The following is a 57,671-nucleotide window of genomic DNA, read 5'->3' as shown; positions in this document are numbered from 1 at the left end:
CCGCCACGTCGAGTTCGAATTGGACGGCTCAGGTCCGGTCGAACTCACGCCGCCGCGCGTCGAAGACTGGCCCGATTTGACTTACAGCCCCGACAACGGCAAACGCGTCGATGTCGACAAATTGACTAAAGAAGAAGTGGCGAGTTGGAAAACCGGCGACGTATTGCTGCTGAACGGCAAAATCCTCACCGGCCGCGATGCCGCACACAAACGCCTCGTCGATATGCTCGACAAAGGCGAAGAATTGCCCGTCGATTTCACCAACCGCCTGATTTACTACGTCGGTCCCGTCGATCCGGTCGGCGATGAAGTCGTCGGCCCGGCAGGTCCCACCACCGCCACCCGTATGGACAAATTCACCCGCCAAATGCTCGAACAAACCGGCCTCTTGGGCATGATCGGCAAATCCGAACGCGGCGCGGCGGCGTGCGAAGCCATCGCCGACAACAAAGCCGTGTACCTGATGGCGGTCGGCGGCGCGGCATACCTCGTGGCAAAAGCCATCAAATCTTCCAAAGTCTTGGCGTTCCCCGAATTGGGTATGGAAGCCGTTTACGAGTTTGAAGTCAAAGATATGCCCGTAACCGTCGCCGTGGACAGCAACGGCGAATCCATCCACGCCACCGCCCCGCGCCAATGGCAGGCGAAAATCGGCATCATCCCCGTCGAATCTTGAGGCGCAATGCCGTCTGAACGCAAAATCCGCCTTCAGACGGCATTTCCGCCCCCGGTTGCGGTACAATCCACCATTTCATCACTCAGCGACCCACACCGTGAAAATCCTCATTTTAGGCAACGGACAGGTAGGTTCTACCGTCGCGCAAAACCTTGCCGCCATACCCAACAACGACGTAACCGTTATCGACATCGACGAAAAAGCATTGCAGGAAACAGGCAGCCGCCTCGATGTCCAAACCGTTTTCGGCAACGGCGCATCCCCCTTCACATTAGAACGCGCCGGCGCGGAAGATGCCGACTTGCTGCTCGCGCTCTCCCGCAGCGACGAAACCAACATCGTCGCCTGCAAAGTTGCCGCCGACCTGTTCAACATCCCCGGCCGCATCGCGCGCGTCCGTTCCAGCGAATACCTCGAATACCTCAGCCCCAAGCTCGAAAACAACGAAAACGGCAGCCTTTCCATATTCGGCATAACCGAAACCATCAGCCCCGAACAGCTCGTTACCGAACAGCTTGCCGGTCTGATAGACTGCCCGGGCGCATTGCAGGTTTTACGTTTTGCAGACGACCGTGTGCGGATGGTCATCATACAGGCGCGGCGCGGCGGACTGCTCGTCAACCGCGAAATCGCCGACATCGCCCGCGACCTTCCCGACGGGGCCGACTGCCAAATCTGCGCCGTTTACCGCAACAACCGCCTCATCGTCCCCGCGCCGCAAACCGTCATCATCGAAGGCGACGAAATCCTGTTTGCCGCCGCTACCGAAAACATCGGCGCGGTCATACCCGAATTGCGCCCCAAAGAAACCAGCACCCGCCGCATTATGATTGCCGGCGGCGGCAACATCGGCTACCGCCTCGCCAAGCAGCTCGAACACGCATACAACGTCAAAATCATCGAATGCCGGCCGCGCCGTGCCGAATGGATAGCCGAAAACCTCGACAACACCCTCGTCCTGCAAGGTTCGGCAACCGACGAAACCCTGCTCGACAACGAATACATCGACGAAATCGACGTATTCTGCGCCCTGACCAACGACGACGAAAGCAACATTATGTCCGCCCTTTTGGCGAAAAACCTCGGCGCGAAGCGCGTCATCGGCATCGTCAACCGCTCAAGCTACGTCGATTTGCTCGAAGGCAACAAAATCGACATCGTCGTTTCCCCCCACCTCATCACCATCGGCTCGATACTCGCCCACATCCGGCGCGGCGACATCGTTGCCGTCCACCCCATCCGGCGCGGCACGGCGGAAGCCATCGAAGTCGTCGCACACGGCGACAAAAAAACTTCCGCCATCATCGGCAGGCGCATCAGCGGTATCAAATGGCCCGAAGGCTGCCACATTGCCGCCGTCGTCCGCGCCGAAACCGGCGAAACCATTATGGGACATCATACCGAAACCGTCATCCAAGACGGCGACCACATCATCTTTTTCGTCTCGCGCCGGCGCATCCTGAACGAACTGGAAAAACTCATCCAAGTCAAAATGGGCTTTTTCGGATAAACCGCCCCATTCCGGACACATTGCCGCCGCATCGTGATGCCCCATCCCCCGTTTGCCGTCATTCCCGCGCAGGCGGGAATCTAGACCTTCGGGCGGCGGCAATATTCAAAAGTCGTCTGAAAATTCAGAAGTTCCAGATTCCCGCTTTCGCGGGAATGACGAAGTTTCAGACGAGATTGAATACTTTGATGCTTTGGTGGGCTGAAGCCCATCCTACGATATAAAAATGCCGCCAAATGGTATGGAAGCAGAAACAATGGTAGGGTGGGCTTCAGCCCACCGCTTCAGACGGCATCCGCCCCCGCCGTCATTCCCGCGCAGGCGGGAATCCAGACCGTTCGGTTTCAGCCGTTTCCGATAAATTCTTGCAACTTTGAGTTTCTAGATTCCCACTTTCGTGGGAATGACGTGATACAGATTCCCGTTCTGCATCACAATATAAAAACATATAAAAAACATTGGAGTATCAAACAATCCATTTTTTTTTTTTTTTTTTTTTTTTTTTTTTTGGTGTGTCAATGATTTAAGCATATAATGATAAAAATCACATACCTTCAAAATGGAAAAACTAATGAAACAAAAGAAGACAGTTCAGTGCATCTTACTTGGTTTTGCAGCCGCTTCTATGCACGCGCAAGGGGCGGACGCTGCAAGCAGTGGAACGATAGAGAAGACAGACAAATACACCCTCGTCCTCGCACAAGGAGGGCAAGTAAACAACTACACCTACGATGGCGAAACCGAAGTCAAACCCTTAAATTCCCTCATCATTGCCGCCAACGGCGGTACGAACAACATTACGATAAAAGGCAAATTGGCAGACGGCTCTGCCGATGCCCCGCCGACGATTGACAATAACTCGATTGGAGAAAATATAAATAAAAACGGTTACAGGTACACATCGGGGCCGAATCATATCGGAGCGGTAGTCTTGGAGGATAGCAGCTATGAGGGCGAAAACAAGGTTACTTTTGAAAACGTAACCATAGCCGCCCATAACGCGAATGTCGGCATTTTGTCTGATGATAGGCGTGCATCCGCAAGCTTGGCGCCGGCGACGTTTACCTTTAAAGGGCGCAACACCATCAATGTAGATGCGGACTCAAATGCCAACTCTAGTAACGAAGGTATCCTATTGCTTAATAATGGTGAAAAAATGGGAGAATATCGTCTTGTTTCCGAAGAAGGCTCGACGCTGAATATCAACATCAAATCAGGAAAAGATAAAGGACAAGGCATTACCGCCAACCACTATGGTAACTCAGGCATCAACCTCAACAACGCTTCTCCAAGCATCACCACGATGGAGTTCAAGGGCGATGTAAACATTAAAATCGATAGGAACGGACAGGACGAGGCGGAAGCAAACGGTTTTGGCTTCTATTCAAGCAGAAGAGTCGGCCATAAGAAGCAGATTCCGGAAGGTTCTAAGATGGAAGCGATTTTCCGTGGGAATGTCGATATCGTTGCAACGCCGGTTTATGACGAGCAAGGCAGACCCAAAAGTATAGGCAGCGCGTTTGCGATTGACGGGAAAAACAGCAAAGTCGAGGTTGTCGGTGGGGAAGACAAGGTTGTCAAAATCAAAGGCGATATTTTCGCCTACAACGGCGGCAGCGTGAGCGTGAACCTCGCCAACAAAGACTCTTATTTTGAAGGGGAAGCCCATATCGGGAAAAGGAGCTTTGCCAAAGGGAAAGATATGTTTGCCTTAACCGTGGATGCGGACGGATATGACTTAACCCCCGATACAAAGTCGATTGAAAAGAAAAAGAAAGAGCCGGATACTAAGCAGAAAAGATTGCCCCAAAAAAAGCAGCTTTGGATAGATTCAATCAAGATTTGGATAAATACAATCAAGAATTGGATAAACTAAATAAAGAATTGGCTGAACTAGGTGAAAATGACAACCAAAATAATAAAAAGAGAAAAGAACTAGAAGTAAAAGTAAAACAGCAAGAAAACAAAATTCGGAGCAAAAAAAGGCAAATAGAACATATAAAAGAAAACGACATAGAAAGGGTTGCGGTACTCGAAGAAGAAATCAAAAGATCTGAAGATTTCTTCGATGAAAACGGTTGGATTAAAGACAGCGCGATCGACGACAAGACAAACAACACCGTCAACCTCAAAATGAGCAACGGCGCGCGCTGGAGGGTTACCAATGATTCGATGCTGAAAGAGTTGGATTTGTCGGAAGACGCGCAGGTCGAATTTAGCGACAACAACAAATTCGTCAAAGTGTCTGTGAGCAATCTCAAGGGCGATGGCGGCGTGTTCAAAATGTATGGCGACATCGTCAAAGGCGAATCGGACAAGCTGATTACCCGAAAAGGCAGCGAAGGGACGCACATCATCGAATATACGGACGATGCCAAGGCAAAAACGACGGGCAGGGAGTTTTTAAAGCTGGTCGAAAACAAAGGCGATGCCGAAAACACAAAAGCGTCATACGAATTAAATGTCCGCTGTACGGAACAGGGAGGGTGGTGTTTTGCCTTGGGCGAGTCGGGTGATTCCAAAAAGGTCAATATTTCCGCAGACGGCAAGCGGGACTTCTACCTCTACCCGGCCACCCTGTCGACGGGCGCATCGAGCAGCGTCCTCTTCGGCGAGGCTTTGTATCAGTTGAACGCGGTTTCCGATGAAACGCTGGTGCAGCGTATGGGCGAAATCCACGCCGACGGAACGCCGCAGAAAGACAACAACGTTTGGATCAAACGCGTCGGCGGAAAATTCGCCGGCAGCCGCAGCGATTACCGCGTGGGCGGTTACGGCAACCGCTATTGGGGCTTTGCCGGCGGCTTCAACAGGACGGGGTTCGGCGACAAATGGATTCATTACAAAGGGCTGATGCTCCGCCACCTCCAATCGTCCTACAGCCCCGAAGACTATGCCGGCAGCGGCAAAATCTACGGCAGGATGGCAGGCGTTTATTCCACCTGGCTCAACCGGGAAAGCAGGGCTTATTATGATTTGGTCGCCAACATCGCCCGATATAAGGGCAGCTACGGGCTGACCAATTACGCAGGCAAACGGGTCGAATCGGACGAGGCGCGCCTGAATGCCTATATGCTTTCCGCCGAAACCGGCAGGCGGATGGAAAAACAGGACGGCGGCAAAACCTATTGGTGGCAGCCGGAAGCGCAGTTGTCCTACTGGTTTACGCGCGGCTACGGCTTTTCGCTGTCAAACGGGCTGTCTGCCGAGACGGACAATTTCCGCAGCCTGATGGGGCGGTTCGGCTTTCGGGCGGGCGTGGACGGTTTGGACGGCGGCAGGCTGAACATCTACGGCAAGCTGATGTACAAACGCGAGTTTATCGGCACGATCCGCCACAGGTTCAACGGCTCTGCCGTGGAGGAATTCAAACACCGGGGCGGCTGGTTGGAATACGGCTTGGGCGTGGTACACCGCAATGCCGAAAACGGACGGCAGCTTTATTTTGAGGCGCAAAGGTCTTCGATGCACACGATGCGCCAGAATTGGCAGGTCAATATGGGCGTACGCAGTATGTTCTGATGCGCGGATACGCCTGAAAACAATCCGGAACGGTCAGACGCGTTCCGGATTGTTTTTTTGTCGGGGGGATTTGCCGCCATATCAAAACAGGCGGGCGATGCTGTCTGAAGCGGTGGGCTTCAGCCCACCAAAGCATCAAAGCATCCAATGCCGTCTGAAACTTCGTCATTCCCGTGAAAACGGGAATCTAGAATCTTAAACTTTCAGATAATCTTTGAATATTGCCGTTGCCCGATGTTCTGGATTCCCGCCTGCGCGAGAATGACGGTCGGGCGGATGCGCCGTCATCACGACTTTTCGTTATTTCCGTGACTTTTCGTCATTCCCGTGAAAACGGGAATCTAGAACCTCTAAATCTTCAGATAACCTTTGAATATTTCCTCCACCCCGAAGGTCTGGATTCCCGCTTATGCGGGAATGACGGCGGTGGGCGATGCCGTCTGAAGCCCGACAAGACATTAAATGCCGTCTGAAACTTCGTCATTCCCGTGAAAACGGGAATCTAGAATCTCAAACTTTCAGATAATCTTTGAATATTGCCGCTATCCCAAGGTCTGGATTCCCGCCACTCTTCGTCATTCCCGTGAAAACGGGAATCTAGAATCTCGGACTTTCAGATAATCTTTGAATATTGCCGCTGTCCAATGGTCCGGATTCCCGCCTGCGTGGGAATGACGGGTTTTTATAATCTTTAAAAACTGCCACTGCCCGACAGTTCGGGGTGGGAATGACGGCGGTGGGATAATGCCGTCTGAAGTCCAACAAAGCCCCCGATGCCGTCTGAAAACCCAAATGGCGGCACAACAATGCCGCGCCGCCGACATTGCCATCCCGACACAAAACGGCACAGACAATAGAAAATGCCGTCTGAAAGGGCTTCAGACGGCATTGTGTTCGGACGGGCGGGCTTATTTCGCGGCCTGTTCGCCTTCTTTTGCAAAATATTTGGCGTAGATTTTGTCGTATTCGCCGCTTTCGCGTACTTTTTTCAACGCATCGTTCAGCATTTTGACGGTTGCTTCGTCGCCTTTGCGTACCGCGATGCCGTAGTGTTCGGTGGTGAAGTCGGGCAGGGTAACGAAGTCCATCCCTTTGGCCGGGTTGTTTTTCACATAATTGGCGATGACCGCGCTGTCGCTGACCACGGAATCCAGGCCGCCGTTTTCCAGTTCTTTGATAATCAGGGGGACGTTTTCAAAGCGCGCGATTTTCGGATTGTCGTTGCCCAAGAGTTTGGAAACGGAGAAATCGCCCGTGTAGCCGGTAACCACGCCGACTTTGTTCATCTTTTTCAAATCTTCGGAAGAAGATACTTTTTTGCCTTTCGGAACGAGGACGACTTGGGTGATTTCAAAATACGGGTCGCTGAAGTCCATAGACTGTTTGCGGTCGTCGGTAATGGTTACGCCCGACATCACAACGTCCGCATCGCCGTTGTTCAAGGCGGGGAAAAGGCTGTCCCACGGCTGGTGTTTGAATTCGATTTTAAAATTGCCCGCCTTCGCCATCGCGTTCATCAAATCCACATCGAAACCTTCGACATTGCCTTTCGAGTCTAAAGATTCAAAGGGGGCAAACTCGGCGTTGGAAGCCACGCGGTACACTTTGTCGGGGTTGGCGGCAGGCGCGGCGGCATCTTTGCCCTGACCGCCGCAGGCAGACAGCGCGAGCGCGGAACAGGCAAGGGCGGCGGCAATCCATTTTTTCATATTCATCAAAATTCCTTTCGGTAATCAAAAAGCCTAAAAAATCAGTTTAACATAAAATTAACGTTCTTTTTCACGGAAAAACGCATAAGTAACGTCGTGGAACAAATCGGTATGGGGGCTGTCTTCGTAGTTGAGTTCTGCCAAAGCGTCTTCAAATGCAAGCTGAATCGACTCAACCGCGACTTCGGCGGTGTCGGCGGGAAGGGCGCGGATCAGGGCTTTGAAGGCGGTGGACAGGACGTGGTTCTGCATACGCAGCACATCGTTTGCTTCTTCCAGATATTCCAAACGCTGTTCGATGCTGCTCATGATGTATCCTCGCGAATCTGTTAAAATGCGCCATTATATCAAACCGCGCTTCAGGCGGGGTTTGTCCGCCTGCAAAGATTAAGGACCGGAAGCCGAAAAAATGGATACGAACAATCAGGATAAAGAGCCGAATTGGGAAAAACGCCTGGAAAACCTGCGCCGGACGCGCCGTATGAATACCGCGCCCGACCGTGTGCCGCCGGTTCAAACTTCCGAAGCGGCAAAGAGCGCGTCCGCGCCGAAATTGGACGATGCAAGCCGAAACCGTGTGTTAAAGGCGTATCTGCAAAAATGGCAGGAGGAGCACAATGCCGCCGTTGCCGAATGCGGCGAGGAAGTCGAAACCGACCCGATGGTTATTCTTCAGGAAAACTGGCTCAACGCGCAGGCTTCCCTGCAAATGTCGGTTTCGGAAAAACACATCGAATCGCGGCGTAAAATCCGGTTCGATGCCAAAAAAGACTGCGTCGAATTTGAAACTGCACAGATTGAAGGCGGGGAAAACGCCGATGCGGCAGAATCCGGCACGAATGAGCCGGCGGTTTCGGAAAACGGGGAAAACGATGCGGAAGAAACGTTGATGCCCGTCCAAATCAATATCCTGAACCCGAAAGCCGTCAACCGGCGCGAAGTGTTCTGCCTGTCCGAACAGGAGCTGACCGAACGGCTGATCAAACGCCTGCGCCCGCATCTGACCGATACCGTCAACGGCATTATCCGTACGGCGGTGCAGAAGCAGATGGCGGTTTTTACCTACCAGCTCCAGCAGATGCTGCACGAGCAGGCGGGGGCGGTAGTCGAAGACGTGTTGGAACACGATGTCCGCAAAATCCTTAACGACATCAAGTACGAGTTAAAATACAAACGCTGATTGCAATGCCGTCTGAAAGCCGTTTCAGACGGCATTTTCCTGCCCGTCCGACTTGAAAGGCGCACGGAACGGGCGCAAAATATTAACAAATTAAACAACGGGCGCGCGCCCCGTTGCCGAACGGACAAAACCGAGGAATTACCGATGAGCAAAAAACTTCATCCGCAAACGCTCGCCATACGCGGCGGCAAAGAACAAACCGGATATCGCGAACACAATCAGGCCTTGTTCCTGACCAGCAGCTTCATGTGGGACAACGCCCGACACGCCGCCGATTTGTTTTCAAAAAAAATCAAAGGGTTCACTTATACCCGTACCGCCAACCCGACCACAGCCGCCTTTGAAAAACGCATCGCCGCTTTGGAAGGTGCGGAACGCGCGGTCGCCACTTCGACGGGTATGTCCGCGATTCAGGCGGCGTTTTTTACCTTTTTGCAGGCGGGCGACCACGTGGTTTCCAGCCGCAGCCTGTTCGGCACGACCGTCGGCTTTATCAATAACATCGTTACCAAATTCGGCATCGAAGTGAGCCACGTTTCGCCGACCGATATAAACGAATGGAAAGCCGCCGTCAAAGCCAACACCAAGCTGCTGTTTTTGGAAACGCCGTCCAACCCCTTGGGCGAAGTGGCCGACCTGGAAGCCTTGGCGGAATTGGCACACGGCATCGGCGCGCTCTTGGTGGTGGACAACAGCCTGCTGTCGCCCGTCGGCTCGCAGCCTTTGAAACACGGCGCGGATATTTCCGTTTCCTCCGCGACCAAAGCCATAGACGGACACGGACGCGTGATGGGCGGCGTGTTGGCGGGTTCGGAAGAGCTGATGGCGCAGGTCGCTATGTATTGCAACTCTTGCGGGCTGGCAATGTCGCCGTTTAATGCGTGGCAGTTGTTGAGCGGCGTGGAAACCCTGTCGCTGCGTATGGAAAAACAGTTCGACAACGCCCTGAAAATCGCGCAATGGCTGCAAGCGCAGCCGCAGGTTCAAGCCGTGTACTACACCGGATTGCCCGACCATCCGCAGGCGGCGCTTATCCGCAAACAGCAAAACGGCGGCGGCATCGTCATCGGCTTTGAAGTTGCCGACCAAGCAGCCGCGTGGAAAGTCGTGGACGGCGTGGAACTCTTTTCCCGTACCGCCAACCTCGGCGACGTGCGCTCGACCATCACCCATCCGTGGACAACCACGCACGGCAGGATGCAGCCCGAAGAAAAACTCGCCGCCAACATCCGCCCCGGATTGGTGCGCCTGTCGGTCGGTTTGGAATATGTTGGCGATTTGATTGACGATTTGAAACAGGCACTCGCGCGCTGATTGCGTGTTTCAGACGGCATTGGACAGCAGATGCCGTCTGAAACCCTTATCGCGTATGGCATACACATCAACAATAGGAAAAAATATGGATGAAGCGGTTTTTGCCGATTGGGCGTTGAAAATCTGCCTGACCGGTTTGATTATTTTTTTGGGTTTTATCGTTTGGAATTTGGGCAAGGAGTCTAAAGCGGGCAAATTCGGCATCGCCATTTTGTTTTTAGTCTTGGGCTTGGGCGTGTTTGGTTTTGTGTTCAAAGAGTTATTGATTAAGTTTTTGGTATTGCCGAAATAGGTTTGCGGCCTGTCAAAATGCCGTCTGAAATCATAAAAAGTAATCTGCACCCTAAAAGTTTGATTTAACCGCCAACTGATTAAGGTGCTGATTTTTATGACAAAATAAAAATTATCTTTCCGCAGTCATTCCCACGGACGCGAAAGCCTGTCTTTTTGAATCCCGGATAATTTTACATCGTCATTCCCGCACAGGTGGGAATCCAGATCATTGGGTAGCGGCAATGTTCAAAAGTCGTCTGAAAAATCAGAAGTTCTAGATTCCCGTTTTCACGGGAATGACGGAATTTCAGACGGCATCCTCCCGCCCCGTCATTCCCGCGCAGGCGGGAATCTAGTCCGTTCGGTTTCAGTCATTTACGATAAATTCCTGTTGCTTTTCATTTCTAGATTCCCACTTCCGTGGAAATGACGGTTTGGAAGTTGCCTGAAACTCGAAAACCACTATAAAACTGAACGAATCGGATTCCCACTTCCGTGAGAATGACAAACTTTAAGGTGTGATGACTTATCCAAAACAGTCGAAACGCAAAAACCGGTTTCTCGTTTGCATAAGAACGGCAAATTTTTCGGTGTCTTGTTTTATGGGCGTTATCCCTTGTCCGCTTCGTAGGGCAGGTAAACGTCGAAGCGGGTGCTTTTGCCGGTGTATTGGTAGGAGGGGCTTTGCCCGGCAAGCAATCCGCCTAGGCGGGGGCGTTTGACGACGACGCGTTTTTTTGCCGTTTGGCGTGCGGTATGCAGGAGTGCTGCTTCATCTTGCGCCTCGCCGACGAGCCGGTGGAAGTAGGCCATTTCTTTTTTAACGGCGGCACTTTTGCGGCGTTCGGGATACATGGGGTCGAGATAGACGATGTCGGGTTTGCCTTGTGTTTGAACAAGTGCGGGCATTTGTACTGCGGCGTTGCCGAAATGGAGGTTGATGCGCGCGGCGGTGTCTTGCGTTTCGGGATTGAGGAGGGAGCGGCGGATGCCGTCTGAAAGCAGGCAGGCTACGGCTGGATGCTGCTCGAAGGCGGTAACGGTCAGACCGAGCGAGGCGAGGACGAAGCTGTCGCGCCCCAATCCTGCGGTCGCGTCCCAAACGGTCGGTTTGGCGGTATGGTTGACGGCTTTGGCGATGAGTTCGCCCCCGCCTTTTGTGCGCCGGTATTGTGCTGCACCGGAGGTAAAATCGACGATGACGCTGCTTTTTTCCCCGACAAGCCTGAGGCTGACGGTATCGTGTTCGGCAAGGAGGTAGCTGCCTTGTTCGGGCGGCTGGGAAACGGGCGCAAGGGGGAATGCCCGTATCAGGGCGCGGACGGCTTCGGTGGCGGTGTCGTCAATGAGGATGTCGGTCATAGTGTTTTGTGTCCGTTCGGGCGTGGGGCGAACCCGCTTTCCCGTGCCGTTTCAGACGGCATTTTTTTCGGGTGGGCGGGGATGGCGCGGATGCCGTTTTGCCGTCAGCAGATGTTGAGGCGTTCCATACGGTAGCGCATCGAACGGAAGCTGATGCCCAAGCGTTTAGCAGCCTGCGTGCGGTTGCCTTCGGTTTGTTTGAGGGTTTGTTCGATGATGTCGCGTTCGATTTGGTCGAGATAGTCCTGTATCTGCATGGTATCGGGGTCGAACGGCAGGACGCGGGACGGTGCGGCGGCTGTTTCAGACGGCAAGGTATCGGCGGCGCGCTCGGCGGTTTCCGTCCGGACGGGCTTGTGGCGCACATCTTGGATTTGCAGGTCGTCGATTTGCACGGTATGCCCGACGCACAGGGCGACGGCGCGTTCGAGGATGTTTTCCAGTTCGCGGAAATTGCCCGGATAGCTGTAATTCAGGAGCATCTGTTGCGCGGCGGGGGAGAGTGTGTAAGGCCGGTTGTTGCGGCTGTGTTTGTACAGGAGGTAGGGGATGAGCAGCTTCAAATCTTCGCGCATTTCACGCAGGGACGGCATATTGAGGCTGACGACATTGAGGCGGTAATACAGGTCTTGGCGGAATGCGCCGCTTCCGACAAGGGCTTCGAGGTTTTTGTGGGTGGCGCAGACGATGCGGACATCGACGGGCTGCTCGGCGGTATCGCCGATGCGGCGCACGGCTTTTTCTTGAATCGCGCGCAAGAGTTTGACCTGCATGGAAAGGGGCAGGTCGGCGACTTCGTCCAAAAACAAAGTGCCGCCGTCGGCGTGGCGGAAAAAGCCGTCGTGGTCTTTGTCGGCGCCGGTAAAACTGCCTTTGCGGTAGCCGAAAAATTCGCTTTCCATCAGATTTTCGGGAATCGCACCGCAGTTGACGGCGACAAAGGGTTTGTCCGCGCGGTCGGACAGTTCGTGTATGGTGCGCGCCGCCTGTTCCTTACCTGTACCGGATTCGCCGGAAATATAGACGGGTACTTTGCCGGACGCGAGGCGGCGGATGAGGTGGCGGATTTCGACCATCTGCGGAGAGCTGCCGAGCAGGCGGGGCATATCGGGTTCCGCATAGGGAAGGGCGGAGGAAACGGGCGGTGCCGCCGGTATCGCGTTTGCAGGTTCCGGGGCTTCAGACGGCATTGGGGAAGAAACGGGGGATGCCGTCCGAACGGGCGGTTCGGGAATTTTGTTTTGGTTTTCGGAAACGGAAATTGCCGATTTGACGAGGGAACGCAGCCGGGCGAGGGTAATCGGCTTTTGGATGTAGTCGAACGCGCCGCAACGCAGGGCCTCTTGCGCCTGATCGGCATTGCCGAAGGCGGTGATGACGGCAACCGGCGTATCGAGCAGGCGGCTGTTGATGTGTTGGACGACTTCAAGCCCCGAGCCGTCGGGCATACGCATATCGGTCAGGACGAGCGAATAGCGTTGGCTGTCGAGCTTGTTTTTGGCTTCGGTAACGCCTGACGCGGTATGGACGCGCAAGCCCATTTTCATCAGGGTCATTTCCATCAGGTCGAGAATGTCGGTTTCGTCATCGACGACGAGGACGGGATGTTGCAGTTCAGTCATTGCTTTTTTCCGGTAATGTGAGTTCGAAACATTTGGCTTCCGGCAGGTAGGTCAAATCGCCGAAGTTGGCGTGCGCCAGTTCGCGGGCGACATACAGTCCCAAGCCGGTTCCGTTTTCCGCCGTGGTGTAAAAGGGTTCGAACAGGTGTTCCTGTACTTCGGGCGGCACGCCGCCGCCGTCGTCGGCAAACAGGATGCAGACGGTGTTTTTTTGCGCGGGGCGGATGGTGACGGAAATCGAGCCGGGCTGTTTGCGGCTGTGCCGCCACGCGTTGTTGGCGAGATTCCACATAATTTGCCGCAGGTGGGCGAGATCGAAATAGGCGGTCGGGCTGCCGCCTTGAATATCCGGACGGATGCAGCCGGCGGCATCGGGATGGTTGAGCAGGAACTCTTGTTTGAATTCTTCCCAAAACGGTATCAGGCCGATGGTTTCGCGTTTGGTTTTGTTGCGCTTGTTGAGCGAGGAAATGTCTTCGAGCATTTTGTCGATGCGGCAGACGTTGCCGTCAATGATTTTGCACAATTTGGCGTTGAACGGATCTGCCGCCCCCGCTTCCATATTTTCGCGCAGCAGGTCGTTGGCGTGGCGGATGGCGGACATCGGGTTGCGGATTTCGTGGGCGAGGTTGGCGGTCAGTTGTCCGAGCGCGGCAAGTTTGACGGACAGGGCTTCTGCCTGAATTTCGCTTTGCGGGCGGATGTAGAGGATGAGCAGCTTGTCCGGCTCTTTGTTGACCGGAACGGCGCGGATGCCGGCGTTCAGACCGGGTGTGCCGAGGACGTATTCGAAAGTGTGCGGAGAGGCTTGATCCCACAGTTCGGCGGCAGAATCGGACAGGTCGGCGCGCCGTCCGATTTCGAGCGCGGGGAAAAGGTCTTTCGCCTTCCGGTTGAACAGCACCGCCAGCCCTTCGGTATTGATGACGACGACGGCTTCTTGAACGCGTTCGAGTACGGTCTGGCTCAAGCCTTTGATGCGCCGGTAGGCGAGGTGGTTGTCGCGGGCCAGTTGGCTGGCGCTGTCGATGTATCTGACCGACAGGGAGGTGAAGATGGCGGAAAGATAGGAGGCGGCGACGAGGATGAAGGTTGCCGAGGCGGTTCGGGCATCCGATATGAGCGGGTATTTGCCGATATCGCCGTCGGCAATGGCGTTGAATATCAGTAGGATGGCGGCGTAGCTGGAATAGAGCAGGGGGTAACGCCCGTAGCTGAGCAGGCAGGAGCAGACGACGAAGGGCAGGATCAGGATGCCGAAGCCGGAATCGATGCCGCCGAACAGGTAGGTCAGCACGCCGATCATCGTGATGTCCGCCACCGCGCTGAAACGCGGCATTTTCAGCGACTGCCATTGCCAATGCGGATGGATGATGGAAAAGAAAATCAGCCAGCAGGCAATGGCGAGCCAAACATAAAACGCCCACGCCGTCCACGAAGCGTGCAGGTTCGCACGGCTGCCGGTTTCCAGCCCGAGGATGTGCATAATCATCAGCGGGAAAACGATGGCGACGCGGATGATGTTGATCAGATTGGGAATCCGGTCTTTGAGTTTTTCAAGTTTGCGGGGGTTGGAAATCACCATAATATGTGCGGAATCGGGTTTATTTGGGGGAAGAAAGCTGTTTCAGGCTGCCCGATATGGGTAATAGTCTGCCTTTTTTGCCGCGTTTTGCCTCAAGCAGGGAGACGGGGATGCGGTCTTTGTGCGCCGCGCCGCGCCTGCCCTCGCTTTCAATCAGGATTTCCGGCTCGGAAGAAACGGCGGTATGCGTCAGCGATTCGCCGGCGTTCAATCCGATGATTTGCAGCCCTTTGCCTTTCGCCATAATTTTCAATTCGCCGATGGGGAAGGCGAGGGCGCGGTTTTGACTGGTGGCGGCAATGATTTTGCAGTCGGGGTTGATGAACGAGGAGGCATAGACGGCAATCGGCGGCAGGACGGTTTCGCCGCTGTCTGCGGTCATCACCACTTTGCCCGCTTTCACGCGCCCGACCATATCGCCCAGTTTGGCGATGAAGCCGTAGCCGCCGCTGCCCGATAATAAATAATGTTGTTCCGGCAATCCTGTCAACATCGCAACGGGTTTCGCGCCGTTTTGCAGCTCGATTAAGGATGAAACCGGCACGCCGTCGCCGCGCCCGCCGGGGATTTCGGCGGCATCGAGGGTGTAGGTTCTGCCCAATGAATCCAAGATGACGACAGGTAAAACGGTGCGGCCTTCAAGGGTTTGTTTGAGGCGGTCGCCTTCTTTGAACGTGGTTTGGCTCAAATCGAGATTGTGTCCGGCGCGGCTGCGTATCCAGCCTTTTTCCGACAGGATCAGCGTGATGGGTTCGTCGGCGGTGGTCTGCGTCAGCACGGCGCGTCCGGCCTCTTCCACCAGCGTGCGTCGCGCGTCGCCGTATTGTTTCATATCCGCCTGCATCTCTTTGACAATCAGCTTGCGTTTTTCGTTTTCGTCGCTCAAAAGGATGTTCAGACGGCCTTGTTCCTCGCGCAACTCGTTCAATTCTTTTTCGAGTTTGAAACCCTCCAAACGCGCCAACTGGCGCAGGCGGATTTCCAAAATGTCTTCGGCTTGGATTTCGGTCAGCCCGAACGCCGCCATCAAATCGGCTTTCGGGTCGTCCGATTCGCGGATGACTTTAATCACTTCGTCGATGTGCAGAAAGACTTTCAGACGGCCTTCGAGAATGTGCAGCCGTTTTTCCACTTGGTTCAAACGGAATTTCAGACGGCGTGTTACGGTTACGACGCGGAAATCCAGCCATTCTTGCAAAATCGTTTTCAGGTTTTTCTGCGCGGGGCGGTTGTCCAGTCCCATCATCACCAAGTTCATGGACACATTGCCTTCCAGCGAAGTTTGCGCCATCAGCGTGTTGATGAAGGTATCGGTATCGATGCGGCTGGATTTCGGTTCGAACACCAGTCGCACGGGATGTTCGCCGTCGGACTCGTCGCGCACGCGGTCGATTAAATCCAGCATCAGCTTTTTGGTATTGAGCTGGTCTTGGTTGAGCTGCTTTTTGCCCGCTTTCGGTTTCGGGTTGGTCTGCTCTTCGATTTCGGCAAGGATTTTGGCGGAATTGGCGTTCGGCGGCAGCTCAGTTACGATGACGCGCCATTGTCCGCGCGCCAATTTTTCGATTTCATAACGCGCACGCACGCGCACGCTGCCCTTGCCGGTTTCATAAATCCGGCGCAATTCGTCCGCCGGTGTGATGATTTGACCGCCGCCGGCAAAATCGGGCGCGGGAATGTACTGCATCAGGTCGGCGGTTTCCAGCGTCGGCTTCTTCAACAGCGCAATCGCCGCCTGCGTAACTTCGTTCAAATTGTGCGGCGGAATTTCGGTCGCCATGCCCACCGCGATGCCTGACGCGCCGTTGAGCAACACCATAGGCAGGCGGGCGGGCAGGTGCAGCGGCTCGTCAAACGCGCCGTCGTAGTTCGGCACGAAATCCACCGTCCCCTGATTGATTTCGGACAACAGCAATTCCGCAATCGGCGTGAGCCGCGCTTCGGTGTAACGCATCGCCGCCGCCCCGTCGCCGTCGCGCGAGCCGAAGTTGCCGATGCCGTCGATTAAGGGATAGCGCAAGGTAAAATCCTGCGCCATCCGCACCATCGCCTCATAGGCGGAACTGTCGCCGTGCGGGTGGTATTTGCCCAAAATCTCGCCGACCACGCGCGCCGATTTCACCGGCTTCGCCCCCGCCGTCAAACCCATATCGCGCATCGCAAACAAAATGCGCCGCTGCACGGGCTTCTGTCCGTCTGAAACTTCAGGCAGCGCGCGACCTTTAACCACGCTCATGGCGTATTCGAGATAGGCGCGTTCGGCGTACCGGCCGAGTATCAGCGTATTGGAATCGGTATGGGAAGCGTGCGGTTGCGTATTCATTGTGTATGCGGAATGTAAAACAAAGGACATTATTGTAAATCAAAACGGCAAACCATAGTGGGCGCGTGTCTGAATCTGAATCAAATACGGGAATGTGAAAATATGTTATAAATACCGTTTTCCCACTTTTACAGATTGGAGACGATATGGAACTGGTATTTATCCGCCACGGACAAAGCGAATGGAACGCGAAAAACCTGTTTACAGGCTGGCGCGACGTGAAGCTGAGCGGGCAGGGGCTTGCCGAGGCTGCCGCCGCCGGTAAAAAACTGAAAGAAAACGGCTATGAGTTCGACATCGCCTTCACATCCGTCCTGACCCGCGCGATTAAGACCTGCAACATCGTTTTGGAAGAATCCGACCAACTGTTCGTGCCGCAAATCAAAACCTGGCGGCTGAACGAACGCCACTACGGCCGACTGCAAGGCCTGGACAAAAAACAAACCGCCGAACAATACGGCGACGAGCAAGTCCGCATCTGGCGGCGCAGCTACGACACCCTGCCGCCGCTTTTGGACAAAGACGACGCGTTTTCCGCACACAAAGACCGCCGCTATGCCCATCTGCCTGCCGATGTTATCCCCGACGGCGAAAACCTGAAAGTAACGCTGGAGCGCGTATTACCGTTTTGGGAAGACCAAATCGCCCCCGCGATTTTGAGCGGCAAACGCGTCTTGGTGGCGGCGCACGGCAACTCCCTGCGCGCGCTGGCAAAACACATCGAGGGCATTTCCGACGAAGACATCATGGGCTTGGAAATCCCGACCGGCCAGCCGCTGGTGTACAAATTGGACGACAATTTGAAAGTCATCGAAAAATTCTACCTGTAAGGGTGTGAAATAAAAATGCCGTCTGAAGGCTTGAGCGTTCAGACGGCATTTTTGACGGTACCGAAACCGAACGCCCTAGATTCCCGCCTGCGCGGTAATGACGGGATTTTAAGTTGCGGTAAGTTATCGGAAAAACAGCAACCGCTCTGCCGTCATTCCCACGAAAGCGGGATTGGCGATTCATCAGTTTCCCGAAATTCCGACATAACCGAAACCGAACGTCCTAGATTCCCGCCTGCGCGGGAATGACGGGATTTTAAGTTACGGTAAGTTATCAGAAAAACAGAAACTTCTCCGCCGTCATTCCCGCGCAGGCGGGAATTTGAACACGTCCGTAGGGAAACTTATATCCCGTCATTCCCACGAAAGTGGGAATCTAGGATGCAGGGGAAACCGTTTTATCCGATAAGTTTCCGCACCGAACGGTCTGGATTCCCGCCTGCGCGGGAATGACGATTCATAAGTTTCCTGAAACGCCCGAAAAAACCGAAATCCGACAGGCAGGATTTTTGCTTTCGTGGGAATGACGGGATTTTGGATTGTGTGTATTTATCGGGAAGAACCGAAACCGCTCCGCCGTCATTCCCACGAAAGTGGGAATCTAGAACCTCTAAATCTTCAGATAACCTTTGAATATTGCCGCCGCCCAATGGTCTGGATTCCCGCCTGGGCGGGAATGACGATTCATCAGTTTCCCGAAACGCCCGAAAAACCGAAACCGAACGGTCTGGATTCCTGCCTGCGCGGAAATGACGGATTTTAGTAACTGTAGGGTGGGCTTCAGCCCACCAATCAACGATCGAAAATGAAGAAACGGTGGGCTGAAGCACACACCCTACGCAATTTCTTTTGTGGGAATGACGGGATTGAAGTTTTAAAGTTTATTCAAAACAACTGAAATTCAAAAAATCAGATTTTTGTTTGAGGCGGAAATAACCGTAGGGTGGGCTTTAGCCCACCAATCAACAATCAAAAATGAAAAAACGGTAGGCTGAAGCCCACCTTACGCAAAATTAAATTTTTGTTTGCGGAAAAATGCCGTCTGAAGGCTGGGCGTTCAGACGGCATTTTGCTTGCGGCGGAGGGATTACGCGAGTTTGGCTTTAACCCAACCTTCCGCGCTTGCCAGCATTTCGGGCAATTTGCCGGCATCCGTACCGCCGGCCTGCGCCAAGTCGGGACGGCCGCCGCCTTTGCCGCCGACTTGTTCGGCTGCGAATTTGACCAAGTCGCCTGCTTTCACTTTTCCGGTCAGGGCTTTGGATACGCCGGCGCACAGGGAGACTTTGCCGTCGTTTACTGCCGCTAAAAGAATCACGGCGTTGTCGGATTTACCGGTTAAATCGGTAACGATTTCGCGCAGGGCGGCTGCGTCGGCTTCGATTTGGGCGGCAACGAGTTTGGCTGCGCCCAAGTCTTTTGCGTCGTCCAAGAGTTTGGCGCCTGCGTGGACGGCGAGTTCGGCTTTGGCGCGTGCCAATTCTTTTTCCAATGCTTTGGCGTGTGCCGCGCCTGCTTGGATTTTCGCCAGTACGTCTTTTTCGGTTTGGGCTTTGGTTTCGGCAATAATGTCTTTCACCAAACGCTCTTGCTCTTGCGCCCATTTGAGTGCGTTCAGGCCGGTGATGGCTTCGATACGGCGTACGCCTGCGGCAATACCGCCTTCGCTGATGATTTTGAAGAGGCCGATGTCGCCGGTGCGTGAAACGTGCGTGCCGCCGCACAATTCGGTTGAGAAACCGCCCATTTGCAGTACGCGCACTTCGTCGCCGTATTTTTCGCCGAAGAGCATCATGGCGCCGGTTTTTTGTGCGTCTTCCATACTCATAATGGCGGCGTTGACGGCAACGTTCGCCAAAACGGCTTCGTTGACGCGGCGTTCGACTTCGGCGATTTCTTCGGCAGTGACTGCTTGAGGATGGGAAATGTCGAAACGGGTGGATTCGGCGGTAACCAAAGAGCCTTTTTGTTCGACGTGTTCGCCCAATACGTCGCGCAGGGCTTTGTGCATCAGGTGGGTCGCGCTGTGGTTGCGCATATTGGCATTGCGGATTTCGTCATCCACTTTGGCGGTAACGCTGTCGCCGACTTTCAGACGGCCTGAAGTTTGTACGCCGAATTGACCGAATACGGCTGCTTTGATTTTTTGGGTATCGCGTACTTCAAAGCGGTTTTCGCCTGAGAAGATATAGCCGACGTCGCCGACTTGGCCGCCGGATTCTGCATAGAACGGGGTAAAGTCGATGACGACTGCGCCGCTGTCGCCTTCGTTCAATTCGTCGACTTGCTCGCCGTCTTTGTAGAGGGCGAGGACTTTGGATTCGGTTTGGCGTTCGCTATAACCTTTAAACTCGGTGTCCTGACCTTCGTAAGGCAGTTGGGCGTTGGCTTTGAAGCTTTGTGCGGCGCGTGCGCGTGCGCGTTGGGCTTCCATTTCGCGTTCGAAGCCTGCTTCGTCCGGTTCGATATTGCGTTCGCGGCAGATGTCGGCAGTCAGGTCGTATGGGAAGCCGTAGGTATCGTAGAGTTTGAAGATGATTTCGCCGCCGAGTGTTTTGCCGCCTTTGGCCAGCGCGTTTTCCAACAAGGCCATACCGGTTTCCAGAGTTTGGGCAAAACGGCTTTCTTCGTTTTTCAATGCTTCTTCGATTTGTGCTTGTTTTTCTTTCAACTCGGGGTAGGCATCGCCCATCTCTTTGACCAAATCGGCAACGAGTTTGTGGAAGAACGGTTTGCTTTGACCCAGTTTGTAACCGTGGCGCACGGCGCGGCGGATGATGCGGCGCAAAACATAACCGCGTCCTTCGTTGGCAGGCAATACGCCGTCTGCAATCAGGAAGGAGCAGGAGCGGATGTGGTCGGCGATGACTTTCAGGCTGGGTTCTTCCATACTGAACGGCGCGCCGGTTTCGCGGGCGACGGCTTTGAGCAGGTTTTGGAACAAGTCGATTTCATAGTTGCTGTGGACGTGCTGCATTACCGCCGCCATACGTTCCAAGCCCATACCGGTATCGACGGACGGCTTGGGCAGCGGATTCATATTGCCTTGTTCGTCGCGGTTGAACTGCATAAATACGCAGTTCCAAATTTCGATCCAGCGGTCGCCGTCTTCTTCGGGGCTGCCCGGAATGCCGCCCCAGATTTCTTCGCCGTGGTCGTAGAAAATTTCGGAGCAGGGGCCGCAAGGGCCGGTGTCGCCCATTTGCCAGAAGTTGTCGGATGCGTATTTCGCGCCTTTGTTGTCGCCGATGCGGACGATGCGTTCAGACGGCATACCGATTTCGTTTAACCAGATGTTGTAGGCTTCGTCGTCTTCTGCGTAAACGGTCGCCAAGAGTTTGTCTTTGGGGATGTTCAGCCATTCGGGGGAAGTGAGAAACTCCCAAGCGAAATGAATCGCGTCGCGCTTGAAGTAGTCGCCGAAGGAGAAGTTGCCCATCATTTCAAAGAAGGTGTGGTGGCGGGCGGTGTAGCCGACGTTTTCCAGGTCGTTGTGCTTGCCGCCTGCGCGTACGCATTTTTGCGCGGTGGTGGCGCGGCTGTACGGGCGTTTGTCGAAACCTAAAAATACGTCTTTAAACTGGTTCATGCCCGCGTTGGTAAACAGCAGGGTCGGATCGTCGTGTGGCACGAGGCTGGAAGAGCGGACGACGGTGTGACCTTTGGTTTCAAAGAATTTTAGGAATTTTTGGCGCAGTTCGGAGGTTTTCATAATTTTTTCAATATCTCTCAAATGTCTTGTCATGGTAAAAGCAGGGAAAACGAACGGCGGTATCTTACCGCAAATCCCTGTTTCTAGCTATGGAAGCGGCGGCTTTCAGACGGCATTGCGGGATTTTGAATGCCGTCTGAAGCCCTGTTCCCAATATCGGCTATAATGGCCGCTTTCTCCAACCCGATATGCAAGGAATGATAATGGCCAAACATCTGCCACTCGCTGTTTTAACCGCCCTCCTGCTTGCCGCTTGCGGCGGTTCGGACAAACCGCCTGCCGAAAAACCGGCACCGGCGGAAAACCGAAACGTATTGAAAATTTACAACTGGTCGGAATACGTCGATCCGGAAACCGTTGCCGATTTTGAAAAGAAAAACGGCATCAAGGTTACTTATGATGTGTACGACAGCGATGAAACGCTGGAAAGCAAGGTGCTGACCGGAAAATCCGGTTACGACATTGTCGCGCCGTCCAATGCGTTTGTGGGCAGGCAGATTAAGGCAGGTGCGTATCAGAAAATCGATAAGTCGCTGATTCCCAATTATAAACACCTCAATCCCGAAATGATGAGGCTGATGGACGGGGTCGATCCCGGCCACGAATACGCCGTGCCGTTTTATTGGGGGACAAATACCTTCGCCATCAATACCGAACGCGTGAAAAAGGCTTTGGGTACGGACAAGCTGCCGGACAACCAGTGGGATTTGGTGTTCGATCCCGAATACACGTCCAAACTCAAGCAATGCGGCATCAGCTATTTGGACAGCGCGGCGGAAATCTATCCTATGGTGTTGAACTATTTGGGTAAAAACCCGAACAGCAGCAATACGGAAGACATCAGGGAGGCAACCGCCCTGCTCAAGAAAAACCGCCCCAATATCAAACGCTTCACTTCGTCCGGCTTTATCGATGATTTGGCGCGCGGCGATACCTGCGTAACAATCGGTTTCGGCGGCGATTTGAACATCGCCAGACGGCGTGCAGAAGAAGCGGGCGGCAAGGAAAAAATCCGCGTGATGATGCCCAAAGAGGGCGTGGGGATTTGGGTGGATTCGTTTGTGATTCCGAAAGATGCGAAAAACGTCGCCAACGCGCACAAATACATCAACGACTTCCTCGATCCGGAAGTGTCGGCGAAAAACGGCAATTTCGTTACCTACGCGCCTTCGAGCAAGCCGGCGCGCGATTTGATGGAGGACGAATTTAAAAACGACAATACGATTTTCCCGAGCGGGGAAGATTTGAAAAACAGCTTTATTATGGTTCCCATCCGGCCGGCGGCATTGAAGTTTATGGTGCGCCAGTGGCAGGATGTGAAGGCGGGGAAATAAAGCCCGATATGCCGTCTGAAGGATGTTCGGACGGCATTTTTTATTTTCGGAGGAAGAGGGATTGCAGCCGCTGTTTGAAGGCAATGGGGCGGATGCTGCTCAAAATGCCGCTGAGGATGATGATGCACATACCGAGTATTTCCTGCCAAAAAAGCTGTTCGCCCAAAAAGAACGCCGCCGAAAGCGTGGAAAAAACGACGGTCATATAGGAGAGCGAGGCAACTGTGAATTTGTCGCCGACTTTGTAGGCGCGCGTCATCGACAGTTGGGCAATCAGCGCGGACACGCCGATGCCCGACAGATAAACCGCCGACTGCCAAGACAGCATATGCCAGCCGGTCAGCGTCGCCCAAACCGACGACATCGCCACACCTGTCGCGGAAAGGTAAAACACGACGCGCCAGCCGGGTTCGCCCGCCAAAGACAGTTCGCGCACTTTCAAATACGCCCAGCCGGACATCGCGCCGCCGGCAAGACCGGCGAGTGCCGCCGTTTCCTGACCGCTGCGGAACGAAGGATTAAGCAGCAATACCACGCCGGCAAAACCAAGGAGCAGCACCGCCTGCGTGTAAACGGAAATCCGTTCTTTCAAAATCAGGAAGGAAAATACCGCCAAAAAAATCGACGAGGTGTAGCTTAGGGTTACGCCGGTTGCCAAAGGCAGATGCGTTACCGCGTAGAACAGCAGCAGCATCGCCCCCGTCCCGACCATACTGCGGTTTAAGTGGTTTTTCCAATGGGGCGTGCGGAAGGTATCCCGACGCAATACGGCGGCAGCCCCGAGCGCAACGGTTGAAAACAGCATACGCCAAAAGACCAATTCGCCGCTGCCGAGGGCAAATTTTGCCGATGCCTCTTTAATCAATACGTTCATAATGGTAAAGCAGACCGCCGCCACCAGCATCCAGCCGGAACCCAAAACGTCTTTTTTTGCGGTATCCATATAATATTTGTCGCGATAAAAAGGTCAAATTGTAAACCTTGCGGCAGGGTTTGCGGCGGCGGATTCGGGCGCGCGCAATCCCGCCGAACCCCCGTTTTTTCGGAACAATTTGTTTTTTCAGGGCAAACCTGCTTATAATGGCGGGTATGAAAAAATATCTTGCCCTCATCCCCATCGCGGCCGCCTTGTCCGGCTGCGGAACTGTTTATGTGCCCACCCTGACCGAAATCCCCGTCAGGCCGATTAATACCGTTCCGGCGGAAGCGTCTGTAAAAGGTTTCCGCCTCGCCCCTTCGCATTGGACGGACGTTTCCAAAATCCGCGACGAGGCGACGCGCCTGAGCTATCAGGTGGACATCGGTAAAATGACTAAGGTTCAGGCGGCGCAATATCTGAACAACTTCAGAAAACGCCTGGTCGGACGCAATGCCGTCGATGACAGTATGTATGAAATCTACCTGCGTTCGGCGGTAGACAGCCAGCGCGGCGAAATCAATACCGAGCAGTCCAAGCTGTATATCGAGAATGCCTTGCGCGGCTGGCAGCAGCGTTGGAAAAATATGGATGTCAAACCCGATAATCCCGCATTTACCAACTTTTTGATGGAAGTGATGAAGATGCAGCCCTTGAAATGACGCGGTACGCAAATGCCGTCTGAAAGCCTTTTCAGACGGCATTTGCGTTTTAAGGTTCAGATAATTTATTGTTGCCCGCCTTCTTTCCGGTATTGACCCGGCGAAACGTGATATTGCCGTTTGAATGCTTTGCCAAAGTGTGTTTCCGACTGAAAGCCTACCGACAGTGCGACCGACAAAACCGAATCCGGGGTTTTCTTCAGCAGCAACGCGCCTTTTTGCAGGCGGATATGGTTCACAAAGGCGTGCGGGCTGAGTCCGACCTGGCTTTTGAAACGGCGCATCAGCTGCGCGCGCGACATATTGGCGGCCGCTACCATTTTGTCGATATTCCATTCGTCTTCCGGTTTGTCTATCACCTTTTGGATTAAATGTCCCAAACGTTTGTCCTGCCAACCTTTCAATACGCCCGACAGTTGGGCATCTTTTTCCTGTTCGAGATAGGCGCGCAGGATAAGCACCAGCAGGACGGACGATAATGCGTTGACCACGGAAGCCGTCCCCGTCAAAGGTTTTTCGCTTTCCAGTTGCAGCATTGAAACCACATACTGCAAACTCGGATGGGCAATGTTCAGAAAAACGGTTTCCGGCAGCCCGTTCATCAAATCGGCGTGGGTGTCGTAGCGGAAACGGGCGCAAAACAGGCTCATATCCAGTCCGTTGCCGCATTGTTTGACCGTGAACGCGCCGTTTTGTCGTATATCCGGTTGTAAACTTTCTCCGTATTTTCCGTCGTGGCTCAACAGGTGTCCCAAGCCGCGCGGGAAAAATACAATATCCCCCGCATTGACCCGGCGCGGGGAAGTTTCACCGTCGATGCAGAGATAGCCGCTGCCCGATGTAACAATGTGCACCAGCCCTTCGCGTTGCAAGGTTTCATGCCGTACCGACCATTGTCCGCCCAAAAGGCACTGTACATCCACACTACCCGTCAGTTGGGCGAGATCGACCAGTTTGTCCAGAATGTCCATAAATCTTTTTGAACCATAAAATGAGATGATTAAACGAGAAACACAACTGAATAATTGCAATAATACGCACATCGAAAACAGATACGCAAGCGCGTATCAGGGTTAAACGCAAGAGAAAGGAAAAGAAAATGTTTAAAGATTGGAAAGAACATACCGCATTGGTTAAAAAATCGTTCGGCGAGCTGGGTAAGGCGCATCCTAAAATGCTGCAGGCCTACGGCGCACTGGAACAGGCTGCCGCAGCCGAAGCATTGGATGCCAAAACGCGCGAACTGATTGCCATCGCCGTTGCCATCACCACCCGTTGCGAGAGCTGCATCAGCGTTCACGCCGCCGCTGCCGCCAAAGCCGGTGCGACCGACAGCGAAATCGCAGGTGCATTGGCAACCGCCATCGCCCTGAATGCCGGTGCCGCTTACACTTACGCCCTGCGCGCACTGGAAGCGGTTGAAACGCAAAAATAATCCGTTTCGGATAAGAAATGCCGTCTGAAGATGTTTCAGACGGCATTTTGTCTGTTATGCTTCCCGATACTGTAAACAATATATGAAGCCGCTTATTTCAGACGGCATTTGAGAAACAAGGGGGTAAGCGTGAAATATTATCGCCGGGTATGGTTTGCCACCATAAGCTGCCTGCTGTTGTCCGCCGTTTTTATTGCACCTTACCTGACGGCATTTCACGAACAAGAAAAAACATTCGAATATGCAGAATTGACCGTTACCGCACCCAACCGCAGCGGACGGGCAATCAAACTGGATGCAGAAGGGCGGCAGTACCGGCTTTCCTGCTACGGGTTCGATGATTTGTGCGTGCAAGGCAATATCGGCAGAACCATCAGGGCGGAGCAGCTTAGAACCGTTTTAAGCGAAAACGTCGGAAAAGGTTTCTTAAACGGCGTTCTGTTGGAATACCGCAACAGTGGCGGCATCCACACCAATAAGGATTTTTCCTTTCCGGAAGACCGCCTTATCGAAGTGTTGGCACAACCTGCCGTTTTCAGCCTGAAACCGGGTATTTTGCTTTTATTGGCCGCCATTTTCCTGCGTTTGAAAAGAAAGTGAAAACAGATTGGCAGGAAGGGGGAATGCCTATGCGGTAATTTTACGTTTTGAGTTATGAGGATAACCGTTATAATCACAACTTTACAGTCTGCACAGAGAAAACAGATGCCTTGGAACATCCCCATTTTCCTCACTTGGTTGAGGGTCTTGCTCATCCCTGTCCTGACAGCCCTTTTTTACCTGCCTTTCCCGTGGTTCGCGGAGGAAACGATTAATCTCGCCGCCGCCGTCGTTTTTGCCGTTGCCGCATTGACCGACTGGTTTGACGGATTCTTGGCAAGGTTGTGGAAACAGACCTCGGATTTCGGCGCATTCCTCGACCCCGTTGCCGACAAACTGATGGTCGCCGTCTCTTTGCTGCTGCTGGTCAAACTCGACCGGACCTATGTTTTGTTCGCGATGATTATCATCGGCAGGGAAATTACCATTTCCGCATTGCGCGAATGGATGGCGCAAATGGGCAAAAGGAACAGCGTTGCCGTCGCCACCGTCGGCAAGTTTAAAACCGCCGCGCAAATGCTGGCGATTTTCTTTTTGCTGCTGAACATTCCCGATTTTCACGGATTTAATCTCGCACTTATCGGCAACATATTGATGTTTATCGCATCTTTGCTGACGGTTTGGTCGATGCTGTATTACCTGAAAATGGCGTGGAAAGAAATCGCCTGAAAAAAACATAAAAATAGCTTGACGGTAAAAACATAATCCATAATAATTGCGTCTTCTTCGATGTCGGAGAATGAAATCGGGCGGGAATAGCTCAGTTGGTAGAGCGCAACCTTGCCAAGGTTGAGGTCGCGAGTTCGAGACTCGTTTCCCGCTCCAAAAATTTCATTCTCCCGCAATCATTGCGGGAATAGCTCAGTTGGTAGAGCGCAACCTTGCCAAGGTTGAGGTCGCGAGTTCGAGACTCGTTTCCCGCTCCAAGTTTTATTTCAAACATATCAACGCGGGAATAGCTCAGTTGGTAGAGCGCAACCTTGCCAAGGTTGAGGTCGCGAGTTCGAGACTCGTTTCCCGCTCCAAAAACCGATATGTTTGAACGCGCGGGAATAGCTCAGTTGGTAGAGCGCAACCTTGCCAAGGTTGAGGTCGCGAGTTCGAGACTCGTTTCCCGCTCCAAGTTTTTTAGATAAGCCAGTTTTAGGGCGAGATAGCAAAGTGGTTATGCAGCGGATTGCAAATCCGTCTACGCCGGTTCGATTCCGACTCTCGCCTCCATTATCGTACTACGGCGGGGTGGCAGAGTGTTTATGCTATGAGGAGTGCAATCTTCATATAGGCCGGTTAAAATCCGCGCCCCCGCCTCCACCTTTCACAAATGCCCGGGTGGTGAAATAGGTAGACACAACGGACTTAAAATCCGTCGGGACTAAACATCCCTTGCCGGTTCGATTCCGGCTCCGGGCACCAATCGTTTGAATTTTCCGAATAACAAACCTCCCGAATGATTTGTTTTTTTTAAAAAACAGCCTGATTTTAAGGCTGTTTTTTTATCGGCTGAATTTTAATATTTGATTAATCCCAATCCGGGCATAAGCCATATTTTAGATGGTTGGCGCGGTGTCGTGCGGTTCGGGCAGCGGCGGGATGTGCGTGTTTCAATTAAGCGCATTGCGTTAAAGCATATGCGGTAATGACGGTAAAACATCTTCGGGTTTGCTGATAAATATTGCGCCTTAATCCGTATGTGCAGGGGTGCGGCCGGCGGTTTGACTGTAAAATACGGGCTTTTGCCCTATTCCGAAATGGGATGCCCGGCTGTCGGGGAAGGTTTGGTCTGTATCTGTCGGAACGGTACGGACGATGCACTTATTTATATTTAAAGGAGGAAATACAATCGATGTGGAAAGAAATTTTATTGAATTACGGCATTTTCCTGATTGAACTGCTTACTGTTTTCGGCATTATCGCGCTGGTCGTGCTGATGATTGTGCGGGCTAAGGGGCGGTCGGAAGATGGGGCGGTCGTGCTGACGGATTTGTCGGAAAATTATCAAAAACAACAGCAATCGTTTGAAACTTTTTTCTTGAATGAGGAAGAAGCCAGGCATTGGGAAAAAGAAGAAAAGAAAAGGGAAAAAGAAAAAGCTAAGGCACAGAAAAAGCGTTTGAAAGAAGGGGGCGGAAAATCTGCCGAAACGCAAAAACCCCGCCTTTTTGTGTTGGATTTTGACGGCGATTTGTATGCGCGCGCCGTGGGGGCTTTACGCAACGAGATTACCGCCGTGCTTTCTATTGCCCGACCCGAAGATGAGGTTTTGCTCAGGTTGGAGAGTCCCGGCGGCGTGGTTCACGGCTACGGTTTGGCGGCTTCGCAGCTTCGGCGTTTGCGCGAACGCAATATTCCGCTGACCGTCGCCGTCGATAAGGTGGCGGCGAGCGGCGGTTATATGATGGCGTGTGTGGCGGATAAAATTGTTTCCGCACCGTTTGCGATTGTCGGTTCGGTGGGTGTGGTGGCGGAAGTGCCGAATATCCACCGCCTGTTGAAAAAACATGATATTGATGTGGATGTGATGACGGCGGGCGAATTTAAGCGCACGGTTACCTTTATGGGCGAAAATACGGAAAAGGGCAAACAGAAATTCCGGCAGGAGCTGGAGGAAACGCATCAGTTGTTCAAGCAGTTTGTCAGTGAAAACCGCCCGGGGTTGGATATTGAAAAAATAGCGACGGGCGAGCATTGGTTCGGGCGGCAGGCGTTGGCGTTGAACTTGATTGACGAGATTTCGACCAGTGATGATTTGTTGTTGAAAGCGTTTGAAAATAAGCAGCTTATCGAAGTGAAATATCAGGAGAAGCAAAGCCTGATTCAGCGCATTGGTTTGCAGGCGGAAGCTTCTATTGAAAATTTGTTTGCCAAGTTTGCGAACAGGCGAGCGGATGTGATGTAGCTTGCCGATCGGATAACGATGCCGTCTGAAAGGCTTTCGGGCTTCAGACGGCATTTTGTTTGATAGGGCAGTCAGCGTTCTGACAGTTTCAGGTAAACGCCGGAAACGTCCTGTTCACCGTAGCCGGCTTCGACTGCTTTGCGGTAGCTGGCAGCAACGGTTTCGACGGCGGGCAGGGCGTTGCCTGCCTGTTCAAGCTCTTTGACGGCGAGGTTGAGGTCTTTGGAGGCGTGTTTGAGGGCGAAGGCGGGCGGGAATTCGCGGTTTGCCCACAGGGATTTTTTGGTTTGGAACATGGGCGAGTCCATTGCCGAGCCGCCGATGGCTTCGACGATGGTGTCGGTATCGATGCCGAACTGCCGCGCCATCAGCATCGCTTCGCTGTACGCTTCGCCGAAAATGCCCAAAAGCGAGTTCAAGACGAGTTTCGCGCCCGAGCCTTTGCCCACTTCGCCGAAGTGGAAGGTTTTTTTGCCGACAAGTGAAAATGCTTTTTGCAGCGGGTTTAACACGGCTTCGTCGCCGCCAAATAAAACCAGCAGCGTGCCGTTGGTTGCGGGGCCGACCGAGCCGGAAACGGGGGCTTCGGCAAACTGTCCGCCTGCGGCTTCGACAAGTGCTTTGACGGCGAGGTTTTCGGTCGGGGAGATGGTGCTCATGTTGACGATGATTTTGCCGGCCAATCCGTCGCGGACTCCGTTCAGGATGTCGCACACGGCGGCATAGTCGGAAACCATCAGGAAAATGACGGGACAGGCGCGGACGAGTTCGGCGGTGCTGCCGTAAACTTTTGCGCCTTTGGCGGAGACGGGGGCGGTTTTGCCGGGCGAGCGGTTGTATACGCCGACTTCGATGCCGCCGTCCAAGAGCCGCGTTACCATAGGCAGGCCCATTTGCCCTAAGCCGATCCAGCCGATTTGTGTGTATGTTTCTGCGGACATAGTGTTTCTCCTTTGTCGGGGTGCTGTAATGCCGTCTGAAGGCTTCCTGCGCTTCAGACGGCCTGTTTGGGGATGTTATGCGGTCAGCGTGCCTTTGGTGGACGGGGTTTGCCCCGCCATCCTCGGGTCGTGTTCGACTGCCATACGCAGGGCGCGCCCGAAGGCTTTGAATACGGTTTCCGCCTGATGGTGGGCGTTTTTGCCGCTGAGGTTGTCGATGTGCAGGGTCATCATACTGTGGTTGACGATGCCGTGGAAAAATTCTTCAAACAAATCGACATCGAATTTTCCAATCAGGGCGCGGGTAAATTCGATGTTGTACACGAGTCCGGGGCGGCCGGAAAGGTCGATGACGACGCGGCTGAGGGCTTCGTCGAGCGGGACGTAGGAATGTCCGTAACGGCGGATGCCTTTTTTGTCGCCGAGCGCTTGTTTGAGGGCTTGTCCGAGTGTGATGCCGATGTCTTCGACGGTGTGGTGGTCGTCGATGTGCAGGTCGCCTTTGCAGTCGATGTCGATGTCTATCATACCGTGGCGGGCGATTTGGTCGATCATATGTTCGAGGAAGGGTACGCCGGTATCCAGCCTGCTTTTGCCGCTGCCGTCGAGGTTGATGGAGACGGTGATTTGGGTTTCGCAGGTATGGCGGCTGTGGGTAACGGTGCGGCAGCCGGACGGCGCGGGGGTTTCGGGCGCGGGAATGCCGGCGGTTTGGGCGGCGGTTTCTTTTTCGGGGTGTTCGCGGTGTTGTTTGCCGAGCCAGCCTTTGGGTTTGCCGGTGTGTTTTTCGAGTTTTGCCATCAGGCTGGGACGGATGCCGCGCGCGTCGGGGTCTTCTGCCTGCTCTTCAAGGCGTTGTTTGAGTTTGTAGAGTGAGACGGGGGTGCGGTAGCCGCAGAGTTTGGCGAGCTTGGGCAGGGAGCCCGCTTCCCGGACGAGGGTCAGGAAGTTGTTCAGGTGGAGTTGTGTCTTGGTCATAGGGACTCCGTTTGGTTTATCGGTAGAGCCGGCGGATAACGTCGAGGACGGCATCGTTTTGTGCGGGGCTGCCTACGGTAATACGCAGGCAGTGTTCCAAAAGGGGATGCACGCCGTGCAGTTTTTTGACGAGGATGCGGTTTTGTTTGAGGGTGTCAAACAACAAATCGGCATCGGGTACGCGTATGGTAATAAAATTTGCCTGGCTGGGAAAGGCTTTTATCTGTGGGATGCCGCCCAACTCTGCCATCATTCGTTCGCGTTCGTTTTTCAGGCTGCCGATGTTGGCAGAGATGATGCCGTAGTGCCGCAGGGCAAATTTGGCAGTGTTCAGGCTCAATTGGTTCATATTGTAGGGCGGCAGAATTTTTTGCAGTTCGCCGATGACTTCGGGGCAGCCTGCCGCATAACCGATACGCAGTCCGGCAAAACCGATTTTGCTGAGGGTGCGTAAGACTATCAGGTTGGGAATCCTGCCTGCCTGCCCGAGGAAGCTGTCGCCGTTGAATGCGCCGTAGGCTTCATCGACGACGACGATGCCGTCTGAAGAGCTGATGACGGCTTCGACTTCGCCGCGTGCGAAGCATACGCCGGTGGGGTTGTTGGGGTAGGCGATAAAGGTCAGCGCGGGACGGCGGGTTTTGACGGCTTCGAGGAAGGCGGGCAGGTTGAGGGTGAAATCTCCGTTCAGTGGAACGCTGACATAATCCATGCCGTACAGCGCGGCGTTGTGGCGGTACATCACGAAACTCGGTTCGGCTGCCAACATTGCCGCGCCCGGTTTGGCGGTCAGCATGGTGACGAACTGTATCAGTTCGTCCGAACCGTTGCCTAAGGCGAGGGCGGCGCAGTCGGGAATGTCGAACGCGGCGCGCAATGCTTCCTGCAAGCCGCTTTTGGCGGGGTCGGGGTAGAGGTGGATGGGGGCGGATGCCAGTTGTGCCTGTAATTCCTGCATCAGGACTCCGTGTCCTTCAAAAGGATGGGACGGGCTTTCCATTGCATCGAGCTTGATAAATCCGGACGGAATGTCGGCAATCTGATATGCAGACATCGCCCGTATGTCGTCGCGGATGAGGTGTCGGACGGATTTCATCGTGTTTCCTTAATGGTTGGAATATGCCTGTACGCCGTTCCGGCATTATTTCATACGGAACTCTGCCGCGCGGGCGTGGGCGGTCAGGCTTTCGCCGTGTGCCAGCACGCTGGCGGTTTCGCCTAATTTTTGCGCGCCGTGTTCCGAAACTTGAATCAGGCTGGAGCGTTTTTGGAAGTCGTATGTCCCCAAAGGCGAGGAGAAGCGGGCGGTGCGGCTGGTGGGCAGGACGTGGTTGGGGCCGGCGCAGTAGTCGCCGAGGCTTTCGCCGGTGTAGCATCCCATGAAAATCGCACCGGCGTGTCGGATTTTTTTCGCCCATTCCTGCGGGTTTTCTACCGACAGTTCTAAGTGTTCGGGGGCGATATAATTGGCGATTCCGCAGGCTTCGTCCAAGTCTTTGGCGAGTATCATCGCGCCCCTGTTGCCGAGCGAGGCTTCGATGATGTCGCGGCGCGGCATAGTTTCGATCAGGCGGTTCATGGCGGCTTCTACTTCGTCGAGATACGCTTGAGACGTGCCGATGAGGATGGCTTGGGCGATTTCGTCGTGTTCGGCCTGGCTGAACAAATCCATCGCCACCCAGTCGGGCGGTGTCGTGCCGTCGGCGATGACCAGGATTTCAGACGGCCCCGCCACCATATCGATGCCGACCACGCCGAACGCGCGGCGTTTGGCGGCGGCGACGAAGGCGTTGCCGGGACCGGTGATTTTATCGACTTGGGGGATGGTTTCCGTGCCGTAGGCGAGGGCGGCAACCGCCTGCGCGCCGCCGACGGTAAAGACTTTGGTTACGCCGGCGACGTATGCGGCGGCAAGCACGATGTCGTTGCGTTCGCCTTTGGGCGTGGGGACGGTCATAATGATTTCTTTCACGCCTGCAACGTGGGCGGGCATCGCGTTCATAATGACGGAACTCGGATACGCCGCCTTACCGCCGGGGACGTAAATGCCGACGCGGTCAAGCGGTGTGATTTGTTGTCCCAACAGCGTGCCGTCTTCATCGGTGTAGCTCCACGATTCCATTTTTTGGCGTTGGTGGTAGCTTTCGACACGGCGGGCGGCGGTCTGCAATGCCGTCCGAACATCATTGGGGATGCGTTCGAACGCGGACTTCAAATCGGCTTGCGTGAGTATTAAATCATCGATGCTTTTAGCGTTTGTCTGATCGAATTTGTTGGTGTATTCAATCAAAGCCGCATCGCCCCGCTTTTGCACGTCGGCGCAGATGTCGGCGACGATGCGTTCGGTTTCGAGATTCTGCGCGGTCTCAAAAGCCAGCAGGGCTTTGAGTTCGGCTTGGAAATCGGTCGATTGGGTGTCGAGTTTTTTCATGATTTGTTCTCCTTTTTTATTTTTGGACTGGGGGTCGTCTGAATATTCTCTTGTTCTGTCTCTGTTTTGGGTCTGATATAAGCCTTTTCTCCCCTGCTGGCAAACTTCAATTCGGGTAGGCATTTTTGTTGTAGACCGAGTTTGGCTAATACGTCTTCGCTGTGCGAGATGGTATGGAAGCGGTAACGAGTTTGTGGTCTGCCGTTTTTGCTTTCACCAATCATTGTTTCAAAACCGTCCACTTCGTATGCGCTAACAACAGCGTTTTGCAGACCAGTGTGAACGCCGATAACGTATTTCACTTTGGAGGCGGCATCTTTATTGAGCCACCAGTTGCCTAAGGTACGCGATTTAAGGTTTGCATCGTCTCGGTTGTCGAAATGGTAGTCTAATTCTTCGTTAGTGTCTAAATCGAAAGCATCGTGGATTTTGACGGCGAGAATCAGGCCGTCGGGGTTAATCTCGTTAAGTGGGAGAGAAGAGAATCCAAAGCGGCGATCTAGTTCTTCTACACTAATACCACCCGGACCATGCCCGGCAATTTTATTTTTGAGTTTTTTACCCAAGACAGATTTAACAAAATGAATTAAGGCAGATTCGGCGGCGAGCGCTTCGACTTCAGTCAGATGATAGCTGATGATATAGCGGCCGAGTTTCTTGCATTTGGAAATGGCTTTGAGTTTCCGATCGATAATCTCGCCGGAGACTGGGTCTTGTGAACGACTAGCAACCCATTCATGCTCGAAGATACGATTACCGCAGCCTTTTCCGATGTAGAGGATTTTGTCTTTTTTCAGGTCGGTCAGACAATAGACATAAAACCGACGCTCGCCGTTATTCAAAACAGAAAGGGTTGAATCTGAAAATTTTTTTATTTTTGCAACCATTTTAACTTCTCCTATACAGTTTACTGCCGGTGATATTTTCAGACGACCTGTCGGCGGGAACGGATAGGGTCGTCTGAAAACGCATCTTCATTCAAGTGAACACTCACCCCGCCTTCACTGCGCCGCCGAACGCCTGAATAATCGGCTCAAGCAGCGCGTATTTCGTTTTCAGCGCGGCTTTGTTGACGACCAGCCGGCCGGAAATGTCGGCAATGTGTTCGACCGCCTCCAAGCCGTTCGCCTTCAAGGTGTTGCCCGTCGAAACCAAGTCCACAATCGCATCGCTCAAACCGACCAAAGGCGCGAGCTCCATCGATCCGTACAGCTTGATAATGTCCACGTGCACGCCTTTGCCCGCAAAATGCGATGCGGCAGTTTCGGGATATTTCGTGGCAATCTTCAGACGGCATCCCGGCTGCGAGGCGGACTCATAGTCAAACCCCTTGCGTACGGCGACCATCATACGGCACCGGGCAATTTCCAAATCCAAAGGCTGATAGAGTCCGAAGCCGCCTTGTTCCGTCAAAACATCCTTGCCCGCAATCCCGAAATCCGCCGCGCCGTAACGCACATAAGTCGGCACATCGGTTGCGCGGACGATGACGAGGCGGATGTTTTCATGGTTGGTGCCGATAATCAGCTTGCGCGATTTTTCGGGTTCTTCGGCAGGAACAATGCCCGCAGCGGCAAGCAGCGGCAGCGTTTCCTCAAAAATCCGGCCTTTGGACAAGGCGATGGTCAGCGTACTGTCCTGCATAGTAAATGTCCTTTGTCGGTTAAGATAATCATACCGTCCGAACGGGCGGTTCGGGCGGTATACGGCTGCATTTAGAGCAGGGTCCTTACATCGGCGGCAATGGTTTCCGGCTCGCTGCCGTAAGGAGAGAAAATCGCCACTTCGCCATTTTTATCAATCAGATAAGCACCGGAAGAGTGGTCGACCAAATAGTTTTCGCCGTCTTCTTTTTGATTGACTTTGGCAGAAACCACGCGGTATTGCTGCTTGATGACCGGTAGGCTTTGATCGCCGGTGGCAGTCAGTCCGATAAAGTCGGGGTTGAATTGTTTGGCGTATTTGCCGATGATTTCAGGCGTATCGCGCTCGGGGTCGATGCTGACGAACACCACCTTCACATCTTTAGCCTGATCGCCCAATTGCTTCAAAGTATCGCTGTAAGTCAGCAGCTCGGTGGGACAGACATCCGGACAGTGCGTATAACCGAAAGACAAAATCACCACTTTGCCTTTCAAATCGCTCAGGCTGAACGGTTTGCCGTCGCCGTCGGTCAAAGTGAAGTCGCCGCCGATGTCCTCTTTACGCATATCCGTGCCGCGCGTTTGCGGTTTTGACGGGTTTTCGGCAGGAGATGCAGGGGTGGCGGATGCGGCGGATGCGGCAGCCTGTACCGCATTGTTTTCTTGAGGTTTGCAGGCGGAAAGCGCGGCAAGTGCGACAATGCCCAGTAAAAAGGAACGCGGTACGGAACGCATAACAGTCTCCAAAACAAATAAAAAGATTGATATTAAGTAAAGTTTGAATGGTTTTATCTTAACGCGTTTGACAGATTAAATGTAATATTTTTTTAAGCAAGGGGTGCGGCAGCACTTCCGGATTGATGCGGCATTATTTCCCGCCTGCCGGGACGGCCGTGGCGCGGTGTGATTAAAATATATTTAAAATCAGTAGGTAAATAAAAAAATGGTAAGAAAAATCAAAAAAAGGTTTACAAGGTTTTAAAAGCCATTATAATGGCGACTTCTTCACCAGCCCAGGTGGCGAAATTGGTAGACGCAGGGGACTCAAAATCCCCCGCCGCAAGGTGTGTCGGTTCGAGTCCGACCCTGGGCACCACAACCGCTTTTAGAGCGGTTATTTTTTTGTCTGCCGCTGTAAACCAAAGCCAAAATAGACAAGGCTTTCTCCGGTTTTAGTGTCTATGTGTCATCTAATCCCATCTATCCGTTCCAATTAAATTAACCTAAGGTTTACGGTATTTTTACGGTATTATCGACTTTCCTAAAAATAAAATATATTTAAATCATCCTGATATGTATTCATTTCGAGAGAGACCCTGCCAAATTTAAAAAAACCTTGATTCGGTCAAGGGGTTTTTGCCATTCCTATTCGCATAAAACCTTGCACTTGCTCAAACTGTCAACAATCCATCCGTATCAAGCCTGATAAAGCTGTTTTTTATTTCTTTAAAATCAACTTTCAAACCGTTTTCTTGTTTCAAACAATAAAAGATGAAAGATTTTATCTTGATTGAAGGGGCGGTTTGCGTTATCTTTTCCACTCTTTTTCACAAACTCTGTGTTCCTTTCCAATTGTTTGGACAGTCTGACTGTCGCCGTGTTCCCCCAATGCGCGTACCCTAAATCGCTGCCTGGCGGAATTGCATTACAGGTGCTGTGGCGAGGCGGATTGCCCCTATTGGTCAGAAACCGCATAAAAGAGGTCGATATGCAATTATCAGGCGCACAAATCGTCGTGCAAAGTCTCAAAGCCGAAGGTGTGGAATACGTGTTCGGCTATCCGGGCGGGGCGGTTATCGAAATCTACGATGCCCTTTTCCAACTCAATAAATTCAAGCACATTCTGACCCGTCACGAGCAGGCGGCGGTACATGCGGCAGACGCCTATGCCCGAGTCAGCGGCAAAGTCGGTGTCGCGCTGGTTACTTCCGGTCCGGGCGTAACCAACGCATTGACCGGCATTGCCACCGCGTACAGCGACTCCATCCCCTTGGTCGTCATCAGCGGACAGGTAGGCAATTCCCTCATCGGTACGGACGCTTTCCAAGAAGTAGATACTGTCGGCATTACCCGCCCCTGTGTCAAACACAACTTCTTGGTTACCAATATCGGCGAACTGGCCGATACGATTAAAAAAGCCTTCCAAATTGCCGCAAGCGGCCGGCCGGGACCCGTCGTCGTCGATATTCCCAAAGATGTGACGCAGGCGATGGCGAAATTCAGCTATCCGCAAGAAGACATCTACATCCGCTCGTACCAGCCGGTCGTGCAAGGCCATATCGGGCAGATTAAAAAAGCCGTCCAAATGCTGGCTTCCGCCAAACGTCCGGTTGTTTATTTCGGCGGCGGCGTGGTATTGGGCAATGCTTCGGAAGAGCTGGTAAAGTTCGTCCGTATGACGGGCGCGCCGTGTACCGGTACGCTGATGGGGCTGGGCGCGTATCCTTCAAGCGACCGCCAATTCTTGGGTATGCTGGGTATGCACGGTACTTACGAAGCCAACCTCGCTATGCAAAATGCGGATGTCGTGTTGGCAGTGGGTGCGCGTTTTGACGACCGTGTGGTTTCCGTACCTTCAAAATTCTTGGACAAACCCAAAAAAATCATCCATATCGACATCGATCCGTCCAGCATTGCCAAACGCGTTAAAGTGGACATCCCGATTGTCGGAGATGTAAAAAACGTATTGGCGGAGATGATTCACCTGTGGGGCAGGCAAGAAGCCGCACCTTCGGCCGACTCATTGGACAAGTGGTGGAAGAGCATCGAAGAATGGCGTTCGCGCAACTGCCTGTGGTTTGACAACGGCAGCGAAATTATCAAGCCCCAATATGTGATTCAGAAGCTTGCCGAGATTACCGGCAATTCGGCAATCATCACATCGGATGTAGGGCAGCATCAAATGTTTGCGGCGCAATATTATCCGTTCGAGCGTCCGCGCCAATGGCTCAATTCCGGCGGTTTGGGTACGATGGGCGTGGGTCTGCCGTATGCCATCGGTGCGAAACTGGCCGCACCGGAGCAAGATGTATTTTGCATTACCGGCGACGGTTCGGTTCAGATGAATATCCAAGAGCTGTCCACCTGTTTCCAATACCGGATTCCGGTCAACGTCATTACGCTGAATAACGGTTATTTGGGTATGGTCCGCCAGTGGCAGGAGATATATTACGGCGGCCGCGAATCGGAAACCTATTTCGATTCCCTGCCTGATTTCGTCAAACTGGCGGAGGCATACGGGCATATCGGCATCCGCGTGGATAAGAAATCGGATGTGGAAGGCGCGTTATTGGAAGCGTTAAACCGTAAAGACCGCTTGGTATTTATCGATTTCTTGACCGATCAAAAACAAAATGTCATGCCTATGGTCGGCAACGGCAAAGGTTTGGATGAAATGGTTCTGCCGCCGCATATGCGCGATATTGCAAAAGCGTAAGGAGAAGGAAATGCGACATATCTTATCTGTTCTGATGGAAAACGAATCAGGTGCGATGAGCCGTGTGGTCGGTTTGTTCTCCGCACGCGATTACAATATCGACTCCTTGGCTGTTGCACCGACCGAAGACAAAACCCTGTCCCGTATGACCATCGTTACCCACGGCGACGAGCAGGTTATCGAGCAAATCACCAAGCAACTCAACAAATTGATTGAAGTGATTAAAGTGGTCGATTTGAACGAAAGCCGTTTTGTCGAACGCGAACTGATGTTGGTAAAAGTCCGTGCCGCCGGCAAAGACCGCGACGAATTTTTACGCTTGACCGAAATCTACCGGGGCAGCATCATCGATGTAACCGACCGCAGCTATACGATTGAAATTACCGGCTCGACCGAAAAACTCGACTCTTTTCTCGAAACGGTCGGTCGTGCCCAGATTTTGGAAACCGTACGCACAGGCGCGGCCGGCATCGGACGCGGCGAGCGTATTTTGAAAATTTAACGCTGTACCGTTCAGACGGCCTGTTACTTCCCGCAAAGGCCGTCTGAAAAGAAGCAGGAGGAAAATATGTCAAGCATTCAAATCGTTGCATTAGTTACCGTCAAACCCGAATACACGGAAACGCTGAAACCCTTGTTCCAAAGCCTGGTCAAAGCCAGCCGCGCGGAAGAAGGCAACATCGGCTACGACCTGCACCAGGAAATCGGCAAACCCAACCGTTTCGTATTCGTAGAAAATTGGAAATCCCAAGCGGCTATTGACGAACACAATGCCAGCGGACATTTTCAAAACTTCGTCAAGTCCATCGAAGGAAAAACCGAAGCGTTGGAAATCGTCCTGATGAACCAAGTTCCCGCTTAACCCCTTATTATTTTTTAACTCAACCCGGATTGTCCGGAAATCTCTTACACTAAGGAAATAAAATGCAAGTTTATTATGATAAAGATGCCGATCTTTCTCTGATCAAAGGTAAAACCGTCGCCATCATCGGTTACGGTTCGCAAGGTCACGCCCACGCTGCCAACCTGAAAGATTCGGGCGTAAACGTAGTAGTCGGCCTGCGCCAAGGCGGCTCTTGGAAAAAAGCCGAAGCAGCCGGCCACGACGTGCGCACCGTTGCCGAAGCAACCAAAGCGGCCGACGTTGTAATGATTCTGTTGCCTGACGAAAACCAACCTATCGTATATAAAAACGAAATCGAGCCTAACTTGAAAGAAGGCGCGGTATTGGCGTTTGCCCACGGCTTCAACGTACACTTCAACCAAATCGTACCCCGCGCCGACCTCGACGTGATTATGATTGCCCCTAAAGGCCCCGGCCACACCGTACGCAGCGAATTCCTGAAAGGCGGCGGCGTTCCTTCCCTGATTGCCGTTTACCAAGATAAAAGCGGCAAGGCCAAAGACATCGCCCTGTCTTACGCGGCAGCCAACGGCGGCACCAAAGGCGGCGTGATTGAAACCAACTTCCGCGAAGAAACCGAAACCGATCTGTTCGGCGAACAAGCCGTATTGTGCGGCGGCTTGGTCGAATTGATTAAAACCGGCTTTGAAACCCTGACCGAAGCAGGCTACGCGCCCGAAATGGCCTACTTCGAATGCCTGCACGAAATGAAGCTCATCGTTGATTTGATTTACGAAGGCGGTATCGCCAACATGAACTACTCCATTTCCAACAATGCGGAGTACGGCGAATACGTTACCGGTGTGGAAGTCATCAACGACAAATCGCGCGAAGCTATGCGTAATGCCCTCAAACGCATCCAAACCGGCGAATACGCCAAAATGTTCATCCAAGAAGGTAATGTAAATTACGCATCTATGACTGCCCGCCGCCGTCTGACTGCCGATCACCAAATCGAAAAAGTCGGCGCGCAACTGCGTTCTATGATGCCTTGGATTGCCAAAAACAAACTGGTCGATCAAGACAAAAACTGATTCTTCCCAATCGTTCAAACTGCCTGTCTGATGACAGGCAGTTTTCTTATGTGCGGCTTTTAAAGGTTCCGGCTTTTTCCATCATTCTAAATTTATTTTTGTTGGAACCAATGAAAATGGTAGTATTACCACGATACATACAAAATCAGGAAAAGACTTTTGGAGAACTTTGAATAACAATCCAAAAAACAAAACAATTTATCCAAAGGCAAGATAAAATGTTATATAAATGTAAAATCAAAAAGTTAGATAACACCATTGAGGAGGCGGTATTGATTGAAATAAATGGTTATGAACTACATTGTTTTATATCATACTGCCCATTCAAAATATTTGAAAATCAATTTTATGAAGTGGAATTATCCTATGAAATCTTTAATGATTACATACTGGATAAATCAACTTCAAATATTGGATTTAGAAAAATAGATGATAGTTTCAAGTATGAAATAACGGCAGAATTAAAAAATAATCATCTAACCCTACAAAATATACAATTTGAAGAAGATAAGTATTTAATAAACTACTCTTATCTTGATAATTGTTTGGTTACATTAACGGTTGATAGAATAAGTGTTTCATTTATTAGAGAAATTCAGGCAGCCTGAAACCTGTTGTGGATACCGTTGGCAGTTTAGCGATTGGTTATGCCACAGGCGGCAATGCTGGGGCTTTTACTGGTGCGAATTAGCAAAGCGGGGCGGATAAGATGATATAGTGGATTAACAAAAATCAGGACAAGGCGGCGAAGCCGCAGACAGTACAGATAGTACGGCAAGGCGAGGCAACGCCGTACCGGTTTGTGTTAATCCACTATATTCCGGAAAACGGTGTCAGTCGCCCAAAGCCGCAACCATCACCGCTTTAATCGTGTGCATCCGGTTTTCCGCTTGGTCGAACACGATGCCGGCCGGGCTTTCAAATACTTCTTCCGTTACTTCCACGCCGTTTAAGCCGAAGGTTTCATAAATCCATTCGCCGATTTTGGTTTCGCGGTTGTGGAAGGCGGGCAGGCAGTGCATGAATTTGACCTGCGGGTTGCCCGATGCCGCCATCAACTCGGAGGTAACGCGGTAATCTTTCAATAAATCAATGCGTTCCTGCCATATTTCTTTCGGTTCTCCCATACTGACCCATACGTCGGTATGGATGAAACCGACACCTTTGACGGCCTCTTGCGGGTTCGCGGTCAGGGTAATTTTTGCGCCGGTTTCTTCGGCGACAGCGTTTGCGGCGGCAATAATGCCTTCAGACGGCCACAGGCCTTCCGGTGCGCCGATACGTACGTCCATCCCCAATTTTGCCCCTAAAATCAGCAGGGAATTGCCCATGTTGTAACGCGCGTCGCCGACATAGGCAAATGAGGTTTGGTTCAAAGGTTTGCCGCCGTGTTCGCGCATAGTCAGTGCGTCGGCAAGCATTTGAGTGGGGTGGAACTCGTTGGTCAGACCGTTGAATACGGGTACGCCGGCATATTTCGCCAATTCTTCGACGGTTTCCTGCCCGAAGCCGCGATATTCGATGGCATCGTACATCCTGCCCAAGACGCGGGCGGTGTCTTTGATGCTTTCTTTATGCCCGATTTGGCTGGCGGACGATTCCAGATAAGTAACCCCCGCGCCTTGGTCGCGTGCGGCAACTTCAAACGCGCAACGTGTGCGGGTCGAAGTTTTTTCAAAAATCAGGGCGATGTTTTTCCCTTTCATCCGTTGGATTTCACGCCCTGCCTTTTTGGCGGCTTTCAATTCGGCGGCAAGGTCGAGGTAGGCGGTGATTTCTTCCGGCGTGAAGTCTAAAAGTTTCAGAAAATGGCGGTTTTTCAGGTTCACTGTCGTTTCCTTTATGTGGGGGCGTGAACGCCGTATTTGCAGCGTTTGCGGAAAGAAGGGTTAGCGGAATGTTGCAATGCCGTCTGAAGGTTGTTCAGACGGCATTGCGGTCAATCCCTTACTCCATGCGGATGACGGGAATCAAACATTCACGGTCTCGGCTACTTCGTTGTAGCTGTCGATTTCGTTGAAGTTCATATAGCGGTAGATTTTATCGCCCTGTTCGTTGATGATGCCGATATTGGCCTGATATTCTTCAACGGTCGGGATTTTACCCAGTTTGGAGCAAATCGCTGCCAATTCCGCCGAACCGAGGTAAACAAAGGTATTTTTACCCAAACGGTTCGGGAAGTTGCGAGTCGAAGTGGACATGACGGTTGCGCCTTCGTGTACTTGGGCTTGGTTACCCATACACAATGAGCAACCCGGCATTTCCATACGTGCGCCTGCACGGCCGAGCACACCGTAGTGACCTTCGTCGGACAACTCTTTCGCGTCCATTTTGGTCGGCGGCGCAACCCACAAGCGGACGGGGATGTCGCTCTTGCCTTCCAAAAGTTTGGAGGCGGCGCGGAAGTGGCCGATGTTGGTCATACAAGAACCGATGAACACTTCGTCGATTTTGGTGCCGGAGCGTTCGGACATAAAGCATACATCGTCCGGATCGTTCGGGCAGGCGATAATCGGCTCTTTGATGTCGTCCATGTTGATTTCAATCACGGCGGCGTATTCGGCATCTTTATCCGCTTCGAGCAACTCGGGATTTGCCAGCCATTTTTCCATAGCCTTGATGCGGCGTTCCAAAGTGCGCGAATCTTGATAGCCGTCGGCAATCATGTTTTTCATCAACACGACGTTGGATTTCATGTACTCGATAATCGGCTCTTTGTTGAGCTTCACGGTACAGCCGGCGGCGGAGCGTTCGGCGGATGCGTCGGTCAATTCAAAGGCTTGTTCCACTTTCAAATCGGGCAGGCCTTCGATTTCGAGAATGCGGCCGGAGAAGATGTTTTTCTTACCGGCTTTGGCAACGGTCAGCAAACCTTGTTTAATCGCGTACAGCGGAATGGCGTTTACCAAATCGCGCAGGGTTACGCCCGGTTGCAGTTTGCCGCTGAAGCGTACCAATACGGACTCGGGCATATCGAGCGGCATTACGCCCGTTGCGGCGGCAAAGGCAACCAAGCCGGAGCCGGCGGGGAAGGAAATACCGATGGGGAATCGGGTGTGGCTGTCGCCGCCGGTGCCGACGGTATCGGGCAGCAGCAGGCGGTTGAGCCACGAGTGGATCACGCCGTCGCCCGGACGCAGGGACACGCCGCCGCGGGTGGAAATGAAGGCAGGCAGTTCTTTATGGGTTTTCACATCGACAGGTTTCGGATAGGCGGCGGTGTGGCAGAAAGACTGCATTACCATATCGGCGGAGAAGCCCAAACAAGCCAAGTCTTTCAACTCGTCGCGGGTCATCGGGCCGGTAGTGTCTTGCGAGCCGACCGTCGTCATACGCGGTTCGCAGTAAGTACCCGGGCGCACGCCTTGTCCTTCAGGCAGACCGCAGGCACGGCCGACCATTTTTTGTGCCAAGGTGAAACCGGCTTTGCTCTCGGCAGGTGCTTGAGGCAGGCGGAATGCGGTAGAGGCAGGCAGTTTCAGGGCTTCGCGCGCTTTGGCGGTCAGACCTCGACCGATAATCAGGTTGATACGGCCGCCGGCTTGCACTTCGTCCAGCAATACTTGTGATTTCAGGCTGAACTCGGCAACGGTTTCGCCGTTTTTCACGATTTTGCCTTCATAAGGCAGGATATCGACGACATCGCCCATTTTCAGCGCGGAAACATCGACTTCAATCGGCAATGCGCCGGAATCTTCTTGAGTATTGAAGAAAATCGGCGCAATTTTTCCGCCCAGGCATACGCCGCCGAAGCGTTTGTTCGGCACGAACGGGATGTCTTCGCCGGTATGCCAAATGACGGAGTTGGTCGCGGATTTGCGTGAAGAACCGGTACCGACCACGTCGCCGACGTAGGCAACAGGATGACCTTTGGCTTTGAGTTCTTCCAACGATTTAATCGGGCCGACTTCGCCCGGTTTGTCGGGATTGATGCCGTCGCGCGGGTTTTTCAACATCGCCAGCGCGTGCAGCGGAATATCGGGACGGCTCCACGCGTCGGGCGCGGGAGAGAGATCGTCCGTATTGGTTTCGCCGTCGACTTTGAAGACGGTAACGGTGATTTTTTCGGGAACTTTGGCACGGGAAGTGAACCATTCGGCATCCGCCCAAGATTGCAATACTTCCTGCGCGTATTTGTTGCCTTTTTCGGCTTTTTCCTGAACGTCGTGGAAGGAATCGAACATCAGAAGCGTATGTTTCAAGCCTTTGGCGGCAATGGGCGCGAGTTTGTCGTCGTCCAAGAGTTCGATTAAGGCGTGGATATTGTAACCGCCGAGCATCGTACCTAAGAGTTCGGTCGCATATTCGGGGGAAACCAACGGGCTGGATGCGCTGCCTTCGGCAACGGCAGCCAGGAATGAGGCTTTGACTTTGGCGGCATCGTCCACGCCGGGCGGTACGCGGTGGGCAAGCAGTTCGACCAAGAACTCGCCTTCGCCTGCGGGCGGGCTTTTCAGCAGCTCAACCAAATCGGCGGTTTGCTGAGCAGTCAGAGGAAGGGCGGGAATACCAAGGGCAGCGCGCTCGGCGGCGGCTTTACGATAGGCTTCTAACATCTCTTTGTTCCTTTTTCTGTTTTTCTTTTGTCGGGTTGCAAATGATTTGCGTTAAATATTGTAAACAATATTTGCACCGCTATCATAGACTAGTTTTAACAAAAATGGAACTGTTATGACAGGTAATGTAATAGGGAATGGCTATCTGTCTGTGGGAATGTGTCAATGAAAACAAATGCCGTCTGAAGAGAGGTTCAGACGGCATTTGTTTAACGTTTTTCCTGTTTGCGTATCAGCCATATGCCGATCAGGGCAAAGAGGGCGGTGGGAAGGATGCCGGCGAGGAAAGGCGGTACGCCGTAGAGCCGGGCGGTAAATCCGAAGAGCCGTCCGGCGAAGTGGAACAGCAGTCCGAGGCAGATGCCGCCGAAGAGTTTCAAGCCCATATTGCCGTGGCGGGTGGTTTGCGGGGTAAAGGCGAGGGCGACGAGCGCCATCACCCAGGCGGCGACGGGGTAAACCAGTTTGTGCCACAGGGCAATCGCGTAGATTTGGGTGTTTTGCCTGTTGTTTTCGAGGTGGCTGATGTAGGCGGTCAGTTCGCCGACGGACATTTGATCGGGTTTGACGAGCAACACTTCCATGAGGTTGCGCTTGACGGAAATCGGCAGGTTTTCTTCGGCTGCGGAGGAGGTTTCGACTTTGTCTTCGCCAAGCGTGCTGCGGCGGATGTTTTTCAACTGCCAGCTGCCGTCGTCGTTTAAAACGGCGGACTCGGCTTCCGTTGCCTGCACCAGTTCGTTTTTATCGTTGCGCTCCCAAATTTTGATGCCCAGCAGGGTATGGTCGGGCAGCATTTCGCGTATGTTGATGATGCTGTTTTGTTCTTTGAGCCAAAGGCCGGTATTGCCGGTGCTGATTTTGCCGTTGATGGCGGCGGCTTTGATGTTTTCGGCTTTTTGGTTCAGCGCGGGGGCAATCCATTCGCCGAGCGCGGCGGTGGCGAGGGCGAAAATCAGCCCGAACTGCGACAGGACCGATAATAGTTTCCGGGTGCTTACACCGCCTGCCTTGATGACGGTCAGTTCGCTGTCGGCAGCCAGCCTGCCGAGAGAAAGCAGCCCGCCTATCAGGGTGGCGAGGGGCATCAGTTCGTAGGCGCGGGCGGGCATTTTGAGGGCGGTGTAACCCAGCATTTCCCATATGCCGTAGCTGCCTTTGCCGAGGTTGCCGGTTTCGTACAGGATTTCAAAAAAGCTGTACAAAGCGAGGAAGGCGAGGAGGGTGTAAACGGTCATCGCCGTCATTTGGCGGATGATGTAGCGTGAAATCAGGTTCATTTTCTGCCTTTCGGTGTCAGGCTTTCGGCAACCGCCCGCCAAAATGGCCGCGCGGGCATACTGCGGACGCGCAACAGAATGAGTGCAACGGCAAACATGATGATGTGCATAGGCAGAAGTCCGAGCCAGAAATGGATTTTTCCATTTTCAACGGCTTCAAAAAGCAGGGTCAGCCCGTTTTGGTAAATTAGAAACAAACCGATGGCAATCAAGATATTGTAGGTGTGTCCGCCGCGCGGGTTGAAATAGGAAAGCGGCACGGCGAGCAGGCACAGCAGCAAAACGCTGACGGTCAGCGAGATGCGCCACATCAATTCCGCCTGATGTTGCGGGTTGCTGCTGCCGATCAGTTGGGCGGTCGGAATGGTGCGGCGGTGTGAAACAGGGTCGATGAGTTTGGGCGTGGTGCTGATAATCAGGCTGAGATGCCGGAAAGAAACGCGGTTGTAATCGGCTTTGCCGGGTGTGCCGCTGTAACGGTAGCCGTCGCGTAATTCAAGCGTGCGTTTGTTGTCGTTCAGCGAGAAATTGCCTTCTTTGGCGAAGATAATGTTGTCGTTGCCGTTTTTGTCCTGTTCGCGCAGGAACAGGTTTTTCATGATGCCGGATTCGGTGTCGAAGGTTTCGACAAAATAAACCCTGCCGTTGCGCTTGCCCAAAGTGTTGAACCTGCCTGCTTCCACCAAAGACAATTCCTGCTTCTGCTTCAATATTTCGGCATATTCGCGGCTGCGCAGTTCCGCCCACGGCATCACCCAAAGCTGCATCACGGCAACCAAAACGGCAAACGGCACGGCAAACTGCATTACCGGGCGTATCCACTGTTTCAATGCCAACCCGCAGGAGAGCCAGACCGACATTTCGCTGTCGCGCCAGTAGCGGGTCAATACGGTCAGCGTGCTGATGAATGCGGTCAGAACCAGCAAAAGCGGGGTCATCCCGATAATCCAAAAGCCGACCAATGCCAGTACGGCATCGATGGCGACGCGCCCGTCGGCGGCGCGTCCGAGCAGGTTGATCGCCTGTGTGGAGACCAACACCGCCAAGAGGACGACGAAAATGCCGACGGCGGTAAAAGAGAGTTCTTTGATGAGGTTTCTTTGGTAAATCATAGAATCGCGGCAGCGGTTCGGCGCAGGCGGATTGTCCGCGCAAGGTTTCAGACGGCGCTTCAAATGGGGTACAATCGTGCCAACCGTCTTCAGACGGCCTTTTGATGCGAAGGGCCGTCTGAAACTACCGAAACCGCCACAATCAGGAGGATAAACGTGAAATTTAGCACAAAAGCCGAAACTTTGCAGGCGCAACAGGCAGGCGCACAGCTATTTGTCTGTGCCGAAGCATCGCAACTGGGCAACCCGACCGCCCTTGCCCTTTTGTCTTCGCTTGAAGAAGGTCAAATTTTTGCCGACACTAAAATTCCGACGGACAACGGTTTGCAGGCTGTTGCCGTATGCCGTCTGAAAAGCACCGATCGCGCCGCGCTGAACAAAGCCGCCGCCGAAGCCGCCAAATGGGCTCAAAATCAGGAAACGGTCAATGTAGATGTTTATGCGTTTGAAGAAGCGCAGGCCGCAGCCGTTGCCGAAGCGTTTGCGATTGCATTCGGCAATGCCGCCTACCGTTTCGACCGCTACAAAAAAGAAGCCAAGCCCGCCAAATTTGCAGAAGCCGTGTTCCACAGCGCACATGAAGCCGCCGTCAAAGAAGCCTTGCGCGTCGCCGAAGCGCAGGTTTACGGACAAAGCCTCTGCCGTGACTTGGGCAATGCCGCGCCCAACGAATGCACGCCCGAATTTTTAGCGCGCACCGCCAAAGCCGAAGCCGAAAAACTGGGCGCACACGCCAAAATCATTGAAAAAGACTACATCAAAGAAAACATGGGTTCGTTCTGGTCTGTCGCCAAAGGCAGCGTCGAAGATCCCTATTTGGTCGAACTGAGCTATTTCGGTGAGGCGGACAAAGAAGCCGCGCCTGTGGTATTGGTCGGCAAAGGCATTACCTTCGACACCGGCGGCATTTCCCTCAAACCTGGCCTGAACATGGACGAAATGAAGTTTGATATGTGCGGCGCGGCAACAGTCATCAGCACCTTCTGCGCCGCCGTCAAGCTGCAACTGCCGATTAATCTGATTGCCGTCGTCGCCACTTGTGAAAATATGCCTTCCGGTGCGGCAAACAAACCGGGCGATGTCGTGAAAAGTATGAAAGGCTTGACCATCGAAGTATTGAACACCGATGCCGAAGGCCGTCTGATTTTGTGCGACGCGCTCACTTACGCCGAGCAGTTCAAACCTAAGGCCGTGATTGATGTGGCGACTTTAACGGGGGCGTGTATTGTCGCCTTGGGTCATGATGTCAGCGGCGTGATGGGCAACAATCAGGATTTGATCGACAGCCTGCTTGCCGCTTCCCGCAACGTGGACGACAAAGCGTGGCAACTGCCGCTCTTTGAAACCTATAAAGACCAGCTCAAATCCAATTTCGCCGACATCCCCAACATCGGCACGCCCGGTGCGGGCACGATTACCGCCGCCACCTTCCTGTCTTACTTCACCGAAGACTATCCGTGGGCGCACCTCGACATCGCGGGTACGGCGTGGAAATCCGGCGGTGAAAAAGGTGCGACCGGCCGTCCCGTTCCCCTGCTGCTGAACTATCTGCGGAATCTTTAATTTTGCCGCAATGCCGTCTGAAGCCTTTCAGACGGCATCGTCCTGCCAAATGCTCAAACAATATGCCGAAAGTTACCTTTTATACCCATGTTGGACAAATCCCCCTTTTTACCTGCCGGCTGATTGCGCGCGCCATCCGTGACGGGGGCAGGGTGCTGGTGTGGTCCGACTCGTTCGGGCAGGTTCAAGAATTGGACAAAGCGCTCTGGCGATATGAAGCGGAAAGTTTCGTCCCGCATGAAATTTGGGAGGCGGGATGTCCGATGCCGGCGGATACGCCGGTTTTGCTGGCGGCGGGCGATAGGATTCCCGAAATTGCGGCAGATATGACTGTTCTCAATTTGTCGGATGATTTTTGGAACGCCGCGCCCGTATTGCCGGAACGCATCCTGGAAATCGTCGGCGGCAGCCTTGAGGAACTTGCCGAAGCGCGCGGGCGTTTTGCCGCCTACCGTAAAAGCGGTTTCGACATCGGGCATCACGATATGGGCGGGAGGGGTTAATGTTGTCTTGCCGCCATGCTTACAAAATTTAAACCGCTTTGATTCTATTTGATTCAAACTCGGCTATAATCCCGTTTTTCCGACCTTGATAAACAGCGAAGAGCCATTATGAACACCATTTTCAAAATCAGCGCACTGACCCTTTCCGCCGCTTTGGCGCTTTCCGCCTGCGGCAAAAAAGAAGCCACTCCCGCCGCAACCGCATCCGAACCTGCCGCAGCCTCTGCCGCGCAGGGCGACACCTCTTCAATCGGCAGCACGATGCAGCAGGCAAGCTATGCGATGGGCGTGGACATCGGACGCTCCCTCAAGCAAATGAAGGAACAGGGCGCGGAAATCGATTTGAAAGTCTTTACCGAAGCCATGCAGGCAGTGTATGAAGGCAAAGAAATCAAAATGACCGAAGAGCAGGCTCAGGAAGTGATGATGAAATTCCTGCAGGAACAACAGGCCAAAGCCGTAGAAAAACACAAGGCGGACGCGAAGGCCAATAAAGAAAAAGGCGAAGCCTTCCTGAAGGAAAATGCCGCCAAAGAAGGTGTGAAAACCACCGCTTCCGGCCTGCAATACAAAATCACCAAACAGGGCGAAGGCAAACAGCCGACCAAAGACGACATCGTTACTGTGGAATACGAAGGCCGCCTGATTGACGGTACGGTATTCGACAGCAGCAAAGCCAACGGCGGTCCGGCAACCTTCCCGTTAAGCCAAGTAATCCCCGGTTGGACAGAGGGCGTACAGCTTCTGAAAGAAGGCGGCGAAGCCACGTTCTACATTCCGTCCAACCTTGCCTACCGCGAACAGGGCGCGGGCGAAAAAATCGGCCCGAACGCCACTTTGGTATTTGATGTGAAACTGGTTAAAGTCGGTGCGCCGGAAAACGCGCCCGCCAAGCAGCCGGTTCAAGTCGACATCAAAAAAGTAAATTAAGTCCGAATCCTTGCCCGAAACAGGTTTTCGGGCATTTTTACGGCAAATGCCGTCTGAAGCCACCAAACAGCGGTTCAGACGGCATCCCTTTCAAAAGCGCACCATTATGAAAAACATCGTCATCCTGATTTCCGGACGCGGCAGCAATATGCAGGCAATCATCAACGCCGCCATTCCCAACGTCCGCATTGCCGCCGTGTTGAGCAACAGCGAAACGGCTGCCGGTTTGCAATGGGCGGCAGAACGCGGCATCCCGACCGGCAGCCTGAACCATAAAAACTTTGAATCACGACTTGCTTTCGATACGGCCATGATGGAAAAAATTGACGCATATCAACCCGACTTGGTGGTTTTGGCAGGTTTTATGCGGATTCTGACCCCTGAGTTCTGCGCCCGTTACGAAGGCAGGCTGATGAACATCCATCCGTCCATCCTGCCCTCGTTTACCGGACTTCATACGCACGAACGCGCTTTGGAGGCGGGTTGCCGCGTTGCCGGCTGCACCATCCATTTCGTTACTGCCGAACTGGATTGCGGCCCGATTGTGTCGCAAGGGGTTGTGCCGATACTCGACGGCGATACGGCAGACGATGTTGCTGCCCGGGTTTTGGCTGTCGAACACAGACTCTATCCGAAAGCCGTTGCCGATTTTGCCGCCGGCCGCCTGATTATCGAGGGAAACCGCGTCAGAAATTCGGAAAACACCGATGCCGCCCGTTTTCTGACGGCGTAAACCGGGCGGGAGCAAATGATGAAGACTTTTAAAAATATATTTTCCGCCACCATTTTGTCCGCCATCCTGCCGTGCGCGTATGCGGCAGGGCTGCCCCAATCCGCCGTGCTGCATTATTCGGGCAGCTACGGCATTCCCGCCACGATGACATTTGAACGCAGCGGCAATGCTTATAAAATTGTTTCGACGATTAAAGTGCCGCTATACAATATCCGTTTCGAGTCCGGCGGTACGGTTGCCGGCAATACCCTGCACCCTGCCTACTATAAAGACATACGCAGGGGCAAACTGTATGCGGAGGCCAAATTCGCCGACGGCAGCGTAACCTACGGCAAAGCAGGCGAGGGCAAAACCGAGCAAAGCCCCCGGGCTATGGATTTGTTCACGCTTGCCTGGCAGCTGGCGGCAAATGATGCGAAACTCCCTCCGGGACTGAAAATCACCAACGGCAAAAAACTCTATTCCGTCGGCGGTTTGAACAAAACCGGTACGGGAACGTACAGCATAGGCGGCGCGGAAACCGAGGTTGTCAAATATCAGGTTCGGCGGGGGGATGATACGGTAAGCTATTTCTTCGCGCCGTCCCTGCACAATATTCCGGCGCAAATCGGCTATACCGACGACGGCAAAACCTATACCTTGAAACTCAAATCGGCACAAATCGACGGACGGCCCGCCAAACCTTAGGCGGCAATTCCGGCTTTTGTGCCGGCTGCTTGAAATTGTTTGCAATAACGCCATATGCAGGGCGGTTTTAATGTGATTATCCGGAGGGAGGAACGATGCAGGTTACATCAAAATGGATAGACGGGATGTGTTTTGTCGGCACGACGGAAGGCGGACACAGCGTCGTTATGGAAGGTGCGGCGGCAGAAGGCGCGGTCAAACGCGGCCCCAGCCCGATGGAGATGCTGCTGTTGGGCGTGGCGGGCTGTTCGAGCATCGATGTGGTGATGATTGCCGAAAAACAGCGTCAGAAAGTGACTGACTGCCGGGCGACGGTTACGGCGAAACGGGCGGACGATGCGCCGCGCGTGTTTACCGAAATCCACATCCATTTCAAAGTATTCGGGCACGATTTGAAAGAATCGGCCATTGGGCGCGCCGTGCAGATGTCTGCCGAAAAATACTGTTCGGCTTCGATTATGTTGGGCAAAGCGGCAAAGATTACCCATAGTTTTGAAATTGCCGGAGCGGAGAAATAAGCATCATTATGAGGAAAATATCCGATGCCGTCTGAAGGGGGAAAAGCGCGGCAGGCAGGTCGGAAGAGCATAAAAAAGCAGATATATTCGGACTGCACCTCCCGAATATATCTGCCTGCTATTTCCTCTTTATTCAGCCTTTATAATACTTGGACTTGTCGGGGTATTGTGCAGGCTTGATTCCGGATTGTCAACAATTTTCGGTCAAATTTTAAATGCTGCGTTTTAAAATGATACCCGACTGCTTCTGCAGGTGGGCGGAAGGCGGGCATCCCGTTATTTTAAGCCATATATTAATTTATTGAATTATAGTGGATTAACAAAAACCAGTACGGCGTTGCCTCGCCTTGGCTCAAAGAGAACGATTCTCTAAGGTGCTGAAGCACCAAGTGAATCGGTTCCGTACTATTTGTACTGTCTGCGGCTTCGTCGCCTTGTCCTGATTTTTGTTAATCCACTATAAAATAAATTTGTGCAATGCTTTAATTCCTCCGACACGATTTGAAACACAGCCGCCTTAAAACATCTTAAAAAATTTGAAAGCGTAAAAATACGGAAAACATCATGAACTTTGAAAACGACGACATTATCCATGCGCCGACCACGTCTTCCCTGATTCTCGAAGAGCGGCACGATTCGGAGCTGTTCCGTGTTTACGCTCTGATTTTGGACGGCATTACCGATCAGGTGCTGCTGCCCGGCAAAAAGCTGACCGAGTCCGAACTTTGCCGCCAGATGGTGTGTTCGCGCAACACCGTCCGCGGCGCGCTGTCGCTTTTGGCGCACGACAAGATTGTCGATTTGCAACCCAACAGGGGCGCATTCGTCCACGTTCCCGATTTGAAAGAAATGCAGGATGTGTTCAATGCGCGCATCGAAATGGAGACGATGATTTTGAATATCCTCGCAGATTTGCCGGATTTGGAAACGCGCCTCAAGCCGCTTTATGCGATGATAAGGCGCGAAGAAGAGGCTTCCGGCAGGGGCGACCGCGTCGGCTGGAACCGCCTGTCCAATGCCTTTCACGTCGAACTGGCGCGCCTGGTGGGCAACGATGTGCTGTTCGACATTATGAACACGCTGTGCGCGCGGTCTTCCCTGATTGTCGCCGTGGCGGGCGTGCATCGCGAGGAAAAACACGCCATCAATACGCATACGCATTCCGAACACCGCGAAATCCTCGACCTGCTGCTGGCGGGCAGGCGCAACCGCGTGGTCAAAATCCTGCGCCGCCATTTGGGCAACTGTATGGAGCGTTTGGAAAAGACTTTGGAAGATTGAATGCCGGAGCGGATAAGCCGCCTGAACCTTCAGGCGGTTTTTTAATGGCGAACCTGATGCCGTCTGAAATATGGATGCGGGTATCTGCAATTTTCAGACGGCAATTTTTAAACCGCACATATCATGCGGCAATAAAGGAGGGCAGTAGATGGACAGCCTGATGACATTGCTTTCGGTATTGATACCGATGTTCGCCGGATTTTTTATCCGTGTTCCCAAGCCTTACCTGCCCGCTTTGGACAAGGTGCTGTCGGTTTTGGTGTATGCCGTGCTGCTGCTGATCGGCGTATCGTTGTCGCGCGTGGAGGATTTGGGTTCGCGGTTGGACGATATGGCGTTGACGGTTCTGTGGCTGTTTGTTTGTACGGTCGGGGCGAACCTGCTTGCCTTGGCGGCTTTGGGGAGCTTATCCCCGTGGCGGATAAAGGGAAAAGGCAAGGGTGTTTCAGTCGGTGTGTCGGGCAGTGTGAGGCAGCTCGGATGCGTGGTACTCGGTTTTGTGTTCGGTAAATTGATGCGCGATATTTGGCTGCCGTCTGAAAACGCGGGTATGTACTGCCTGATGCTGCTGGTGTTCCTCATCGGCGTACAGCTCAAAAGCGGCGGCGTATCGTTGCGGCAGGTTTTGGTCAACCGCAGGGGTATTCGGTTGTCGGTCTGGTTTATGCTTTCATCTCTTTTAGGCGGGCTGCTGTTTGCCGCATCGGCAGACGGTGTGTCGTGGGTGAAAGGTTTGGCGATGGCTTCCGGCTTCGGTTGGTATTCCCTCTCGGGTTTGGTGATGACCGAGGCTTACGGCGCGGTATGGGGCAGTATCGCGCTTTTGAACGATTTGGCACGAGAACTGTTCGCGCTGGCATTTATTCCGCTGCTGATGAAGCGTTTTCCCGATGCGGCGGTGGGGGTCGGCGGCGCGACCAGTATGGATTTCACATTGCCCGTGATTCAGGGTGCGGGCGGCTTGGAAGCCGTACCGGTAGCGGTCAGCTTCGGCGTGGTGGTCAATATCGCCGCTCCGTTTCTGATGGTGGTGTTTTCCGCTTTGGGCTGAACGCGGTAAAATCGGCATCCCGATGCAAGGAGGCAGAAAACGATGAAACCGAAAATCCAAAGGCACGGAGAGATTTTAAGCCTTGTCCGCCGGCATCAGTTTATGTCGGTGGACGAGCTTGCCGCCGCATTGGACGTTACCCCGCAGACGATACGCCGCGACATCCGCGAGTTGGAGGATGCCGGCAGCCTGAAACGCCATCACGGCGGCGCGTCCTCGGGCGGAAACTTGCCGGAGGGGCTGCCTGCCAGCCGCCAAATTCAATGTCAAAACGAAAAAAACGCCATTGCCCGGCTGATTGCGGAACATATTCCCGACGAGTCATCGCTGTTTGTCAGTATCGGCACGACGATGGAAGCCGTGGCATCGGAGCTGGTGAGGCGGCGCGGCAGCCTGAGGGTGATTACCAACAATATCCACGTCGCCTCCATCGTTTCGGCGCGGACGGATTACACGGTCATCATCACTTCCGGAGTCGTCCGCCCTTTGGACGGCGGCATTACCGGCGTGGCAACCGTCGATTTTATCAACCAGTTCAAAGTCGATTATGCAGTGATGAGTACGCACGGCGTGGAGAGCGACGGTTCGCTTTTGGATTACGATTACAAGGAAGTCAGCGTCATGCAGGCGATGATAGCCAACGCGCGCGTCCGCTTCCTCGGCGTGGATCACAGCAAATTCCGCAGCAACGCGCTGGTCAGGCTCGGCGACATTACGGCATTTGACAAAGTATTTACCGACCGGCTGCCCGATACCGCGATGCAGAAGATGCTGAAAGAGGCGGGGGTGGAATGCCTGATTGCCGATGCCGTCTGAACGCTATGTCAAAGCGCGCAAGTCGGGTACAATAAACACATTCCCAAACCGCTTCAGACGGCATACGGAATCATTCCAATGCCGTCTGAAGCCATCCGTTCAAAGAAAACTATGCTCAATAAAGACCAATTCGCGGACAACCACTTTATCCGCACCATCATCGAAGAAGACCTCGAAAGCGGCAAACATACAGCCGTCCAAACCCGTTTCCCGCCCGAACCCAACGGCTACCTGCACATCGGACACGCCAAATCCATCTGCCTGAACTTTGGTTTGGCGTATATTTACGACGGCTTGTGCAATCTGCGTTTTGACGATACCAATCCTGAAAAAGAAAACGACGAATACGTCAACGCCATCAAAGAAGATGTCGAGTGGCTCGGTTTCCATTGGGCGGGCGAACCGCGTTTCGCTTCCAATTATTTCGACCGGCTTTACGACTACGCCGTCGGTTTAATCCAAGACGGCAAAGCGTATGTCGATGATTTGACACCCGAAGAAATGCGCGAATACCGCGGCACGCTGACCGAAGCGGGCAAAAACAGCCCTTATCGCGACCGCAGTATCGAAGAAAACCTCGACCTGTTCACGCGCATGAAAAACGGAGAATTCCCCGACGGCAGCAAAACCCTGCGCCTGAAAATCGACATGGCATCAGGCAACATCAATATGCGCGACCCCGTCATCTACCGCATCCGCCGCGCCCATCACCACAACACCGGCGACAAATGGTGCATCTACCCGATGTACGACTACACGCATTGCATTTCCGATGCCATCGAAGGCATCACGCATTCCTTGTGTACGCTCGAATTTGAAGCGCACCGTCCGCTTTACGACTGGGTGTTGGACAACATCCCCGCGCCGCACGCCACCCGTCCGCGCCAATACGAGTTTTCACGCTTGGAGCTTTTGTACACCATTACCTCCAAACGGAAATTGAATCAGTTGGTTGTGGAAAAACACGTTTCCGGCTGGGACGATCCGCGTATGCCGACCATTTCCGGTATGCGCCGCCGCGGATACACGCCCGAAGGTTTGCGCCTGTTTGCCAAACGCGCCGGTATTTCCAAATCTGAAAACATCGTCGACATGAGCGTGTTGGAAGGCGCGATTCGCGAAGAGCTGGAAAACTCCGCGCCACGCCTGATGGCGGTTTTGAACCCGCTCAAAGTCACCCTGACCAACTTTGAAGCCGGCAAAACCCAAAGCCGCCGTGCCGCGTTCCATCCGAACCACGAGGAAATGGGCGATCGCGAAGTACCTGTTTCCCAAACCATCTACATCGAAGCCGACGACTTTGCCGAAAACCCGCCCAAAGGCTTCAAACGCCTGATTCCCGGCGGCGAAGTGCGTTTGCGCCACGGCTATGTCATCAAGTGCGATGAAGTCGTCAAAGACGAGGCAGGCAATGTGGTCGAACTCAAATGCAGCATCGACCACGATACCTTGGGCAAAAATCCCGAAGGCAGAAAAGTCAAAGGCGTGATTCATTGGGTGTCTGCCGAACACGCCGCCGAAATCAAAGTCCGCCTGTACGACCGCCTCTTTACCGTCGAGCGTCCCGATGCCGTGCGCGGAGAAGACGGCGAATACCTGCCGTTCACCGATTTCCTCAATCCGGAATCCGTCAAGGAAATCACCGCCTACGCCGAACCTGCCGCCAAAGATTTGCCGGCAGAAAGCCGTTGGCAGTTCGAGCGTATCGGCTACTTCGTAACCGACCGCAAAGACCACGGCAAAGACACGCCGGTGTTTAACCGCACGGTCACGTTGAAAGACTCTTGGCAGCCTAAGTAAAACTCCATCCTTG

General features: G+C 53.3%; 51 protein-coding genes and 7 tRNA genes (1 of these 58 only partly in view). 38 read left to right on the top strand and 20 right to left on the bottom strand.

The window, feature by feature from the left end:
* From FGL10_RS05455 to FGL10_RS05415, 5 genes are all read left to right on the top strand, one after another.
* Window positions 1–676, top strand: partial view of a fumarate hydratase gene (locus FGL10_RS05455; RefSeq protein WP_003709088.1) — the end only. 848 nt of this gene lie to the left of the window's left edge; the window shows 676 of its 1,524 coding nt (coding positions 849–1,524); the start codon falls outside the window, past its left edge; it ends in the stop codon at window positions 674–676.
* 97 nt (window positions 677–773) lie between these two features.
* The gene (gene trkA / locus FGL10_RS05450) at window positions 774–2,186 is read left to right on the top strand and encodes a Trk system potassium transporter TrkA (protein ID WP_003709086.1); all 1,413 of its coding nucleotides are present in this window, start codon (window positions 774–776) and stop codon (window positions 2,184–2,186) included.
* 571 nt (window positions 2,187–2,757) lie between these two features.
* Window positions 2,758–4,062, top strand: a complete 1,305-nt coding sequence (locus tag FGL10_RS12550) for a hypothetical protein (protein ID WP_232043731.1) — start codon at window positions 2,758–2,760, stop codon at window positions 4,060–4,062.
* Window positions 4,008–5,708 (top strand): autotransporter outer membrane beta-barrel domain-containing protein, encoded by a 1,701-nt coding sequence (locus tag FGL10_RS12545; RefSeq protein ID WP_232043730.1) that lies wholly within the window; start codon window positions 4,008–4,010, stop codon window positions 5,706–5,708. The genes FGL10_RS12550 and FGL10_RS12545 overlap by 55 nt, the downstream gene beginning before the upstream one ends.
* A 744-nt stretch (window positions 5,709–6,452) precedes the next feature.
* On the top strand, window positions 6,453–6,662 hold the full coding sequence (locus FGL10_RS05415; RefSeq protein WP_138251433.1) for a hypothetical protein: 210 nt from the start codon (window positions 6,453–6,455) through the stop codon (window positions 6,660–6,662).
* Here FGL10_RS05415 and FGL10_RS05410 read toward each other — a convergent pair.
* Complete coding sequence (locus FGL10_RS05410) at window positions 6,617–7,423, bottom strand: basic amino acid ABC transporter substrate-binding protein (RefSeq protein ID WP_003709369.1); 807 nt, start codon at window positions 7,421–7,423, stop codon at window positions 6,617–6,619. The genes FGL10_RS05415 and FGL10_RS05410 overlap by 46 nt on opposite strands.
* 51 nt (window positions 7,424–7,474) lie before the next feature.
* Complete coding sequence (locus FGL10_RS05405) at window positions 7,475–7,726, bottom strand: NGO1151 family protein (protein ID WP_002245658.1); 252 nt, start codon at window positions 7,724–7,726, stop codon at window positions 7,475–7,477.
* A 100-nt stretch (window positions 7,727–7,826) separates the two neighbouring features.
* On the opposite strand from FGL10_RS05405, the gene FGL10_RS05400 reads away from it, so the two are divergent.
* From FGL10_RS05400 to FGL10_RS05390, 3 genes are all read left to right on the top strand, one after another.
* Window positions 7,827–8,597: a hypothetical protein gene (locus tag FGL10_RS05400; RefSeq protein WP_003709371.1), complete on the top strand. Its 771-nt coding sequence runs from the start codon at window positions 7,827–7,829 to the stop codon at window positions 8,595–8,597.
* Between the two features lie 144 nt (window positions 8,598–8,741).
* Entirely contained in the window at window positions 8,742–9,911 is a 1,170-nt protein-coding gene (gene metZ / locus FGL10_RS05395; RefSeq protein WP_036475313.1) for an O-succinylhomoserine sulfhydrylase, read from the top strand.
* A gap of 85 nt (window positions 9,912–9,996) precedes the next feature.
* Window positions 9,997–10,203 (top strand): DUF2788 domain-containing protein, encoded by a 207-nt coding sequence (locus tag FGL10_RS05390; protein WP_002212781.1) that lies wholly within the window; start codon window positions 9,997–9,999, stop codon window positions 10,201–10,203.
* A gap of 590 nt (window positions 10,204–10,793) precedes the next feature.
* Here FGL10_RS05390 and FGL10_RS05380 read toward each other — a convergent pair.
* The 4 genes from FGL10_RS05380 to parC all read right to left on the bottom strand — a co-directional run bounded on the left by FGL10_RS05380 (window position 10,794) and on the right by parC (window position 17,076).
* A complete protein-coding gene (locus tag FGL10_RS05380; protein ID WP_003709381.1) occupies window positions 10,794–11,546 on the bottom strand; it encodes a class I SAM-dependent methyltransferase in 753 nt (250 codons plus the stop codon).
* Window positions 11,547–11,650: 104 nt separating this feature from the next.
* Window positions 11,651–13,168, bottom strand: a complete 1,518-nt coding sequence (locus FGL10_RS05375) for a sigma-54-dependent transcriptional regulator (protein ID WP_036475132.1) — start codon at window positions 13,166–13,168, stop codon at window positions 11,651–11,653.
* Window positions 13,161–14,753, bottom strand: coding sequence for an ATP-binding protein (locus FGL10_RS05370; protein WP_003709387.1), 1,593 nt, complete (start codon window positions 14,751–14,753; stop codon window positions 13,161–13,163). The genes FGL10_RS05375 and FGL10_RS05370 overlap by 8 nt, the downstream gene beginning before the upstream one ends.
* 19 nt (window positions 14,754–14,772) lie before the next feature.
* Window positions 14,773–17,076 (bottom strand): DNA topoisomerase IV subunit A, encoded by a 2,304-nt coding sequence (parC, locus tag FGL10_RS05365; protein ID WP_003709389.1) that lies wholly within the window; start codon window positions 17,074–17,076, stop codon window positions 14,773–14,775.
* 146 nt (window positions 17,077–17,222) lie between these two features.
* Between parC and FGL10_RS05360 the strand changes: the two genes are divergently transcribed.
* Window positions 17,223–17,906, top strand: coding sequence for a 2,3-diphosphoglycerate-dependent phosphoglycerate mutase (locus FGL10_RS05360; RefSeq protein ID WP_003709391.1), 684 nt, complete (start codon window positions 17,223–17,225; stop codon window positions 17,904–17,906).
* A 15-nt stretch (window positions 17,907–17,921) separates the two neighbouring features.
* On the top strand, window positions 17,922–18,155 hold the full coding sequence (locus FGL10_RS12035; protein ID WP_147280912.1) for a hypothetical protein: 234 nt from the start codon (window positions 17,922–17,924) through the stop codon (window positions 18,153–18,155).
* 838 nt (window positions 18,156–18,993) lie between these two features.
* Here FGL10_RS12035 and alaS read toward each other — a convergent pair.
* On the bottom strand, window positions 18,994–21,618 hold the full coding sequence (alaS, locus tag FGL10_RS05340; protein WP_036469829.1) for an alanine--tRNA ligase: 2,625 nt from the start codon (window positions 21,616–21,618) through the stop codon (window positions 18,994–18,996).
* Between the two features lie 203 nt (window positions 21,619–21,821).
* Between alaS and FGL10_RS05335 the strand changes: the two genes are divergently transcribed.
* Window positions 21,822–22,952, top strand: a complete 1,131-nt coding sequence (locus FGL10_RS05335; protein ID WP_096108568.1) for a polyamine ABC transporter substrate-binding protein — start codon at window positions 21,822–21,824, stop codon at window positions 22,950–22,952.
* 40 nt (window positions 22,953–22,992) lie between these two features.
* Here the strand turns inward: FGL10_RS05335 and FGL10_RS05330 are convergent, their stop codons facing one another.
* Window positions 22,993–23,895, bottom strand: a complete 903-nt coding sequence (locus FGL10_RS05330) for a DMT family transporter (protein WP_003709403.1) — start codon at window positions 23,893–23,895, stop codon at window positions 22,993–22,995.
* A gap of 146 nt (window positions 23,896–24,041) precedes the next feature.
* Here FGL10_RS05330 and FGL10_RS05325 point away from each other — a divergent pair, with 146 nt between their 5' ends.
* The gene (locus tag FGL10_RS05325; RefSeq protein ID WP_096108583.1) at window positions 24,042–24,530 is read left to right on the top strand and encodes a prokaryotic membrane lipolipid attachment site family protein; all 489 of its coding nucleotides are present in this window, start codon (window positions 24,042–24,044) and stop codon (window positions 24,528–24,530) included.
* Between the two features lie 65 nt (window positions 24,531–24,595).
* Here the strand turns inward: FGL10_RS05325 and mtrA are convergent, their stop codons facing one another.
* A complete protein-coding gene (gene mtrA, locus FGL10_RS05320) occupies window positions 24,596–25,501 on the bottom strand; it encodes an efflux transporter MtrCDE transcriptional activator MtrA (RefSeq protein ID WP_003709407.1) in 906 nt (301 codons plus the stop codon).
* Between the two features lie 128 nt (window positions 25,502–25,629).
* Here mtrA and FGL10_RS05315 point away from each other — a divergent pair, with 128 nt between their 5' ends.
* The 10 genes from FGL10_RS05315 to sohB all read left to right on the top strand — a co-directional run bounded on the left by FGL10_RS05315 (window position 25,630) and on the right by sohB (window position 29,461).
* Window positions 25,630–25,965 (top strand): carboxymuconolactone decarboxylase family protein, encoded by a 336-nt coding sequence (locus FGL10_RS05315; RefSeq protein WP_002212800.1) that lies wholly within the window; start codon window positions 25,630–25,632, stop codon window positions 25,963–25,965.
* A gap of 177 nt (window positions 25,966–26,142) precedes the next feature.
* Window positions 26,143–26,565, top strand: coding sequence for a hypothetical protein (locus tag FGL10_RS05310; protein ID WP_036469843.1), 423 nt, complete (start codon window positions 26,143–26,145; stop codon window positions 26,563–26,565).
* Between the two features lie 105 nt (window positions 26,566–26,670).
* Window positions 26,671–27,234, top strand: a complete 564-nt coding sequence (gene pgsA / locus FGL10_RS05305; protein ID WP_036475128.1) for a CDP-diacylglycerol--glycerol-3-phosphate 3-phosphatidyltransferase — start codon at window positions 26,671–26,673, stop codon at window positions 27,232–27,234.
* A gap of 80 nt (window positions 27,235–27,314) precedes the next feature.
* A tRNA-Gly gene (locus FGL10_RS05300) sits at window positions 27,315–27,390 on the top strand.
* A 25-nt stretch (window positions 27,391–27,415) separates the two neighbouring features.
* Window positions 27,416–27,491, top strand: a tRNA-Gly gene (locus FGL10_RS05295).
* 23 nt (window positions 27,492–27,514) lie between these two features.
* Window positions 27,515–27,590 (top strand) — tRNA-Gly (locus tag FGL10_RS05290).
* A 21-nt stretch (window positions 27,591–27,611) separates the two neighbouring features.
* Window positions 27,612–27,687 (top strand) — tRNA-Gly (locus FGL10_RS05285).
* A gap of 25 nt (window positions 27,688–27,712) precedes the next feature.
* Window positions 27,713–27,786, top strand: a tRNA-Cys gene (locus FGL10_RS05280).
* Between the two features lie 102 nt (window positions 27,787–27,888).
* Window positions 27,889–27,978, top strand: a tRNA-Leu gene (locus FGL10_RS05275).
* Between the two features lie 430 nt (window positions 27,979–28,408).
* Window positions 28,409–29,461: a protease SohB gene (gene sohB, locus FGL10_RS05270; RefSeq protein WP_003709418.1), complete on the top strand. Its 1,053-nt coding sequence runs from the start codon at window positions 28,409–28,411 to the stop codon at window positions 29,459–29,461.
* A 71-nt stretch (window positions 29,462–29,532) separates the two neighbouring features.
* Here sohB and FGL10_RS05265 read toward each other — a convergent pair whose 3' ends face one another.
* From FGL10_RS05265 to FGL10_RS05235, 7 genes are all read right to left on the bottom strand, one after another.
* Window positions 29,533–30,402 (bottom strand): NAD(P)-dependent oxidoreductase, encoded by an 870-nt coding sequence (locus FGL10_RS05265; protein WP_003709420.1) that lies wholly within the window; start codon window positions 30,400–30,402, stop codon window positions 29,533–29,535.
* 75 nt (window positions 30,403–30,477) lie between these two features.
* Entirely contained in the window at window positions 30,478–31,380 is a 903-nt protein-coding gene (gene hisB / locus FGL10_RS05260; protein ID WP_003709421.1) for an imidazoleglycerol-phosphate dehydratase HisB, read from the bottom strand.
* Window positions 31,381–31,396: 16 nt separating this feature from the next.
* A complete protein-coding gene (gene hisC / locus FGL10_RS05255) occupies window positions 31,397–32,476 on the bottom strand; it encodes a histidinol-phosphate transaminase (protein ID WP_003709423.1) in 1,080 nt (359 codons plus the stop codon).
* A 45-nt stretch (window positions 32,477–32,521) separates the two neighbouring features.
* Complete coding sequence (hisD, locus tag FGL10_RS05250) at window positions 32,522–33,811, bottom strand: histidinol dehydrogenase (RefSeq protein ID WP_003709425.1); 1,290 nt, start codon at window positions 33,809–33,811, stop codon at window positions 32,522–32,524.
* Window positions 33,808–34,698 (bottom strand): LEM-3-like GIY-YIG domain-containing protein, encoded by an 891-nt coding sequence (locus FGL10_RS05245; RefSeq protein ID WP_003714246.1) that lies wholly within the window; start codon window positions 34,696–34,698, stop codon window positions 33,808–33,810. The genes hisD and FGL10_RS05245 overlap by 4 nt, the downstream gene beginning before the upstream one ends.
* A gap of 103 nt (window positions 34,699–34,801) precedes the next feature.
* Entirely contained in the window at window positions 34,802–35,455 is a 654-nt protein-coding gene (gene hisG / locus FGL10_RS05240; RefSeq protein WP_003709428.1) for an ATP phosphoribosyltransferase, read from the bottom strand.
* 71 nt (window positions 35,456–35,526) lie between these two features.
* Window positions 35,527–36,189 carry an SCO family protein gene (locus FGL10_RS05235; protein WP_003709430.1) on the bottom strand — a complete coding sequence of 221 codons (663 nt, stop codon included), beginning with the start codon at window positions 36,187–36,189 and terminating at the stop codon, window positions 35,527–35,529.
* Window positions 36,190–36,465: 276 nt separating this feature from the next.
* Here FGL10_RS05235 and FGL10_RS05230 point away from each other — a divergent pair.
* The 6 genes from FGL10_RS05230 to FGL10_RS05205 all read left to right on the top strand — a co-directional run bounded on the left by FGL10_RS05230 (window position 36,466) and on the right by FGL10_RS05205 (window position 41,436).
* Window positions 36,466–36,550, top strand: a tRNA-Leu gene (locus FGL10_RS05230).
* 612 nt (window positions 36,551–37,162) lie between these two features.
* On the top strand, window positions 37,163–38,890 hold the full coding sequence (gene ilvB / locus FGL10_RS05225; RefSeq protein WP_036469833.1) for a biosynthetic-type acetolactate synthase large subunit: 1,728 nt from the start codon (window positions 37,163–37,165) through the stop codon (window positions 38,888–38,890).
* A 10-nt stretch (window positions 38,891–38,900) separates the two neighbouring features.
* Window positions 38,901–39,392: an acetolactate synthase small subunit gene (gene ilvN, locus FGL10_RS05220; RefSeq protein WP_013448682.1), complete on the top strand. Its 492-nt coding sequence runs from the start codon at window positions 38,901–38,903 to the stop codon at window positions 39,390–39,392.
* 66 nt (window positions 39,393–39,458) lie between these two features.
* Window positions 39,459–39,752, top strand: a complete 294-nt coding sequence (locus FGL10_RS05215) for a putative quinol monooxygenase (protein ID WP_003709437.1) — start codon at window positions 39,459–39,461, stop codon at window positions 39,750–39,752.
* Between the two features lie 62 nt (window positions 39,753–39,814).
* Window positions 39,815–40,828, top strand: coding sequence for a ketol-acid reductoisomerase (ilvC, locus tag FGL10_RS05210; protein ID WP_003709439.1), 1,014 nt, complete (start codon window positions 39,815–39,817; stop codon window positions 40,826–40,828).
* 218 nt (window positions 40,829–41,046) lie between these two features.
* Window positions 41,047–41,436: a UCP019853 family protein gene (locus FGL10_RS05205; protein WP_002259967.1), complete on the top strand. Its 390-nt coding sequence runs from the start codon at window positions 41,047–41,049 to the stop codon at window positions 41,434–41,436.
* A gap of 225 nt (window positions 41,437–41,661) precedes the next feature.
* Here FGL10_RS05205 and argF read toward each other — a convergent pair whose 3' ends face one another.
* The 4 genes from argF to lptF all read right to left on the bottom strand — a co-directional run bounded on the left by argF (window position 41,662) and on the right by lptF (window position 47,776).
* Window positions 41,662–42,657, bottom strand: coding sequence for an ornithine carbamoyltransferase (argF, locus tag FGL10_RS05200; RefSeq protein ID WP_003709445.1), 996 nt, complete (start codon window positions 42,655–42,657; stop codon window positions 41,662–41,664).
* A 141-nt stretch (window positions 42,658–42,798) separates the two neighbouring features.
* Window positions 42,799–45,384, bottom strand: coding sequence for a bifunctional aconitate hydratase 2/2-methylisocitrate dehydratase (acnB, locus tag FGL10_RS05195; RefSeq protein WP_003709446.1), 2,586 nt, complete (start codon window positions 45,382–45,384; stop codon window positions 42,799–42,801).
* A 209-nt stretch (window positions 45,385–45,593) separates the two neighbouring features.
* A complete protein-coding gene (gene lptG / locus FGL10_RS05190) occupies window positions 45,594–46,664 on the bottom strand; it encodes an LPS export ABC transporter permease LptG (RefSeq protein WP_003709451.1) in 1,071 nt (356 codons plus the stop codon).
* On the bottom strand, window positions 46,661–47,776 hold the full coding sequence (gene lptF / locus FGL10_RS05185; RefSeq protein ID WP_003709453.1) for an LPS export ABC transporter permease LptF: 1,116 nt from the start codon (window positions 47,774–47,776) through the stop codon (window positions 46,661–46,663). Before lptF ends, lptG begins: the two co-directional genes overlap by 4 nt.
* A 156-nt stretch (window positions 47,777–47,932) precedes the next feature.
* On the opposite strand from lptF, the gene FGL10_RS05180 reads away from it, so the two are divergent.
* The 10 genes from FGL10_RS05180 to FGL10_RS05130 all read left to right on the top strand — a co-directional run bounded on the left by FGL10_RS05180 (window position 47,933) and on the right by FGL10_RS05130 (window position 57,658).
* On the top strand, window positions 47,933–49,339 hold the full coding sequence (locus FGL10_RS05180) for a leucyl aminopeptidase (protein WP_003709457.1): 1,407 nt from the start codon (window positions 47,933–47,935) through the stop codon (window positions 49,337–49,339).
* A gap of 62 nt (window positions 49,340–49,401) precedes the next feature.
* On the top strand, window positions 49,402–49,842 hold the full coding sequence (locus tag FGL10_RS05175) for a DNA polymerase III subunit chi (protein WP_003709459.1): 441 nt from the start codon (window positions 49,402–49,404) through the stop codon (window positions 49,840–49,842).
* Window positions 49,843–49,950: 108 nt separating this feature from the next.
* Entirely contained in the window at window positions 49,951–50,772 is an 822-nt protein-coding gene (locus FGL10_RS05170) for an FKBP-type peptidyl-prolyl cis-trans isomerase (RefSeq protein ID WP_003709460.1), read from the top strand.
* Between the two features lie 106 nt (window positions 50,773–50,878).
* Window positions 50,879–51,505, top strand: a complete 627-nt coding sequence (gene purN, locus FGL10_RS05165; RefSeq protein ID WP_036469849.1) for a phosphoribosylglycinamide formyltransferase — start codon at window positions 50,879–50,881, stop codon at window positions 51,503–51,505.
* Between the two features lie 15 nt (window positions 51,506–51,520).
* Entirely contained in the window at window positions 51,521–52,192 is a 672-nt protein-coding gene (locus FGL10_RS05160) for a membrane protein (protein ID WP_003709466.1), read from the top strand.
* A 95-nt stretch (window positions 52,193–52,287) separates the two neighbouring features.
* Window positions 52,288–52,710, top strand: a complete 423-nt coding sequence (locus FGL10_RS05155) for an OsmC family protein (RefSeq protein ID WP_003709468.1) — start codon at window positions 52,288–52,290, stop codon at window positions 52,708–52,710.
* 564 nt (window positions 52,711–53,274) lie between these two features.
* Complete coding sequence (locus FGL10_RS05145; protein ID WP_002212831.1) at window positions 53,275–53,991, top strand: GntR family transcriptional regulator; 717 nt, start codon at window positions 53,275–53,277, stop codon at window positions 53,989–53,991.
* Between the two features lie 148 nt (window positions 53,992–54,139).
* Entirely contained in the window at window positions 54,140–55,042 is a 903-nt protein-coding gene (locus FGL10_RS05140; RefSeq protein WP_003709478.1) for a LysO family transporter, read from the top strand.
* Between the two features lie 42 nt (window positions 55,043–55,084).
* Window positions 55,085–55,858: a DeoR/GlpR family DNA-binding transcription regulator gene (locus FGL10_RS05135; RefSeq protein WP_003709480.1), complete on the top strand. Its 774-nt coding sequence runs from the start codon at window positions 55,085–55,087 to the stop codon at window positions 55,856–55,858.
* A gap of 111 nt (window positions 55,859–55,969) precedes the next feature.
* On the top strand, window positions 55,970–57,658 hold the full coding sequence (locus FGL10_RS05130) for a glutamine--tRNA ligase/YqeY domain fusion protein (protein WP_036469851.1): 1,689 nt from the start codon (window positions 55,970–55,972) through the stop codon (window positions 57,656–57,658).
* Window positions 57,659–57,671 lie beyond the last annotated feature (13 nt).

Origin of the sequence: Neisseria lactamica (assembly GCF_901482445.1) — a bacterium.
Taxonomy (GTDB): Bacteria; Pseudomonadota; Gammaproteobacteria; order Burkholderiales; family Neisseriaceae; genus Neisseria; species Neisseria lactamica.
Note: the sequence above shows the minus strand (reverse complement) of the source record. Positions and strands in the feature narration are given on the sequence as shown.

Coding starts and splice junctions, on each gene's coding strand:
- FGL10_RS05215 (WP_003709437.1), top strand. CDS start 39,459: ATGTCAAGCATTCAAATCGTTGCATTAGTTACCGTCAAACCCGAATAC.
- FGL10_RS05375 (WP_036475132.1), bottom strand. CDS start 13,168: ATGACTGAACTGCAACATCCCGTCCTCGTCGTCGATGACGAAACCGAC.
- FGL10_RS05205 (WP_002259967.1), top strand. CDS start 41,047: ATGTTATATAAATGTAAAATCAAAAAGTTAGATAACACCATTGAGGAG.
- hisB (WP_003709421.1), bottom strand. CDS start 31,380: ATGACCAAGACACAACTCCACCTGAACAACTTCCTGACCCTCGTCCGG.
- FGL10_RS05390 (WP_002212781.1), top strand. CDS start 9,997: ATGGATGAAGCGGTTTTTGCCGATTGGGCGTTGAAAATCTGCCTGACC.
- FGL10_RS05135 (WP_003709480.1), top strand. CDS start 55,085: ATGAAACCGAAAATCCAAAGGCACGGAGAGATTTTAAGCCTTGTCCGC.
- FGL10_RS05235 (WP_003709430.1), bottom strand. CDS start 36,189: ATGCGTTCCGTACCGCGTTCCTTTTTACTGGGCATTGTCGCACTTGCC.
- FGL10_RS05405 (WP_002245658.1), bottom strand. CDS start 7,726: ATGAGCAGCATCGAACAGCGTTTGGAATATCTGGAAGAAGCAAACGAT.
- FGL10_RS05325 (WP_096108583.1), top strand. CDS start 24,042: ATGAAAAAATATCTTGCCCTCATCCCCATCGCGGCCGCCTTGTCCGGC.
- FGL10_RS05140 (WP_003709478.1), top strand. CDS start 54,140: ATGGACAGCCTGATGACATTGCTTTCGGTATTGATACCGATGTTCGCC.
- FGL10_RS05360 (WP_003709391.1), top strand. CDS start 17,223: ATGGAACTGGTATTTATCCGCCACGGACAAAGCGAATGGAACGCGAAA.
- hisC (WP_003709423.1), bottom strand. CDS start 32,476: ATGAAATCCGTCCGACACCTCATCCGCGACGACATACGGGCGATGTCT.
- ilvB (WP_036469833.1), top strand. CDS start 37,163: ATGCAATTATCAGGCGCACAAATCGTCGTGCAAAGTCTCAAAGCCGAA.
- sohB (WP_003709418.1), top strand. CDS start 28,409: ATGTGGAAAGAAATTTTATTGAATTACGGCATTTTCCTGATTGAACTG.
- hisG (WP_003709428.1), bottom strand. CDS start 35,455: ATGCAGGACAGTACGCTGACCATCGCCTTGTCCAAAGGCCGGATTTTT.
- FGL10_RS05145 (WP_002212831.1), top strand. CDS start 53,275: ATGAACTTTGAAAACGACGACATTATCCATGCGCCGACCACGTCTTCC.
- purN (WP_036469849.1), top strand. CDS start 50,879: ATGAAAAACATCGTCATCCTGATTTCCGGACGCGGCAGCAATATGCAG.
- parC (WP_003709389.1), bottom strand. CDS start 17,076: ATGAATACGCAACCGCACGCTTCCCATACCGATTCCAATACGCTGATA.
- metZ (WP_036475313.1), top strand. CDS start 8,742: ATGAGCAAAAAACTTCATCCGCAAACGCTCGCCATACGCGGCGGCAAA.
- lptF (WP_003709453.1), bottom strand. CDS start 47,776: ATGATTTACCAAAGAAACCTCATCAAAGAACTCTCTTTTACCGCCGTC.
- FGL10_RS05410 (WP_003709369.1), bottom strand. CDS start 7,423: ATGAATATGAAAAAATGGATTGCCGCCGCCCTTGCCTGTTCCGCGCTC.
- FGL10_RS05245 (WP_003714246.1), bottom strand. CDS start 34,698: ATGGTTGCAAAAATAAAAAAATTTTCAGATTCAACCCTTTCTGTTTTG.
- acnB (WP_003709446.1), bottom strand. CDS start 45,384: ATGTTAGAAGCCTATCGTAAAGCCGCCGCCGAGCGCGCTGCCCTTGGT.
- FGL10_RS05400 (WP_003709371.1), top strand. CDS start 7,827: ATGGATACGAACAATCAGGATAAAGAGCCGAATTGGGAAAAACGCCTG.
- FGL10_RS05415 (WP_138251433.1), top strand. CDS start 6,453: ATGCCGTCTGAAGTCCAACAAAGCCCCCGATGCCGTCTGAAAACCCAA.
- FGL10_RS05155 (WP_003709468.1), top strand. CDS start 52,288: ATGCAGGTTACATCAAAATGGATAGACGGGATGTGTTTTGTCGGCACG.
- FGL10_RS05160 (WP_003709466.1), top strand. CDS start 51,521: ATGATGAAGACTTTTAAAAATATATTTTCCGCCACCATTTTGTCCGCC.
- alaS (WP_036469829.1), bottom strand. CDS start 21,618: ATGAAAACCTCCGAACTGCGCCAAAAATTCCTAAAATTCTTTGAAACC.
- FGL10_RS05380 (WP_003709381.1), bottom strand. CDS start 11,546: ATGACCGACATCCTCATTGACGACACCGCCACCGAAGCCGTCCGCGCC.
- FGL10_RS12035 (WP_147280912.1), top strand. CDS start 17,922: ATGCCGTCTGAAGGCTTGAGCGTTCAGACGGCATTTTTGACGGTACCG.
- FGL10_RS05170 (WP_003709460.1), top strand. CDS start 49,951: ATGAACACCATTTTCAAAATCAGCGCACTGACCCTTTCCGCCGCTTTG.
- ilvC (WP_003709439.1), top strand. CDS start 39,815: ATGCAAGTTTATTATGATAAAGATGCCGATCTTTCTCTGATCAAAGGT.
- hisD (WP_003709425.1), bottom strand. CDS start 33,811: ATGAAAAAACTCGACACCCAATCGACCGATTTCCAAGCCGAACTCAAA.
- FGL10_RS05370 (WP_003709387.1), bottom strand. CDS start 14,753: ATGGTGATTTCCAACCCCCGCAAACTTGAAAAACTCAAAGACCGGATT.
- FGL10_RS05265 (WP_003709420.1), bottom strand. CDS start 30,402: ATGTCCGCAGAAACATACACACAAATCGGCTGGATCGGCTTAGGGCAA.
- pgsA (WP_036475128.1), top strand. CDS start 26,671: ATGCCTTGGAACATCCCCATTTTCCTCACTTGGTTGAGGGTCTTGCTC.
- FGL10_RS05330 (WP_003709403.1), bottom strand. CDS start 23,895: ATGGATACCGCAAAAAAAGACGTTTTGGGTTCCGGCTGGATGCTGGTG.
- mtrA (WP_003709407.1), bottom strand. CDS start 25,501: ATGGACATTCTGGACAAACTGGTCGATCTCGCCCAACTGACGGGTAGT.
- FGL10_RS05315 (WP_002212800.1), top strand. CDS start 25,630: ATGTTTAAAGATTGGAAAGAACATACCGCATTGGTTAAAAAATCGTTC.
- lptG (WP_003709451.1), bottom strand. CDS start 46,664: ATGAACCTGATTTCACGCTACATCATCCGCCAAATGACGGCGATGACC.
- FGL10_RS05335 (WP_096108568.1), top strand. CDS start 21,822: ATGGCCAAACATCTGCCACTCGCTGTTTTAACCGCCCTCCTGCTTGCC.
- ilvN (WP_013448682.1), top strand. CDS start 38,901: ATGCGACATATCTTATCTGTTCTGATGGAAAACGAATCAGGTGCGATG.
- FGL10_RS05130 (WP_036469851.1), top strand. CDS start 55,970: ATGCTCAATAAAGACCAATTCGCGGACAACCACTTTATCCGCACCATC.
- FGL10_RS12550 (WP_232043731.1), top strand. CDS start 2,758: ATGAAACAAAAGAAGACAGTTCAGTGCATCTTACTTGGTTTTGCAGCC.
- FGL10_RS05175 (WP_003709459.1), top strand. CDS start 49,402: ATGCCGAAAGTTACCTTTTATACCCATGTTGGACAAATCCCCCTTTTT.